Below are 57,671 nucleotides of genomic sequence, written 5' to 3' on the forward strand. Positions count from 1 at the left end.
TATCGAACAGCGTCACGCCGATGGCGACATGTACCCGCCGAGCCGCGATCAGTTTTCGACGTTCCTGGTGCGCGACCTGCCGTTTTCCCGTTTCTATGAGTTCCGCCTCGATGGCCGGCTGCTGGCCATTGCCGTGACCGATCTGCTGCCAAACGGAATGTCCGCGGTCTATACCTTCTACGAGCCCGCGGAAGAACGCCGCAGCCTCGGGCGCTATGCGATTCTCTGGCAAATCGCCGAGGCCCAGCGGCTGGGTCTGGAGGCGGTTTATTTGGGTTACTGGATCAAAAACTGCAAAAAAATGAACTACAAGACGCAATATCGACCCATTGAACTGCTGATTAACCAGCGTTGGGTGGTTCTAAATTAGGGCAAACCCTAAACCCCTTGGCTTAAACCCCCTTTTTCGGGCACAATGCACGCCGCTTTTGCCTGGCGCAGTTGCACCGGGCCATTCATTGGACACCGAGGGCTTTACTGCATGTCGAAAGAAGACAGCTTCGAAATGGAAGGCACTGTCGTCGACACCCTGCCCAACACCATGTTTCGTGTGGAGTTGGAAAATGGGCACGTCGTAACCGCGCATATTTCCGGCAAGATGCGCAAGAACTACATCCGCATTCTTACCGGCGACAAAGTGCGCGTCGAGCTGACGCCCTATGACTTGAGCAAAGGGCGCATCACTTACCGCGCTCGCTAATCAAGTCAATACAAAACGCCCGGCTTATGCCGGGCGTTTTTGTTTGCAGATTGTTTACACGACAATCCTGTAGGAGCGGCGGACAACAAAAAGGCGCCTTTCGGCGCCTTTTTGATTAGCTTCTAAACGTCAGGCCATCTCGGCTGTCGTCTCGAACTCGAACGTCAGTTCTCCGTCCTTGATGTCGATGTGCACCACACCGCCATGCTCGGCCAGTTCGCCAAAGAGAATCTCTTCCGCCAGCGGACGCTTGATCTTGTCCTGGATCAGGCGAGCCATAGGTCGAGCCCCCATTGCCGCGTCGTAACCACCCGCCGCCAGCCAGCCGCGAGCGGCATCGGTCACTTCCAGCAGCACACGCTTGTCTTCCAGTTGCGCCTGAAGCTCGGTAAGGAACTTGTCCACCACGCTTTTGATGACCTCATGGCTGAGGCGACCAAACTGGATAATGGTATCCAGACGGTTACGGAATTCCGGCGTGAAGCTCTTCTTGATCACCTCCATCGCATCGGAAGAGTGATCCTGATAGGTGAAACCGATCGAAGCACGAGCTGCGGTCTCGGCACCGGCGTTGGTCGTCATGATGACGATTACGTTACGGAAATCCGCCTTGCGCCCGTTGTTGTCGGTCAGCGTACCGTGGTCCATGACCTGCAGCAGCAGGTTGAAGACTTCCGGATGCGCCTTCTCGATTTCATCGAGCAGCAGCACGCAATGAGGCTGCTTGGTGATGGCTTCGGTCAGCAGACCGCCCTGATCGAATCCGACATAGCCTGGAGGCGCACCGATCAGACGCGATACGGTGTGGCGCTCCATGTACTCGGACATGTCGAAACGAACCAGCTCAACACCCAATGCCTTCGCCAGCTGACGCGCCGCTTCGGTTTTACCGACACCGGTAGGACCTGCGAACAGGAACGAACCGACAGGCTTGTCAGGTGACTTGAGACCGGCACGAGACAGCTTGATCGCGGTCGCCAGGGAATCGATTGCGGCATCCTGGCCAAACACGGTCAACTTCAGATCACGCTCAAGGTTACGCAGCAGTTCTTTGTCGGAGCTGGTGACGTGTTTTGGCGGAATTCGCGCGATTTTCGCAACGATGTCCTCAACTTGAGGCACTTCGATGCGCTTCACACGCTTCTCGACCGGTTGCAGGCGCTGATAGGCACCCGCCTCGTCGATGACGTCAATGGCCTTGTCCGGCATGTGACGGTCATTGATGTAACGCGAAGCCAGTTCGGCAGCCGCGCGCAGGGCTTCATCACTGTATTCGATATTGTGATGGCTCTCGAAACGACCCTTCAAGCCGCGCAGAATGCCAATGGTGTCTTCTACCGATGGCTCCGACACATCGACCTTCTGGAAGCGACGAGCCAAGGCACGGTCCTTCTCGAAGATCCCGCGGAATTCCTGGAAAGTGGTCGAACCGATGCAACGAATATCGCCAGACGACAGCAACGGCTTGAGCAGGTTCGAGGCATCCATGACGCCACCGGACGCGGCACCCGCACCGATGATGGTGTGGATCTCGTCGATGAACAGGATCGCCTGCGGGCGTTTTTTCAGCTCATTGAGCAACGCCTTGAAGCGCTTCTCGAAATCGCCGCGGTATTTGGTACCGGCCAGCAAGGCACCCAGGTCGAGGGAATACACCACGCTGTTGGCCAGCAAATCCGGCACTTGATTGTCGACAATGCGCTTGGCCAGGCCTTCGGCAATCGCGGTTTTACCCACGCCCGCCTCGCCCACCAGCAGCGGATTGTTTTTGCGACGACGCGCCAGGATCTGCGCGACGCGCTCGACTTCCAGCTCACGCCCCACCAGCGGATCGATACGACCCTGGCGCGCGAGTTCGTTCAAGTTGCTGGCATAAGCATCCAGAGGATTGCCTGAAGAAGAAGACTCACCGCCCTCGTCGTCCTGCATATCTTGCTCACCTTCAGAGTGATCGCCATGCCCCGGCACTTTGGAAATGCCATGGGCGATGTAATTGACGACATCAATGCGCGCAACGCTCTGCTGTTTCAGCAGGAACACCGCCTGACTCTCTTGCTCACTGAAGATCGCGACCAGCACATTGGCGCCAGTCACTTCACGCTTGCCCGAGCTCTGTACGTGAAACACAGCACGTTGCAGTACACGCTGGAAGCCCAGGGTTGGCTGGGTTTCACGATCCTCGTCATGGACAGGGATCAATGGCGTGGTGGAGTCGATGAACTCCTGCAGGTCATGCTTGAGTTTGTCGAGGTTTGCACCGCACGCACGCAAAACGGTGGCGGCAGCCTCATTATCCAATAGGGCCAGCAGGAGGTGTTCGACGGTCATGAACTCATGACGCTTCGAACGGGCCTCCTTGAAGGCAAGATTGAGGGTGACTTCGAGCTCGCGGTTTAACATAGCTTCACCTCATACCCAAGTGGTCGGCGATTAACCGTCCTTCTCGATTTCACAGAGTAGCGGATGCTGGCTTTCCCTGGCGTACTGGTTGACCTGCATGGCCTTGGTCTCGGCGATGTCGCGGGTAAACACTCCACATACTGCCCGTCCTTCTGTATGGACGGCTAGCATGACCTTGGTCGCCAGCTCGCGATTCAGGTTAAAAAACACCTCGAGCACTTCGACGACGAAATCCATCGGTGTGTAGTCATCATTAAACAAAACCACCTTGTACATCGGCGGCGCCTGGAGTGCAGGCTTGGCCTCCTGAACAGCAATGCCTGCGGAATCGTCGTCGTGTGAATCAGGGCGATCCTGATTGAATGTTAGTCGAATCTGGCTGATTGCATGCATGGAAAGAAAGGTTCGTCAGTTGTTCGATTACAGTGGTGGGGGCGGCTATCAGCGTTTTCAACTCCGAGTGCCAGGTCTGCTTGACTATCGGCAAAACGGTGTTACAACCAATAGAGCCCACAGTGGGTAAAAAAGGTCCGCGGAGTCAATCTTATTTACTGATTCGACTGCGGATGTACTGGATGATACTCCAGTGATGGAGTCTGTTGCAGAGGGAGTTGGGTATGTCAGGTGTCAAGGTCAGCGGTAAGGTCAAATGGTTCAACAACGCCAAGGGTTACGGTTTCATTAATGAGGACGACAAAACAGAAGACCTGTTTGCCCACTACTCGGCCATTCAAATGGATGGTTACAAGACACTGAAAGCCGGCCAGGCTGTCTCTTTCGAAATCATCCAGGGGCCAAAAGGTCTGCACGCCGTCAACATCGGCAACCCTGTAGAGGCTTCGACAATCGCGACGCATGCCGAGCAACAGACCGTGACGGCCTAAGACCACGCCGTCATCCAGTCATAAAAAACCGCCCGAATCAATCAACTGAGTCGGGCGGTTTTTGTGTGACTGTTGCTTTGTTACATGTGCGAGATCAGCGCATCACCGAAGCCGGAAGAGGACACCAGCGTGGCGCCTTCCATCAGACGTTCGAAGTCATAGGTCACAGTTCTGGCGGAAATTGCGCCATTGGTACCCTTGATGATCAGGTCAGCCGCTTCGGTCCAGCCCATGTGGCGCAGCATCATTTCCGCAGACAGGATCAGTGAACCAGGGTTGACCTGGTCCTTGCCGGCGTACTTCGGCGCGGTGCCGTGAGTGGCTTCGAACATGGCCACGGTGTCGGACAGGTTGGCACCTGGCGCAATACCGATACCACCCACTTCTGCCGCGAGGGCGTCGGAGAGATAGTCGCCGTTCAGGTTGAGGGTTGCGATGACGTCGTATTCAGCCGGGCGCAGCAGGATCTGCTGGAGCATGGCATCGGCGATGGCATCCTTGACGATGACGTTCTTGCCGGTTTTCGGGTTCTTGAACTGCATCCACGGACCACCGTCGAGCAGGGTCGCGCCGAACTCTTCAGCCGCCACTTCGTAGGCCCATTCCTTGAAGGCACCTTCGGTGAACTTCATGATGTTGCCTTTGTGCACGATGGTCAGCGAATCGCGATCGTTGTCGACCACATATTGCAGAGCCTTGCGCGCCAGACGCTTGGTGCCTTGCAGCGAGACCGGCTTGACGCCGATGCCGCAGTTTTCGTCGAAACGGATCTTGGTGACACCCATTTCCTCCTTGAGGAACTTGATGACCTTGGTCGCTTCCGGCGAACCGGCCTTCCACTCGATACCGGCGTAGATGTCCTCGGAGTTCTCACGGAAGATCGTCATGTCGACATCGCCTGGCTTCTTGACCGGGCTCGGCACGCCTTCAAACCAGCGCACCGGGCGCAGGCAGACGTACAGGTCGAGTTGCTGGCGCAGGGCCACGTTGAGGGAACGGATACCACCACCAACCGGCGTGGTCAGAGGGCCCTTGATGGAAACTACGTAATCCTTGACCGCATCCAGGGTTTCCTGAGGCAGCCAGGTGTCCTGATCATAAACCTGGGTCGCTTTTTCCCCGGCGTACACTTCCATCCAGGAAATCTTGCGCTCGCCGCCGTAAGCCTTTTTCACAGCAGCATCGACAACCTTGATCATGACCGGACTGATGTCGACACCAATGCCGTCGCCTTCGATGAAGGGAATGATCGGGTTATTAGGAACATTGAGAGAATGGTCTGCATTGACGGTGATTTTGTCGCCGACGGCTGGAACCTGAATCTTCTTGTAACCCATGCTGAACTCCATTGATTGGATTGAACATCTGGCCTGGTTCGAGCGTAACCCAGTTAAATCGGCGCGCAAACCCTATGTTCGGCCCATCTGCACCAAAGCCGCATAACTCGCGCGCTACAAGCCTGAAAGCAAAGGGAAAAGCGCCAAAACCAAGCACGACAAATCACCCTACGCCTGACTCGCCCCTGCGACCTTTAGACCAATGGACGACATTTGTCGCGTGTGAACCATCGGCAGATTGCCAGCAACCTATGTATAATGCCGCCGCTGACTAAAGGGTCACGCCGGACTGAACAGCTCTACGACGAGTGTTTCGGCCCGACGAGCCGGTCTGTTATCGCAGTCCGGCTACTTGACGCCCTACTGATGCACCCAACATCACAGCAACGAAACCTCGATATTCGGCTCATGGATGACTTTGAACGAACGCGCTTACCCGGCGCACCTCGAGTTTCTGCGCACGCTTTAGCAAAGAAGAGAGAGTTAATCCGAATATGCCCACCCGCTCGAAGATCATCTATACCTTCACCGACGAAGCTCCTGCCCTCGCCACCTATTCACTGTTGCCTATCGTAGAGGCGTTCACCGCCTCGGCTGATATCGCCGTTGAAACCCGCGATATCTCTCTTGCAGGGCGCATCCTGGCCAGCTTCCCCGAGCAACTGGGTGACAAAGCCGTAGCCGACCACCTCGCCGAACTCGGCGCCCTGGCCGTTACGCCTGAAGCCAACATCATCAAATTGCCGAACATCAGCGCCTCGGTTCCGCAACTGCAAGCCGCGATCAAAGAGCTGCAAGCCCAGGGCTTCGCACTGCCGGACTACCCTGAGACCGTCACCAGCGAGGCCGACAAAGAAGCCAAGGCCCGCTACGACAAAATCAAGGGCAGCGCCGTGAACCCGGTTCTGCGCGAAGGCAACTCCGACCGCCGCGCCCCGCTGTCGGTGAAGAATTACGCTCGCAAGCACCCGCACAAAATGGGCGCCTGGGCCAATGACTCCAAGTCCCACATCGCGCACATGAGCACCGGTGATTTCTACGGCAGCGAAAAAGCTGCCCTGATCGAAGCCGCTGACGCTGTGAAAATCGAGCTGATCGCTCAAGACGGCACCACCACCGTCCTGAAAGCAAAAACCACCGTACAAGCCGGTGAGATCCTCGATTGCGCGGTACTGAGCAAAAACGCCCTGCGCAGCTTCATCGCAGCCGAAATCGAAGACGCCAAGGCCCAAGGCGTGCTGCTGTCGGTTCACCTGAAAGCCACCATGATGAAGGTCTCCGACCCGATCATGTTCGGCCAGATCGTTGCCGAGTTCTATAAAGACGCACTGACCAAGCACGCTGACGTGCTGGCACAGATCGGCTTCAACCTGAACAACGGCATCGGCGACCTGTACGCTCGCATCAAGGCCCTTCCGGCCGAGCAGCAAGCGCAGATCGAAGCTGACATTCAAGCGGTCTACGCTGTTCGCCCATCGCTGGCGATGGTCAACTCCGACAAAGGCATCACCAACCTGCACGTGCCGAGCGACGTCATCGTCGACGCCTCGATGCCAGCCATGATCCGTGACTCCGGCAAGATGTGGGGTACCGACGGCCAGCTGCACGACACCAAGGCCGTGATCCCGGATCGCTGCTACGCCACCATCTACCAGGCCGTGATCGAAGATTGCAAAGCCAACGGTGCGTTCGATCCGACCACCATGGGCAGCGTGCCGAACGTCGGCCTGATGGCGAAGAAAGCCGAAGAGTACGGTTCCCACGACAAGACTTTCCAGATCAAGGCTGACGGCGTTGTTCGCGTCACCGACAGCAAGGGCGACCTGCTGATGGAACAGTCGGTTGAAGCCGGCGACATCTTCCGCATGTGCCAGACCAAAGACGCGCCGATCCAGGACTGGGTCAAACTGGCCGTCAACCGTGCTCGCGCAAGCGCTACTCCAGCGATTTTCTGGCTGGACCCGATGCGCGCCCACGACGGCGTAGTGATCGAGAAAGTTCAGGCTTACCTGAAGGATCACGACACTGCCGGTCTGGACATCCAGATCATGGCGCCGGTCGATGCAATGAAATTCACCCTGCAACGCACCCGCGACGGCAAGGACACCATCTCGGTGACCGGCAACGTTCTGCGCGACTACCTGACCGACCTGTTCCCGATCATGGAACTGGGCACCAGCGCCAAGATGCTGTCGATCGTGCCGCTGATGAACGGCGGTGGCCTGTTCGAAACCGGCGCTGGCGGTTCGGCACCGAAGCACGTGCAGCAGCTGCTGGAAGAAAACTTCCTGCGCTGGGATTCCCTGGGTGAGTTCCTGGCCCTGGCCGCTTCCCTTGAGCACCTGGGCGTGAACTACAACAACCCCAAGGCGCTGGTTCTGGCCAAGACCCTGGATCAGGCCACCGGCCAGTTCCTGGACAACAACAAGTCGCCATCGCGTAAAGTCGGCAACATCGACAACCGCGGCAGCCACTTCTACCTGGCGCTGTACTGGGCTCAAGCCCTGGCTGCCCAGACCGAAGATGCTGCACTGCAAGCGCAGTTCGCGACCCTGGCCAAAACCCTGACCGAGAACGAGGCGACCATCGTTGCCGAACTCAACGCCGTTCAGGGCAAGCCAGTCGACATCGGCGGTTACTACCACGCCGACGCCGAGCTGATCAGCAAGGCCATGCGCCCAAGCGCAACCTTCAACGCGGCGGTTGCTGCGCTGGTGTAAGGTTGTAAAGCTGTAAAGAAGCCCCGGCCCAGTGCCGGGGTTTCTGTTTGTGGGGATCTACGCTACCCCCCCTTGTAGGAGCCGGCTTGCTGGCGATAGCGGTTTATCATTCATATCTTCGTTGACTGATACGCCGCTATCGCCAGCAAGCCGGCTCCTACAGGTTTGTATTTCAACATCAGAATTGAGGACATCTCATGGACTGGAAACCCCACATCACCGTCGCCACGATCGTCGAAGACAACGGCCGTTTCCTGATGGTCGAGGAGCTCAAGCACGGGCGCGTGGTGCTCAATCAGCCCGCCGGTCACCTGGACCCGAACGAAACCCTCACCGAGGCCGCCGTGCGCGAAACCCTCGAAGAAACCGGCTGGGACGTCGAAGCGACCGGCGTTCTGGGCATCTACCTCTACACCGCCCCGAGCAACGGCGTGACCTACCAGCGGGTCTGCTTTATCGCCAAACCGCTCAAACACCACCCGGATTATCAACTGGACGACGGCATCGTCGGCGCCAAGTGGTTGACCCGCGAAGAATTAATCGAGCAGCGCGACAACTGGCGCAGCGAGCTGATCATCCACTGCATCGACGACTATCTGGCAGGCATTCACTTCGGCCTCGAATTGATCCGTCCTTCTCTTTAGCCATGCAGGCTCCAGCCTGATAGAATCGCGTCCTTTTTCAAGACACTCATTAAATTCCTATGCGTGATCCAGCCCCTTCTGACACACAAAAGAAGCGCGTCATTGTCGGCATGTCCGGCGGCGTGGACTCCTCCGTTTCTGCCCTCCTGCTGATCGAGCAGGGTTATGAGGTGGAAGGCCTGTTCATGAAGAACTGGGAAGAAGACGATGGAACGGAATACTGCACCGCCATGGATGACCTGGCGGATGCACAAGCCGTGTGCGACAAGATTGGCATCAAGCTGCACACCGCCAACTTCGCGGCAGAGTACTGGGACAACGTGTTCGAGCATTTCCTGGCCGAATACAAGGCCGGTCGCACGCCGAACCCGGACATCCTGTGCAACCGCGAGATCAAGTTCAAGGCGTTCCTCGACTACGCCATGGTACTCGGCGCCGACCTGATCGCCACCGGCCACTACGTGCGTCGCCGCGACATCGACGGCCGCACCGAACTGCTCAAAGGCCTGGACCCGAACAAGGATCAGAGCTACTTCCTGCACGCCGTCGGCGGTGAACAGATCGCCAAGACCCTGTTCCCGGTCGGTGAGCTGGAAAAACCGCAAGTACGCGCGATTGCCGAGAAATACGAACTGGCGACCGCCAAGAAAAAGGACTCCACCGGAATCTGCTTTATCGGCGAGCGCCGCTTCAGCGACTTCCTCAAGCAGTACCTCCCGGCGCAACCGGGCGAAATCAAGACCACCGAAGGCGAGATCATCGGCCGCCACCACGGCTTGATGTACCACACCATCGGCCAGCGTCAGGGCCTGGGCATTGGCGGCTTGAAAGACGCCAGTGACGAGCCGTGGTACGTGCTGATCAAAGACCTGGAACACAACGAGCTGATCGTCGGCCAGGGCAATGACCATCCATGGTTGTTCTCCCGCGCCCTGCTCGCTTCGGACATCTATTGGGTCAACCCGGTCGACCTGAGCCAGCCGCGCAAACTGACCGCCAAGGTTCGTTATCGCCAGAGCGACCAGCCGTGCATCCTGGAAAAGACCGCCACCGGTTATCGCGCGACCTTCGATGATCCGCAACGCGCGGTTACCCCAGGCCAGTCCGTGGTGTTCTACGACGGCGAAATCTGCCTCGGCGGCGGCGTGATCGAAGTCGCTGAGCCGTGGACGAGCAAGGGCCAGGCCCTATGAATCCGATTCAGGAGCAACTGACGGCGCTGGGCGGCGTATTCCTCGCCGCCGTGCTGGTCGACAAGATCGCCAAGACCGGCCAGACCAGTGAAGCCGGCCTGACCTGCATGCTCGGCAGCCTGTTGATCCGCGACCCCAAGGACACACTGGAAGTCTACGGCGGCGACGACCTCAATCTGCGCGAAGGCTATCGCGCATTGATCGGCGCCCTCGAACGCGACCCGAGCACCCTCCAGCGCGAGCCGCTGCGCTATGCGCTGGCCATGCTGGGTCTTGAGCGTCAGCTGGCCAAGCGCGGCGACATGCTGGACGTGATCGGCAAACGCCTGCCGCAGATCCAGTCACAGGTCGAACACTTCGGCCCGGCCCACGAAAACGTGATCGCCGCGTGCGGCGCGCTGTACCAGGACACCCTGAGCACCCTGCGCCAACGCATCCAGGTGCACGGCGACATGCGCAATCTGCAACAACCGAGCAACGCCTCGAAAATTCGCGCCCTGCTGCTCGCCGGCATTCGTTCGGCACGCCTGTGGCGGCAATTGGGCGGGCATCGGTGGCAGCTGGTGATCAGCCGCCGCAAACTGCTGAAAGAGCTTTACCCCTTGATGCGTAACGAATAACCCGCATCGACGGAACCGAACTTAGCAATACGCGTAATACGCCGGTCAGTTGGCGACGGACCGGCGGATTTTTTCATGTATGATACGCGCCCCATTTCGTTGCCCGACTGTCCGAGAACACCCCATGCAGCTCTCTTCGCTCACTGCGGTTTCCCCTGTTGACGGCCGCTACGCCGGCAAAACCCAGGCCCTGCGCCCAATTTTCAGCGAGTACGGCCTGATCCGTGCCCGCGTTCTGGTTGAAGTGCGCTGGCTCCAGCGCCTGGCCGCTCACCCTGCCATCAGCGAAGTGCCGGCGTTCTCCGCCGAAGCCAACGCTGTGCTGAACACCCTGGCGGAAAACTTCTCTCTGGAGCACGCCGAGCGTGTCAAGGAGATCGAGCGCACCACCAACCACGACGTCAAAGCCATCGAGTACCTGCTCAAAGAGCAAGCGGCCAAGCTGCCGGAACTGGCCAAGGTCAGCGAGTTCATCCACTTTGCCTGCACCAGCGAGGACATCAACAACCTGTCCCACGCTCTGATGCTGCGCGAAGGCCGTGATGACGTGATGCTGCCGCTGATGCGCCAGACCGCCAACGCCATCCGCGAACTGGCCATCCGCTTCGCCGACGTGCCAATGCTGTCGCGCACCCACGGTCAACCGGCCTCGCCGACCACCCTGGGCAAAGAACTGGCGAACGTGGTTTACCGTCTGGAGCGTCAAATCGCTCAAGTCGCTGCCGTTCCGCTGCTGGGCAAGATCAACGGCGCTGTCGGCAACTACAACGCCCACCTGTCGGCCTACCCTGAGATCGACTGGGAAGAAAACGCCCGCGCCTTCATCGAAGACGAGCTGGGCCTGGGCTTCAACCCGTACACCACGCAGATCGAACCGCACGACTACATTGCCGAGCTGTTCGACGCGATCGCACGCTTCAACACCATCCTGATCGACTTCGACCGCGACATCTGGGGCTACATCTCCCTGGGTTATTTCAAACAGCGCACCATCGCTGGCGAAATCGGCTCGTCGACCATGCCGCACAAGGTCAACCCGATCGACTTCGAAAACTCCGAAGGCAACCTGGGTATCGCCAACGCACTGTTCCAGCACCTGGCAAGCAAGCTGCCGATCTCCCGCTGGCAGCGCGACCTGACCGACTCCACCGTCCTGCGCAACCTCGGTGTCGGCTTCGCCCACAGCGTGATCGCGTACGAAGCCAGCCTCAAAGGCATCAGCAAGCTGGAGCTCAACGCGCAGAAGATTGCCGCTGACCTGGACGCTTGCTGGGAAGTATTGGCCGAGCCGATCCAGACCGTGATGCGTCGCTACAACATCGAAAACCCGTATGAAAAGCTGAAAGAACTGACCCGCGGCAAGGGCATCAGCCCTGAAGCGTTGCAAACTTTCATCGACGGCCTGGATATGCCGGCCGCCGCCAAGGCTGAGCTGAAATTGCTCACCCCGGCCAACTACATCGGTAACGCTGTAGAGCAAGCCAAACGCATCTGATCGACCGCTAGACCCCTTTAAGACGCCCGGCCGCGCCGGGCGTTTTTATTCCCGTATGGAAAGTGCTTTTTTTCAATAGGTTACACATGAATCCTGACATTCCTCTGCAACTTCTGGGCGGCATCACGGCACGCGAGTTCCTGCGCGACTACTGGCAGAAAAAACCGCTGCTGATCCGCCAGGCCATTCCTGATTTCGAAAGCCCGATCGACGCCGACGAATTGGCCGGCCTGGCGCTGGAAGAAGAAGTCGAATCGCGCCTGATCATCGAGAATGGCGAGCGCCCATGGGAACTGCGTCGCGGCCCGTTCGCCGAAGATGAATTCAGCAAGCTGCCGGAACGTGACTGGACCTTGCTGGTTCAAGCCGTTGACCAGTTCGTGCCGGAAGTCAGTGAACTGCTGGAAAATTTCCGCTTCCTGCCGAGCTGGCGCATCGACGACGTGATGATCAGCTTCGCCGCCCCGGGTGGCAGTGTCGGTCCACACTTCGACAACTACGACGTATTCCTGCTGCAAGGCCACGGCAAGCGCAACTGGAAGATCGGCCAGATGTGCGACTCCGAAAGCCCGCTGCTGCAACACGCGGACTTGCGCATCCTCGCCGAATTCGAAGCCACCGATGAGTGGGTACTGGAACCGGGCGACATGCTGTATCTGCCGCCACGCTTGGCTCACTGCGGCGTAGCCGTCGACGACTGCCTGACCTACTCCGTCGGCTTCCGTGCACCGAGCGCCGCTGAAGTACTGACCCACTTCACCGACTTCCTCAGCCAGTTCCTGCCGGACGAAGAGCGTTACACCGACGCCGACGCCCAGCCTGTGGCCGATCCGCACCAGATCCAGCATGACGCCCTCGATCGCCTGAAAAGCCTGCTGGCCGAACACATGAGCGACGAACGCCTGCTGCTGACCTGGTTCGGCCAGTTCATGACCGAGCCGCGCTATCCGGAGCTGGTGGCCGGTCCGGAAGACGTCGCAGAAGAAGACGTCCTCAGTGCACTGGAAGAAGGTGCGGTGCTGATCCGCAACCCGAGCGCACGCCTGGCCTGGTCGGAAGTTGATGACGACCTGCTGCTGTTCGCCAGCGGCCAGAGCCGTTATCTGCCGGGCAAACTGCGCGAGCTGCTGAAGATGATCTGCGCCGCCGACGCACTGCACACCGACAACCTTGGCGATTGGCTGAGCGACGAAGACGGCCGCGGCCTGTTGTGCGAACTGGTCAAGCAAGGAAGCCTGGGGTTTGCCGATGAATAAGATTCACGTACGTGTCGCAGACTGGCAAAAGGACAACGCCGAGATCCGGCGCATTCGTGAGACGGTGTTCGTCGCCGAGCAGTCCGTACCACCAGAACTGGAATGGGACGCTGACGACATTGATGCAGTGCATTTCCTCGCCTACGAAGGCGACTTTCCGATTGGCACCGCCCGCCTGCTGCCCGACGGTCACATCGGCCGGGTATCGGTGCTCAAGGACTGGCGCGGCTTGAAGGTTGGCGATGCACTGATGCACGCGGTAATCAGTGAAGCCGAAGAGCGCGGACTGAAGCAGCAGATGCTGAGCGCTCAGGTTCAAGCCACGGCGTTCTATGAGCGCCTGGGTTTTCACATGGTCAGTGAAGAGTTCCTGGAAGCAGGGATTCCGCACGTAGACATGGTTCGCCATTCTGCTTAAGACCTTGTGGCGAGGGAGCTTGCTCCCTCGCCACAAAAGCTGCATGCAAACACCACAAAACGCCCCGCCATCTCCGGATGCCGGGGCGTTTTGCTGTCTACCATTCAACTAAACCCACCCACGGCCGACAAACTGGCACTATCAACACCTGTAGGAGTGAGCTTGCTCGCGATGAACTTGAGGGCGCCGCATTCTTTCCAGACAACGCGCGATATCGTTCACGCCCATCGCGAGCAAGCTCGCTCCTACACACACCACAAAGTCGGAGATAACGGATATGTCCCTACGCACCCTGCTCACCACCCTGTTGGTGACCTGCAGTTTTTCGGTCATGGCAGCCACTGAAATCGTGCCCCTGAACAACCGCACCAGCGCCGACCTGCTGCCGGTGGCGCAGGATTTCATCGGCAAGGACGGGCAGGTCAGCGCCTACGGCAATCAACTCATTGTCAACGCTGATCAACGCAAGATCGACGAACTTAAAACCCTGATCTCGCAACTCGACACCGCACCCAAACGCCTGCTGATCACGGTCGACACCAGCGACAGCAACGCTCAGGGTGATCAGGGTTACTCGGTGAACGGCGCCAAGCCAAACCAGACCCGCATCATCAGTTACAGCACCGATAGTCGTGACGGCAGCACTCAGCAAGTGCAGGCCAGTGAAGGCACCCCCGCACTGATCCAGGTCGGCCAGAGCGTGCCGCTGACCAGCTCGCAGTCCGACTCCTACGGCGATCTGCGCAGCCAGACTGAATACCGCAACGTCACTCAAGGCTTCTACGTCACCGCCAACGTCACCGGCGACATCGTTCACCTGTCGATCAGCACCAACCGTGACCGCATGAGCCAGGAACGTCCCGATGTAGTGAACGTGCAAAGTACCGACACAACCGTCACCGGTCGCCTTGGCGAGTGGATCCTGCTGGCCGGGGTGAATGGCCAGACACAGGCCGACAAACAAGGCACAGCCCGCAGCTACTCGACCCAAAGCCGCGACGACATGACACTGCGGGTGAAAGTCGACACCCTGGACTAAAGCACCAAAAACTGACTGAGGAGTCGTATTAGACCAAAGATGTAGTGCCTGAAAAAAAGCACTACAAAACGTTTGACGAGCCAAAAAAGCAAAGGCATGATGGCCTCGCTCCCGCTAATCAGAGGCCCTGGCAAGGGCCTTCGAGGCGATGTTCGCATCTACCCCCCGCGAACCGCTTCGTGTCTGTACCGCCCACAAGGTGTGTTTGACGAGGTTGTCGACTGGAACGAAGTTGTCCCGAGGGACGGAAGCGTAATAGGTAACCCGGCACCACACTGATGTTCGTACCAAGGCCCACGACGCCCGAATGCGCCCGCAGTTCGCCTTTACCTGCTCACTTCCCCTCGAGCCCATCGTTCATCCCGTCGCCCTCCCCGCCGGACCCGACCTGACCCACTAAGCTTCTGGTCAGCGAGCGCAGGAATTTTCCACCGCAGTACAACTTTTCATAAAAGACGCGACGAGGTTTATCTCCATGGCACTGACACGCGAACAGCAAATTGCAGCCCTCGAAAAAGACTGGGCTGAAAACCCGCGCTGGAAAGGCGTGACACGCACTTACTCCGCTGCTGACGTCGTCCGTCTGCGTGGCTCGGTTCAACCTGAGCACACCTTTGCAAAAATGGGCGCCGAGAAGCTGTGGAACCTGGTCACCCAGGGTGCCAAGCCAGCCTTCCGTCCAGAGAAAGATTTCGTCAACTGCATGGGCGCCCTGACCGGCGGCCAGGCTGTACAACAAGTCAAAGCTGGTATTCAGGCGATCTACCTGTCGGGCTGGCAAGTTGCTGCGGACAACAACTCCGCCGAATCGATGTACCCGGACCAGTCGCTGTACCCGGTGGACTCGGTTCCAACCGTGGTCAAGCGCATCAACAACTCGTTCCGTCGTGCCGACCAGATCCAGTGGAAAGCCGGCAAGAACCCGGGCGATGACGGCTACATCGACTACTTCGCTCCAATCGTTGCTGACGCTGAAGCCGGTTTCGGCGGCGTACTGAACGCTTACGAGCTGATGAAGAGCATGATCGAAGCTGGCGCCGCCGGCGTTCACTTCGAAGACCAACTGGCTTCCGTGAAAAAATGCGGCCACATGGGCGGCAAGGTACTGGTTCCTACCCAGGAAGCTGTACAGAAGCTGACCGCTGCCCGTCTGGCTGCTGACGTTGCCGGTACTCCGACCATCATCCTGGCTCGTACCGACGCTAACGCCGCCGACCTGTTGACGTCGGACTGCGACCCGTACGACCAGCCATTCGTGACTGGCGAACGCACCCAGGAAGGCTTCTACAAAGTACGCGCCGGCCTGGACCAGGCAATCGCCCGTGGCCTGGCTTACGCTCCGTACGCCGACCTGATCTGGTGCGAAACTGCCAAGCCAGACCTGGACGAGGCTCGTCGCTTCGCTGAAGCGATCAAAAAGGAATACCCGGACCAACTGCTGTCGTACAACTGCTCGCCTTCCTTCAATTGGAAGAAAAACCTGGACGACGCGACCATCGCCAAGTTCCAGCGCGAACTGTCCGCCATGGGCTACAAGCACCAGTTCATCACCCTGGCCGGCATTCACAACATGTGGCACAGCATGTTCAACCTGGCGCACGACTACGCCCGCAACGACATGACTGCCTACGTGAAGCTGCAAGAGCAGGAATTCGCTGACGCTTCGAAGGGCTACACCTTCGTGGCTCACCAGCAGGAAGTGGGCACCGGCTACTTCGACGACATGACCACCGTGATCCAGGGTGGCTCGTCTTCGGTAACCGCACTGACCGGTTCGACTGAAGAAGAACAGTTCCACTGATCTGCTTCGCTTGAGTAAACGGCCGCTGCGGACCGATTAGAAACCGCAACGCTGAAAATCTGACGCCTCGACTGGTTCGGGGCGTTTTTTTGCCTGGGATTTCACCGTCCCTTGTAGGAGCTGGCTTGCCAGCGAAGAGGCCCGAAAGCCATGCACTGAATGAACGGACGCCTTCGCTGGCAAGCCAGCTCCTACGGGTTATGCGTCACAATCACGATCACTGCCTGGTCGAAATCTTTGATCCAGAGCGCTGCGACTGTCAGAAAAATCCACTAAGACGCTCACCGCCTCTACTTGCAGTAACGCGCATATAAGGCAACTTCCTGCGCACTTGCCGGATAAACACTTTAAAAACCACGCCAAACAATATTGATTATCATTTAGCGCAAACGATGTTCGTTACATTCCCAACAAAACATAATTCACGAAATGCCGGCTAATGCCCAAGGGGCAAGGCCTGTGGGGGGTTTCCAGTGCGCTATGTCCTTATTCCTATAATAAATTTCGCTATAGGAATTTTACTTGCCGGGTGTTTAGCCATAAAATCAGCGGGATTGATTGCTGCGACATATCGTCACTGCGTTGTTACTTTTTCAAGCTCAGAGACCTTTGCTCTCTGTTAAGGATTACCAGCATGCCCGAAGCGACAGGACTCATGGCCCACAACTGGGGCTTTGCCATTTTCCTTCTAGGCGTCGTCGGCCTTTGCGCCTTCATGCTGGGCGTCTCCAGCCTCCTTGGGTCAAAAGCCTGGGGCCGCAGCAAAAACGAACCGTTCGAGTCCGGCATGCTACCTACAGGTGGCGCCCGCTTGCGGCTCTCAGCCAAATTCTATCTGGTCGCGATGCTCTTCGTGATCTTCGATATCGAAGCCCTTTTTCTCTTTGCATGGTCTGTGTCCGTCCGCGAAAGCGGCTGGACCGGATTCGTCGAAGCTCTCGTTTTCATAGCAATTCTGTTGGCAGGCCTTGTCTACCTATTCCGAGTGGGCGCCCTTGACTGGGCTCCGGAAGCTCGGCGCAAGCGGCAAGCGAAGCTGAAACAATGAGGCTTTGGCAATGCAATACAATCTCACCAGGATCGACCCCGATGCTCCTAACGAGCAGTATCCGATCGGCGAACGGGAAACCGTTTCCGATCCGTTAGAAGATCAAGTCCACAAAAACATTTTCATGGGCAAGCTCGAAGACGTGCTTAACGGCACGATCAACTGGGGGCGCAAGAACTCCCTGTGGCCGTATAACTTCGGTCTTTCTTGCTGCTACGTGGAAATGACCACCGCCTTCACGGCGCCCCACGACATCGCGCGCTTTGGCGCCGAGGTTATCCGGGCATCGCCGCGCCAGGCGGATTTCATGGTTATCGCCGGTACCTGCTTCATCAAGATGGCGCCGATCATTCAGCGTCTCTACGAGCAAATGCTCGAGCCCAAGTGGGTTATCTCCATGGGTTCGTGCGCCAACTCCGGTGGCATGTACGACATCTACTCGGTCGTTCAAGGGGTGGACAAGTTCCTGCCCGTGGACGTCTACGTGCCTGGCTGCCCGCCTCGTCCTGAAGCTTTCCTGCAAGGCCTGATGCTGTTGCAAGAGTCGATTGGACAGGAGCGTCGTCCGCTTTCCTGGGTCGTTGGTGATCAAGGCGTATACCGCGCCGAGATGCCTTCCGAGAAGGAAAAGCGCCGCGAACAGCGAATCGCAGTCACCAACCTGCGCAGCCCCGACGAAGTCTGATCCAGATCTGCTTCTTTAATAGAACGAGAACCTGGCTTCATTCTTTACGTTGACCGAAAGCGATAAATAACCATGACTACAGGCAGTGCTCTGTACATCCCGCCTTACAAGGCAGACGACCAGGATGTGGTCGTCGAACTGAACAACCGTTTTGGCCCGGAGGCGTTCACCGCCCAGGCTACCCGCACCGGCATGCCGGTGCTTTGGGTTGCCCGCGCCAAACTCGTCGAAGTCCTGACTTTCCTGCGCAACCTGCCCAAGCCGTACGTCATGCTCTATGACCTGCACGGCGTGGACGAGCGTCTGCGCACCAAGCGTCAAGGGCTGCCAAGCGGCGCCGACTTCTCCGTGTTCTACCACTTGATGTCGATCGAGCGTAACAGCGACGTCATGATCAAGGTCGCGCTGTCCGAAAGCGATCTCAGCTTGCCAACCGTTACCAGCATCTGGCCGAACGCCAACTGGTACGAGCGCGAAGTCTGGGACATGTACGGCATCGACTTCAAAGGCCACCCGCACCTGACGCGCATCATGATGCCACCGACCTGGGAAGGTCACCCGCTGCGCAAGGACTTCCCGGCCCGTGCCACCGAGTTCGATCCGTTCAGCCTGACGCTGGCCAAGCAACAGCTTGAGGAAGAAGCCGCGCGCTTCAAGCCTGAAGACTGGGGCATGAAGCGCTCCGGCCCGAACGAGGACTACATGTTCCTCAACCTCGGCCCGAACCACCCTTCGGCGCACGGTGCATTCCGCATCATCCTGCAGCTGGACGGTGAAGAGATCGTCGACTGCGTGCCGGATGTCGGTTACCACCACCGTGGTGCCGAGAAAATGGCCGAGCGTCAGTCCTGGCACAGCTTCATCCCGTACACCGACCGTATCGACTACCTCGGCGGCGTGATGAACAACCTGCCGTACGTGCTCTCGGTCGAGAAGCTGGCCGGCATCAAGGTGCCCGAGAAGGTCGACGTCATCCGCATCATGATGGCCGAGTTCTTCCGGATCACCAGCCACCTGCTGTTCCTGGGTACCTACATCCAGGACGTCGGCGCCATGACTCCGGTGTTCTTCACCTTCACCGACCGCCAGAAGGCGTACACGGTGATCGAAGCCATTACCGGTTTCCGCCTGCACCCGGCCTGGTACCGCATCGGTGGTGTCGCCCACGACCTGCCGCGCGGCTGGGAAAAACTGGTTAAAGACTTCGTCGAATGGATGCCAAAGCGTCTGGACGAATACCAGAAAGCCGCACTGGACAACAGCATCCTGCGTGGCCGGACCATCGGCGTCGCCGCCTACAACACCAAAGAGGCCCTGGAATGGGGCGTCACCGGTGCAGGCCTGCGTTCGACCGGTTGCGATTTCGACCTGCGTAAAGCGCGTCCGTACTCGGGCTACGAGAACTTCGAATTCGAAGTGCCGCTGGCCGCCAATGGCGATGCCTACGACCGCTGCATCGTGCGCGTCGAGGAGATGCGCCAGAGCATCAAGATCATCGAGCAGTGCATGCGCAACATGCCGGAAGGCCCGTACAAGGCGGATCACCCGCTGACCACGCCGCCGCCGAAAGAGCGCACCCTGCAGCACATCGAAACCTTGATCACGCACTTCCTGCAAGTTTCGTGGGGCCCGGTAATGCCGGCCAACGAATCCTTCCAGATGATCGAAGCGACCAAGGGCATCAACAGTTATTACCTGACGAGCGATGGCGGCACCATGAGCTACCGCACCCGGATTCGTACCCCAAGCTTCCCGCACCTGCAGCAGATCCCTTCGGTGATCAAAGGCAGCATGGTCGCGGACTTGATTGCGTACCTGGGTAGTATCGATTTCGTTATGGCCGACGTGGACCGCTAAGCATGAACAGCACGCTTATCCAGACAGACCGTTTCACCTTGAGTGAAACCGAGCGCTCGGCCATCGAGCACGAGCTGCATCACTACGAAGACCCGCGCGCGGCGTCGATCGAAGCCTTGAAGATCGTCCAGAAGGAACGTGGCTGGGTACCGGACGGCGCTCTGTACGCCATCGGCGAGATCCTCGGCATCCCGGCGAGCGACGTTGAAGGCGTTGCGACTTTCTATAGCCAGATCTTCCGTCAGCCGGTCGGCCGTCACATCATTCGCGTCTGCGACAGCATGGTCTGCTACATCGGCGGCCACGAGTCCGTGGTCAGCGAAATCCAGAGCAAGCTCGGCATCGGCCTGGGTCAAACCACCGCCGACGGTCGTTTCACCCTGCTGCCGGTCTGCTGCCTCGGCAACTGCGACAAGGCGCCGGCGTTGATGATCGACGACGACACGTTCGGTGATGTGCAGCCAGCAGGCGTTGCCAAATTGCTCGAGGGCTACGTATGACCCTGACTTCTTTCGGTCCGGCCAACCGCATCAAGCGTTCGGCCGAGACTCATCCGCTGACCTGGCGTCTGCGTGACGACGGCGAAGCCGTATGGCTCGACGAGTACCAGGCCAAGAACGGTTACGCCGCTGCGCGCAAGGCTTTCGCCGACATGGCTCAGGACGACATCGTCCAGACCGTGAAAGACGCCGGCCTCAAGGGTCGCGGCGGTGCAGGCTTCCCCACGGGAGTGAAGTGGGGCCTGATGCCCAAGGACGAATCCATCAACATCCGCTACCTGCTGTGCAACGCGGATGAAATGGAGCCGAACACCTGGAAAGACCGCATGCTGATGGAGCAACTGCCCCATCTGCTGATCGAAGGCATGCTGATCAGTGCCCGCGCACTGAAAACCTACCGTGGCTACATCTTCCTGCGTGGCGAATACACCACCGCCGCCAAGCACCTGAACCGTGCCGTGGAAGAAGCCAAGGCAGCAGGCCTGCTGGGCAAGAACATCCTGGGCAGTGGCTTCGATTTCGAGCTGTTCGTCCACACCGGTGCCGGGCGTTACATCTGCGGTGAAGAAACCGCGCTGATCAACTCCCTCGAAGGCCGCCGTGCCAACCCGCGCTCCAAGCCGCCCTTCCCTGCCGCCGTTGGCGTGTGGGGCAAGCCGACTTGCGTGAACAACGTTGAAACCCTGTGCAACGTGCCGGCAATCATTGCCGACGGCGTGGACTGGTACAAATCGTTGGCCCGTGAAGGCAGCGAAGACATGGGCACCAAGCTCATGGGCTTCTCCGGCAAGGTCAAGAACCCGGGCCTGTGGGAACTGCCGTTCGGCGTCACCGGTCGCGAGCTGTTCGAAGACTACGCTGGCGGCATGCGCGACGGTTACAAGCTCAAGTGCTGGCAGCCTGGCGGCGCCGGTACCGGCTTCCTGTTGCCGGAACACCTGGACGCACAAATGTACGCCGGCGGCATCGCCAAAGTGGGCACCCGTATGGGTACCGGCCTGGCCATGGCGGTGGACGACAGCGTCAACATGGTGTCCCTGCTGCGCAACATGGAGCAGTTCTTCGCCCGCGAATCCTGTGGCTTCTGCACCCCGTGCCGCGATGGCTTGCCATGGAGCGTCAAGCTGCTGATGGCCATCGAGAATGGCGAAGGCCAGCCAGGCGACATCGAGACCCTGCTGGGTCTGGTCGGCTTCCTCGGCCCAGGCAAGACGTTCTGTGCTCACGCACCGGGCGCCGTGGAGCCGTTGGGCAGCGCAATCAAATACTTCCGTCCAGAGTTCGAAGCCGGTATCGCGCCTGTCAGCGCCGCCGTCCCGCCTCTGGCAAGGCCGATCGTAGTCGGCGCGTAAACGCTTAAAAAAGGCGAAGGGTCCGTGCCCTTCGCTTTTCGTGTGATGACGCCTTTAACGGCTGTGTTGATTCACGCGGATAACAAGATTCCATTAGCCACGCCCGCTGACACCGGGCCAACGAAGAACTTTGAACCATGGCCACTATCCACGTAGACGGCAAAGAGCTCGAAGTCGATGGGGCAGACAACCTGTTACAGGCATGTCTGTCGCTAGGCCTCGATATTCCTTATTTCTGCTGGCACCCTGCCCTAGGCAGCGTTGGCGCTTGCCGCCAGTGCGCAGTCAAGCAGTACACCGACGAGAACGACACCCGTGGTCGTATCGTGATGTCCTGCATGACGCCTGCCACCGACGGCACCTGGATCTCCATCGAAGATGAAGAGTCCAAGGCCTTCCGCGCCAGTGTTGTTGAATGGTTGATGACCAACCACCCTCACGACTGCCCGGTCTGTGAAGAAGGCGGTCACTGCCACCTGCAAGACATGACGGTAATGACCGGCCACAATGAGCGCCGTTACCGCTTCACCAAGCGTACCCACCAGAACCAGCAACTGGGCCCGTTCATTTCCCACGAGATGAACCGCTGCATCGCTTGCTACCGCTGCGTGCGCTTCTATAAAGACTACGCTGGCGGCACCGACCTCGGTGTGTACGGCGCCCACGACAACGTGTACTTCGGTCGCGTTGAAGACGGCACCCTGGAAAGCGAGTTCTCCGGCAACCTCACCGAGGTCTGCCCGACCGGTGTGTTCACCGACAAGACTCACTCCGAGCGTTACAACCGCAAGTGGGACATGCAGTTCTCGCCGAGCATCTGCCATGGCTGCTCAAGCGGTTGCAACATCTCCCCGGGCGAGCGTTACGGCGAACTGCGTCGCATCGAAAACCGTTTCAACGGTTCGGTGAACCAGTACTTCCTGTGCGACCGTGGCCGTTTCGGCTATGGCTACGTCAACCGCGAAGACCGCCCACGTCAGCCATTGCTGGCCAACGGCGCCAAGCTGAGCCTCGACGAAGCGCTGGATAAAGCCGCCGACCTGCTGCGCGGTCGCAACATCGTCGGTATCGGTTCGCCTCGCGCCAGCCTCGAAAGCAACCACGCGTTGCGCGAGCTGGTCGGTGCCGAGCACTTCTACTCCGGTATCGAAGCGTCCGAACTGGAGCGCATCCGACTGGTCCTGCAAGTGCTCAAAGACAGCCCGCTGCCAGTGCCGAACATGCGCGACATCGAAGACCACGACGCCGTGTTCGTCCTCGGTGAAGACCTGACCCAGACTGCTGCGCGCATGGCCCTGTCCCTGCGTCAATCGGTCAAAGGCAAAGCTGAAGACATGGCCGACGCTATGCGCGTTCAGCCTTGGCTCGACGCCGCGGTGAAGAACATCGGTCAGCACGCGATGAACCCGCTGTTCATCGCCAGCCTGGCTGAAACCAAGCTCGACGACATCGCCGAAGAGTGCGTTCACGCCGCTCCAGACGACCTGGCCCGCATCGGTTTCGCCGTGGCTCACGCCCTCGACGCCAGCGCACCGGCCGTTGAAGGCCTGGACGCCGAAGCCCTCGAACTGGCCAAGCGCATCGCCGACGCCCTGCTCGCGGCCAAGCGCCCGCTGATCATCGCCGGTACTTCCCTGGGCTCCAAAGCCCTGATCGAAGCCGCCGCGAACATCGCCAAAGCCTTGAAGCTGCGCGAGAAGAACGGTTCCATCAGCCTGATCGTGCCGGAGGCCAACAGCCTCGGCCTGGCCATGCTCGGTGGTGAATCGGTCGATGCCGCGCTGCAAGCCGTGATCTCTGGCCGTGCCGACGCCATTGTCGTGCTGGAAAACGATCTGTACACCCGCACCGATAAAGCCAAGGTCGATGCTGCCCTGGCCGCTGCCAAAGTGCTGATCGTCGCCGACCATCAGAAGACTGCCACCAGCGATCGCGCGCATCTGGTTCTGCCAGCCGCCAGCTTCGCCGAGGGCGACGGTACTCTGGTCAGCCAGGAGGGTCGCGCCCAGCGCTTCTTCCAGGTTTTCGATCCGAAGTACATGGATGCCAGCATCCTTGTTCACGAAGGCTGGCGCTGGCTGCATGCCCTGCGCGCCACCCTGCTGAACCAGCCGATTGACTGGACCCAGCTGGACCACGCCACCGCCGCCGTTGCTTCGAGCACTTCGATCCTCAATCGCATTGTCGATGCCGCACCGTCCGCCGCGTTCCGCATCAAGGGCATGAAACTGGCCCGCGAACCGCTGCGTTACTCCGGTCGTACCGCCATGCGCGCCGACATCAGCGTGCACGAACCGCGTACCCCGCAGGACAAGGACACCGCGTTTGCCTTCTCGATGGAAGGTTACTCGGGCTCGGCCGAACCGCGTCAGCAAGTGCCATTCGCCTGGTCTCCGGGCTGGAACTCGCCGCAAGCCTGGAACAAGTTCCAGGACGAAGTCGGCGGTCACATCCGCGCTGGCGACCCGGGCACTCGCCTGATCGAAAGCGCTGGTGATTCGCTGAACTGGTTCTCCAGTGTTCCGCGCGCGTTCAACCCTGCTCCAGGTACCTGGCAGGTTGTACCGTTCTTCCACCTGTTCGGCAGCGAAGAGAACTCTTCGAAAGCCGCTCCGGTTCAGGAACGCATTCCGGCGGCTTATGTTGCACTGGCCAAGTCCGAAGCCGACCGTCTGGGCGTCAACGACGGTGCCATGCTGAGCCTGAACGTGGCTGGCCAGACCCTGCGTCTGCCGCTGCGCATCAACGAAGAGCTGGGCGCCGGTCTGGTCGCACTGCCTGCGGGCATCGCCGGCATTCCGCCAGCGATTTTCGGTAAATCCGTTGACGGTCTGCAGGAGGCAGCTCAATGACCTGGTTCACTCCTGAAGTGATCGACGTGATCATCGCGGTCCTCAAGGCCGTGGTGATTCTGCTCGCCGTGGTGGTCTGCGGCGCCCTGCTCAGCTGGGTCGAGCGTCGCTTGCTCGCCCTCTGGCAGGACCGTTACGGTCCGAACCGCGTGGGTCCGTTCGGCGCGTTCCAGATCGCCGCCGACATGATCAAGATGTTCTTCAAGGAAGACTGGACGCCTCCATTCGCCGACAAGATGATCTTCACCCTGGCACCGGTAGTCGCCATGAGCGCCCTGCTGATTGCCTTCGCGATCATCCCGATCACCCCGACCTGGGGCGTGGCGGACATCAACATCGGCATCCTGTTCTTCTTCGCCATGGCTGGCCTGTCGGTCTACGCGGTGCTGTTCGCCGGTTGGTCGAGCAACAACAAGTTCGCCCTGCTGGGCAGCTTGCGGGCCTCGGCACAAACCGTGTCGTACGAAGTGTTCATGGGCTTGTCGCTGATGGGCATCGTGATCCAGGTCGGCTCGTTCAACATGCGCGACATCGTTGAATACCAAGCGCAGAACCTGTGGTTCATCATTCCGCAGATCTTCGGTTTCCTGACCTTCTTCATCGCTGGCGTCGCCGTGACTCACCGTCACCCGTTCGACCAGCCGGAAGCGGAACAGGAACTGGCCGACGGTTACCACATTGAATACGCCGGCATGAAATGGGGCATGTTCTTCGTCGGCGAGTACATCGGTATCGTGCTGATCTCGGCGCTGCTGGTGACCTTGTTCTTCGGTGGCTGGCACGGTCCGTTCGGCATCCTGCCGCAGATCCCGTTCATCTGGTTCGCTCTGAAAACCGCGTTCTTCATCATGATCTTCATTCTGTTGCGCGCCTCGATTCCGCGCCCACGGTATGACCAAGTGATGGATTTCAGCTGGAAGTTCTGCTTGCCGCTGACCCTCGTCAACATGCTGGTGACCGCTGCGATCGTGTTGCTCAACACGCCCGCCGTCGCGGCTCAGTGAGGATAGAGAATCATGAAGTACATATTTGACATCGTGCATGGCTTCTACACCCAGCTTCGCAGCCTGGTGATGATTTTCGGCCACGCCTTCCGCAAGCGCGACACGCTGCAGTACCCGGAAGAAGCGGTCTACCTGCCGCCGCGCTACCGTGGGCGTATCGTCCTGACCCGCGACCCCGACGGTGAAGAGCGCTGTGTAGCGTGCAACCTGTGCGCCGTGGCGTGCCCGGTCGGTTGCATCTCGCTGCAGAAAGCTGAAACCGAAGACGGTCGCTGGTACCCGGACTTCTTCCGCATCAACTTCTCGCGCTGCATCTTTTGCGGCCTCTGCGAGGAAGCCTGCCCGACCACCGCGATCCAGCTCACGCCGGATTTCGAAATGGCCGAGTTCAAACGTCAGGACCTGGTTTACGAGAAAGAAGATCTGCTGATCTCCGGCCCCGGCAAAAACCCTGATTACAACTTCTATCGTGTTGCAGGTATGGCGATTGCCGGGAAGCCGAAAGGCTCCGCGCAAAATGAAGCCGAACCGATCAACGTGAAGAGCTTGCTGCCTTAAGGAAGAAAGATGGAATTCGCTTTCTATTTCGCATCGGGTATCGCTGTGGTGTCCACGCTTCGCGTGATCACCAACACCAACCCTGTGCACGCCCTGCTCTACCTGATCATTTCGCTGATCGCCGTGGCCATGACGTTCTTCGCCCTCGGCGCACCGTTTGCCGGTGTCCTGGAAGTGATCGCCTACGCTGGCGCCATCATGGTGCTGTTCGTGTTCGTGGTGATGATGCTGAACCTTGGCCCGGCCTCGGTTCAGCAAGAGCGCGTCTGGCTCAAGCCCGGTATCTGGGGTGGCCCGGTCCTGCTCGCTGCGCTGCTGCTGGTAGAACTGCTGTATGTGCTGTTCTCCCACCAGACCGGTGAAGCCATCGGCCACACCACCGTAGACGCCAAGGCCGTGGGCATCAGCCTGTTCGGTCCTTACCTGCTGGTGGTCGAACTCGCCTCGATGCTGCTGCTCGCTGCAGCCGTCACGGCGTTCCACTTGGGCCGCAACGAAGCCAAGGAGCAATGACGATGCCTGCTATCCCTATGGAGCATGGTCTGGCGGTCGCCGGCATCCTGTTCTGCCTCGGTCTGGTCGGCCTGATGGTCCGCCGCAACATCCTCTTCGTGCTGATGAGTCTTGAAGTGATGATGAACGCCTCTGCACTCGCGTTCATCGTGGCCGGTAGCCGCTGGGCGCAGCCGGATGGACAGATCATGTTCATCCTGGTGATCAGCCTGGCAGCCGCCGAGGCCAGTATTGGCCTGGCGATCCTGCTGCAACTGTATCGCCGCTTCCACACGCTCGATATCGACGCTGCCAGTGAGATGCGCGGATGAACCTACTCTTTCTGACTTTCGTATTCCCTCTCATTGGTTTCCTGCTGCTGTCGTTCTCTCGGGGACGCATCTCGGAAAACCTGGCCGCACTGATCGGCGTGGGTTCCATCGGTCTGTCGGCGATCGTCACCGCCTACGTGATCTGGCAATTCAACGTCGCCCCGCCGGAAGGCGGTCACTACACCCAGGTGTTGTGGCAGTGGATGGCGGTGGAAGGCTTCACGCCGAACTTCGCGCTGTATCTGGACGGCCTTTCCGTGACCATGCTCGGCGTGGTTGTCGGCGTCGGCTTCCTGATCCACCTGTTCGCGTCCTGGTACATGCGCGGTGAAGACGGTTACTCGCGTTTCTTCGCGTACACCAACCTGTTTATCGCCAGCATGCTGTTCCTGGTCCTGGGCGATAACCTGTTGTTCCTGTACTTCGGTTGGGAAGGCGTGGGCCTGTGCTCGTACCTGTTGATCGGTTTCTACTACAGCAACCGCAACAACGGTAACGCGGCACTCAAAGCCTTCATCGTGACCCGTATCGGTGACGTGTTCATGGCCATCGGCCTGTTCATTCTGTTTGCCCAGCTGGGCACGCTGAACGTTCAGGAACTGCTGGTGCTGGCACCGCAGAAATTCCAGGCCGGCGACTTCTGGATGGTCATGGCCACCCTGATGCTGCTCGGTGGTGCTGTCGGTAAATCCGCACAACTGCCGCTGCAAACCTGGCTGGCGGATGCGATGGCTGGTCCTACCCCGGTTTCGGCACTGATCCACGCCGCAACCATGGTGACCGCCGGTGTCTACCTGATCGCCCGTACCCACGGCCTGTTCACCCTGGCGCCGGAAATCCTGCACCTGGTGGGCATCGTTGGCGGCGTGACCCTGGTTCTGGCGGGCTTCGCTGCCCTGGTTCAGACCGACATCAAGCGCATCCTCGCCTATTCGACCATGAGCCAGATCGGCTACATGTTCCTGGCCCTGGGCGTTGGTGCCTGGGACGGCGCGATCTTCCACCTGATGACCCACGCCTTCTTCAAGGCGCTGCTGTTCCTTGCTTCCGGTGCGGTGATCGTTGCCTGCCACCACGAGCAGAACATCTTCAAGATGGGCGGTCTGTGGAAGAAGCTGCCACTGGCCTACGCCAGCTTCATCGTCGGCGGCGCGGCCCTGGCGGCCCTGCCACTGGTCACCGCAGGCTTCTACTCCAAGGACGAAATCCTCTGGGAAGCGTTCGCCAGCGGCAACAACGGTCTGCTCTACGCAGGTCTGGTCGGCGCGTTCATGACCTCGCTGTACACCTTCCGCCTGATCTTCATCGCGTTCCATGGTGAAGCGAAGACCGAAGCCCACGCCGGTCACGGCATCGCCCACTGGCTGCCGCTGTCGGTGCTGATCGTATTGTCGACCTTCATCGGCGCGATGATCGTTCCACCGCTGCACGGCGTGCTGCCGCAAAGCGTCGGCCATGCCGGCGGCGAAGCCAAGCACAGTCTGGAAATCGCCTCGGGCGCCATCGCCCTGGCCGGTATCCTGCTGGCCGCGCTGCTGTTCCTCGGCAAGCGTCGCTTCGTCACCGCCATCGCCAACAGCGGCATCGGCCGTTTCCTCTCGGCCTGGTGGTTCGCTGCCTGGGGCTTCGACTGGATCTACGACAAACTGTTCGTCAAACCTTACCTGGCGATCAGCCACATCCTGCGCAATGACCCGCTCGATCAGACCATCGGTTTGATCCCGCGCATGGCCAAAGGCGGTCACACCGCCCTGAGCCGTACCGAGACCGGTCAACTGCGTTGGTATGCCGCCTCGATGGCTGCGGGTGCCGTGCTGGTCATTGGCGCCGTCGTGCTGGTAGCGGTCTGATATGAACCTTGCGAATTTGCGAAAGGAAACGAGCCCGTCATGATTCTGCCTTGGCTAATCCTGATTCCCTTCATCGGCGGCCTGCTGTGCTGGATGGGTGAGCGCTTCGGCTCTACCCTCCCGCGCTGGATTGCGCTGTTGACCATGTCCCTGGAACTCGCACTCGGCCTCTGGCTGTGGGCCCAGGGCGACTATTCATTTGCTCCGGCGCCTGGCGCCGATCCGACCTGGGTGCTTGAGTTCAAGCATGTCTGGATCCAGCGTTTCGGCATCAGCGTGCACCTGGCCCTCGACGGCCTGTCGCTGCTGATGATCCTGCTGACCGGTCTGCTGGGTGTCCTGTCGGTACTCTGCTCGTGGAAAGAAATTCAGCGTCACGTTGGCTTCTTCCACCTGAACCTGATGTGGATCCTGGGCGGTGTCGTCGGCGTGTTCCTCGCCCTCGACCTGTTCATGTTCTTCTTCTTCTGGGAAATGATGCTGGTGCCGATGTATTTCCTCATCGCGCTCTGGGGTCACAGTTCTTCGGACGGCAAGAAAACCCGGATCTACGCGGCAACCAAGTTCTTCATCTTCACTCAGGCTTCCGGCCTGATCATGCTGGTGGCGATCCTGGGCCTGGTACTGGTCAACTTCAACAACACCGGCGTGATTACCTTCAACTACGCCGACCTGTTGAAAACCAAGATGTCGATGACCACCGAGTACATCCTGATGCTCGGCTTCTTCATCGCCTTCGCGGTCAAGCTGCCAGTCGTACCGTTCCACTCCTGGTTGCCTGACGCTCACGCCCAGGCGCCGACCGCAGGTTCCGTCGACCTCGCCGGTATCTTGCTGAAGACCGCGGCCTACGGCCTGCTGCGTTTCGCCCTGCCACTGTTCCCGAACGCTTCGGCCGAGTTCGCGCCGATTGCCATGACCCTGGGTCTGATCGGGATCTTCTACGGTGCGTTCCTGGCGTTCGCGCAAACCGACATCAAGCGTCTGATTGCCTTCTCGTCCGTTTCCCACATGGGCTTCGTACTGATCGGCATCTATTCCGGCAGCCAACTGGCACTGCAAGGTGCAGTGATGCAGATGCTGGCGCACGGTCTGTCGGCAGCCGCACTCTTTATCCTGAGTGGCCAGCTGTACGAACGCACCCACACCCGCGACATGCGTGAAATGGGTGGCCTGTGGTCGAAGATCGCTTACCTGCCGGCCCTGAGCCTGTTCTTCGCAGCCGCGTCGCTGGGCTTGCCGGGCACCGGTAACTTCGTCGGTGAGTTCCTGATCCTGATCGGCACCTTCCCTGCTGCGCCGTTGGTCACCATCATCGCGACGTCCGGCCTGGTGTTCGGTTCGGTCTACTCGCTGATCATGATTCACCGTGCCTACTTCGGCCCGTCCAAATCGGACGCGGTGCTGCATGGCATGGACGGTCGCGAACTGATCATGGTGGTCGGTCTGGCTGCACTGCTGATCTACATCGGCGTGTACCCACAACCGTTCCTCGATACCTCTGCCGCGACGATGCATGGCGTGCAGCAGTGGCTCGGCACCGCCTTCACTCAACTCGCTTCGGCCCGGTAAGAGCGCTATGGAATTCACGACTCAACACTTTATCGCGCTTGCGCCGTTGTTGATCACCAGCGCCACGATCATCGTGGTGATGCTGGCGATCGCCTGGCGCCGCAACCACTCCCAGACCTTCCTGCTGTCGGTGGCGGGTCTGAACCTGGCTTTGCTGTCGATCCTGCCGGCCCTGAAAGTCGCGCCCCTGGCCGTGACGCCATTGCTGCAGATCGACACTTTCGCTTGCCTGTACATGGCGCTGATCCTGGTCGCCACCCTCGCCTGTGTGACCCTCGCCCACGCCTACCTCGGCGATGGAGGCTCGGGTTACCCGGGCAACCGTGAAGAACTGTACCTGCTGATCCTGATGGCCGCCGCCGGTGGCCTGGTTCTGGTCAGCGCGCAGCACCTGGCCGGGTTGTTCATCGGTCTGGAACTGTTGTCGGTGCCGGTCTACGGTCTGGTGGCTTACGCCTTCTTCAACAAGCGTTCGCTGGAAGCCGGTATCAAGTACATGGTGCTGTCGGCGGCAGGTTCCGCGTTCCTGTTGTTCGGTATGGCGCTGCTGTACGCAGACTCCGGCTCCCTGAGCTTCGTCGGCATCGGTCAGGCGCTGGCGGCTACCGGTCTGCCAAGCTCGCTGGCTCAATTGGGCCTGGGCATGATGCTGATCGGTCTGGCGTTCAAGCTGTCGCTGGTGCCGTTCCACCTCTGGACGCCGGACGTTTACGAGGGTGCTCCGGCGCCGGTCGCAGCGTTCCTGGCAACCGCATCCAAAGTGGCCGTGTTCGCCGTGATGGTGCGTCTGTTCCAGATCTCGCCAGCGGCGAGCAGCGGCGTACTCAGCGACGTGCTGACCATCATCGCCATCGCGTCGATCCTGTTCGGTAACCTGCTGGCGCTGACCCAGAGCAACCTCAAGCGTCTGCTGGGTTACTCGTCCATCGCCCACTTCGGTTACCTGCTGATCGCCCTGGTGGCGAGCAAGGGTCTGGCCGTGGAAGCCATCGGCGTGTACCTGGTCACCTACGTGATCACCAGCCTCGGCGCCTTCGGCGTGATCACCCTGATGTCCTCGCCGTACAACGGCCGTGACGCGGATGCCCTGTACGAATACCGCGGCCTGTTCTGGCGCCGTCCGTACCTGACCGCCGTGCTGACCGTGATGATGCTGTCCCTGGCCGGTATCCCGCTGACCGCGGGCTTCATCGGCAAGTTCTACATCATCGCCACCGGTGTCGAATCGCATCAATGGTGGCTGGTCGGTTCGCTGGTACTGGGCAGCGCCATCGGCGTGTTCTACTACCTGCGTGTGATGGTCACCCTGTTCCTGATCGAACCGAACCTGCGTCGCCACGATGCGCAACTGCACTGGGAACAGAAAGCAGGCGGCGTGATGCTGCTGGCTATCGCCCTGGTCGCGTTCTTCCTCGGCGTCTACCCACAACCGCTGCTGACCCTGGTTCAGCAATCGGGCCTGGCGGGTTGATCGCTTAAGCGACTTCGGTAACAAACAGAAACGGCACCTTCGGGTGCCGTTTTTGCGTTTGGGATCAAAGATCAAAAGATCGCGGCCTGCGGCAGCTCCTACGCCGGGGTGGTGGTTATCCTGTAGGAGTTGCCGCAGGCTGTGATTTTTTTAGCTTTTTTCCCTACCCATTTTAAGAAAATGCTTGAGAGACAGTATGGAATAGCTGACTGCCGATCATCGCTACCGTTCGCTATGGTGCGTGAAAAGCCATTCGGAGCATTACATGAAACGGGAAGTCTTTACGTTGCGTGACAGCAGGATTGATTACTCACCCAACTCGACACATGACGATTTGACTTATCAGCAGCTTGCCTTTGTCGGCGCCATGAATTTTGGCTATATTTGTCCAGAATTCAGGAGAGAAGCCATGATCATCGTTCCGTTGGCCGAAGCTAAAAACAATCTGTCCAAACTCGTCGATGACGCTGCCGCCGGCCAAATCATCACGATCGCCAAACACGGCCGGCCACTTGCCCGACTGGTTCCCGTGGAGCGACCACGCGGACAACGAATTGGTGCGATGAAAGGCAAGCTCGTCCTTTCCGACGACTTCGATACCGCCCTGCCGGACGATTTGCTGGAGGCCTTCGAAGGGCAGCAACCATGAGGATTTTGCTCGATACCCATGTTCTACTCTGGGCACTCGCCGACGATCAGAGATTATCTGGCAAAGCCCGACAACTCATTAATAACGCCGCTGAAGTTTATGTCAGCACCGCTTCTTTCTGGGAAATGGCGATCAAGACAGGTCTGGGCAAGCTGAGCGTTGATCTGGAGGAAATCCGGCAATACTGCGTTGAAAGCGGATTCATTGAATTGCCTGTTTCAGCGGAACACGCCATTGCGGTGAAAGATCTGGAGTCACATCATCGCGACCCGTTCGACCGGCTCATTGTGGCAACCGCCATGACGGAACCGATGAAGTTGCTCACCGCAGATCCGATATTGACCCAATACACCTCCTTGGCCATTTTGGTTTAGCCCCTCGCTCCGATGGATTTGAGACTTGCCGATTCCGGAACTGCGTAAACATCCAAAACGGCACCTTCGGGTGCCGTTTTTGCGTTTGGGGGATTTGTTACCGCCCTGCCCTCTGAGTTCGCCCACTCACATGACGAAATTGTAATCCCCTCATCACCTTGGCGTTATCCACCGATTGCAACGATGTCACCCGGCGACCCGGTGGGCGGTGCCAAGCCTCCCGCCGAACAATAAAGCTCACGCCCGGGCACGCATGCTCTCTGCCGAACCCAAGGAGTGTTTGATGGTTAACAGAACAAAATTGTCGATAGCCGCATTAGCGGTGCTTATCGGCTCCGGGCCGTCCATGGTCTTTGCGCAAGATGAAGCCGAGGGTTTTATCGAGGGCAGCAGCTTGACGGTGCTCAACCGCAACTTCTACTTCAATCGTGATTACCGCAAAGGCCAGTCCGCCTCAACCGGTAATGGATATTCCGAAACCTGGGCGCACGCGATTATCACAAAGTTCGAATCCGGTTATACCCAAGGCACTTTCGGGGTGGGTGTCGATGCATTTGCGATGATCGGCATGAAGCTCGATACCGGCGACGGTCGCAACGGTGGCAACGTTATGCCCGTCAATAATGAGGGGCAGGCGCAGGACGAATACACCAAGGTGGGTGGCGCCGCCAAAGTGCGCGCCTTTGATACGGAAATAAAGATCGGTGATGTGTTCCCCACCGCCCCGGTCGTCGCGTCGGGTGATTCCAGGCTGTTGCCGCAAAGCTTTCAGGGTGTCCTGGCGAGCAACAACAGTATCGATGGATTGTCGATACAGAGCGGTCGCCTGCACGCGATGAGCCAACCGGATTCCAGTGATATGAACGAGAATTTCGAGACCTATTATGGCGGCCCGGTCGATTCACCCTGGATCGCCTACTTCGGTGGCGACTACGAGCTGAACAAAAACCTCAGCTTCAGCCTGTACTCCAGTCGCCTCAAGGATGCCTGGAATCAGTATTACGCAGGCACTACTTGGACTTACCCGCTTGCCAATGATCTAGCGTTGTTCGGCGGCTTGACCTATTACAAGGCTGTCGATGAAGGCAAGCAACTGCTCGGCGAATTCGACAACAACATCTGGAGCGGCCGGGTCGGGGTAAAACTGGGCGCCCACTCCGTCGCGCTGTCGCACCAGCAAAACAATGGCAATGATGACTTCGACTATCTGCGCCTGTCCGATTCGATCTTCCTCGACAACTCCATCCAGTACAGCGACTTCAACTCGCCCAAAGAGCGTTCCTGGATGGCGCGCTACGACCTCGACATGACCACCTATGGCACTCCGGGACTGTCGTTCATGACCCGTTACGCCCGTGGCAGCGATGCCGACTATTCCAACGCCAACTCGGTGTACATGCGCCGCGATGCCGATGGCAACCCATTGACCGATCAGAAGCGCTGGGAGCGCGACGTCGAAGTCAAATACGTCGTGCAGAGCGGCTCATTGAAAGATCTGTCGCTGCGCCTGCGTCAGGCCACTACCCGCGCCACGGCGTTCGAATCGGACCTGAATGAAGTCCGGGTGATTGTCGAGTATCCGTTGGCCGTTCTCTGACTTCGCTGTTCATACCCATTCACCTTTAGAAGCTCCTGGCTCCTTTGGTAAGAGGTGAATCTTTTGGCGTCCTTCGGGGCGCCTTTTTTTCGCGCATTCCATTCTGAATAACACTCCTGCAAAAATTCGGTGTCAGCCGCCGCGCTTGCGACAGTCTCCCGCCACGCTGTACTTGATCGTATTAAGTTGCCCCCGGGAGTCCTCATAAGTCATCGCCGCCGGCACCACAGCACACGCCACCGCAGGCCGTACAACGCTCACCACTTTCACCACATCCAGTTCCATCCCGTATTCATAGTCGCGCACCACCGGTACCGGCTTGCCCCGGCTGGCGGCGTACTGCTGCATGGCCTTGGTGTTGGCATCGAGCATTTTCTCGAACGTCCTGTCACCTCCACCTTCAGCCAGCGCATTCAGGGATATCGACATCACCCCTGCGAACGCAATCAATTTGATCAACTTCATACCCTGTACCTGCAAAATCCGGCTCATAAAAAAGCCCACCATCGAGACTCAATGACGGGCTTGTTCAAGTGCGACACGCTTACAAGTCTTTGCTCTTGTCGTCCTGCTTTTCATTGGAAACCACGGAATCTCGCGCCTGTTCCCTTGCGACAAATTGCTCCATCGAACGCTCATTGGCTGCCATCATTTTTTCGAACGTCCTGTCGCCGCCGCCTTCGGCCATGACCAGGGAAGACATCGCCAACGCCACAACAAAAGCACCCATCTGTACAATTTTCATGTTTGATTCCTCGTTTAATTAACTAACGGGATCAAGGTAACAATCTGAACCTTTCGTGACGGTGGCGCCGAAATTACATATCCGTTATGTGCGAGCTGTTCTTCGGATGGATACAAAAACTGCAGGAACGAGACTGCTCGCGATAGCAATCTGTCAGTCGGCAATGAAGCTGGCTGATCCATCGCTATCGCGAGCAGGCTCGCTCCTACAGGGGGCACTTATTTGGCGAGGGTTTCCTCTTCGTCGCGACGATGGGCGAGCTGATACAGCGCAGGCAATATCAGCAGCGTCAGGATGGTCGAAGACAAAATCCCGCCAATCACCACCGTCGCCAGCGGACGCTGCACTTCCGCCCCGGTTCCGGTGGCCAGGGCCATGGGAATGAACCCCAGGGACGCCACCAGCGCCGTCATCAACACCGGTCGCAGTCGCGTCAGTGCGCCTTCGTTGATCGCGTCAAAGAGTGAACGCCCCTCCTCCCGCAGGTTGCGGATGAACGCGATCATCACCAGACCGTTGAGCACCGCCACCCCCGACAACGCGATGAACCCGACGCCCGCCGAGATCGACAGCGGAATGTCTCGAAGCCACAGCGCCATGACGCCCCCCGTCAACGCGAACGGGATTCCGGTGAACACCAGAAGACCATCCTTGAGGTTGTTGAACATCATGAACAACAGACCAAACACCAGCAGCAATGCCACCGGCACCACGATCTGCAAGCGCTTGGCCGCCGACTGCAATTGCTCGAATTGCCCGCCCCAACTGGTCCAGTAACCCGCCGGAATCTGCACATCGCGTTCAATCTTTTCACCCGCCTCTTCGACGAACGTACCGATATCCCGTCCGCGCACGTTGGCGCTGACGATCACCAGCCGTTTGCCGTTTTCGCGGCTGACTTGATTCGGCCCCAGCACCAGGTCGAGGCTGGCGACGTCTTTGAGCGCGATGAAACCGATCTGGTTGGCAGCCGCGTTGAGCGGCGCCGGCACTGGAATCAACAGCGCCGACAGGCCGTCGATGTCCTTGCGCATGGCATCGGACAAGCGCACCACCATGTCGAAACGCCGGTCTCCCTCATACAACGTCCCCGCCTGCCGCCCACCGACCGCCACCGCGATAGTGTCTTGCACATCGCCGACGTTGAGCCCGTAACGCGCGGCCTTGTCGCGGTCGATGTTGATGGTCAGCACCGGCAACCCGGTCGTTTGCTCGACCTTCACCTCGGATGCTCCCGTCACCGCTTGCATGGCCGAGGCAATCTTCGTCGCCGTAGCATTGAGCACCGCCATGTCATCCCCGAATACCTTGACCGCCACATCGCTGCGCACGCCGGAGATCAGTTCGTTGAAGCGCAACTGGATCGGCTGCGACAGCTCATAGTTACTGCCCGGCAGCGTCGCGGCAGCTTGTTGCAGTTCGGCCATCAGGGTTTCGCGGGATTTGCCCGGGTCCGGCCACTGGTCTTTTGGCTTGAGCATCACATAGCTGTCGGAGATGTTTGGCGGCATCGGATCAGAGGCAATTTCGGCGGTGCCGGTGCGGGCGAACACCCGCTCGACCTCCGGCACTTTTTCGAGGATCAGGGTTTCCAGACGCTGCTGCATGTCCACCGATTGTGTGAGGCTCGTGCCAGGCACGCGCAAGGCTTGCAGGGCAAAATCGCCTTCGCTGAGGCTCGGTACAAACTCGCTGCCCATGCGGCTGGTCAGCACGCCGCTCAATACAATCACGCCCAGTGCCGCGCCCATCGCCACGGCGCGATGGGACATCACCCAGGTCAGCGCGGGCGCATAAACCTGACGTGCGCCGCGCATGACCGCCCCCTCTTCTTCCTTGACCTTGCCGGTGACAAACAGCGCGATCGCGGCCGGGACAAAGGTCACCGACAGCAGCATGGCACCGAGCAACGCGATGACCACGGTGAACGCCATCGGATGGAACATTTTCCCTTCGACGCCGCTCAAGGCGAAGATCGGCAGGTACACGACCATGATGATCAACTGACCGAAAATCAGCGGCCGCCGCGCCTCCTTGGCCGCCGCGAACACTTCATGGAAACGCTCGGATCGCGTCAGCAATCGGCCGTGATGTTGCTGTGCATGGGCCAATCGGCGCAGGGTGTTTTCGACGATCACCACCGCGCCGTCGACGATGATGCCGAAATCGAGGGCGCCGAGGCTCATCAGGTTGGCGCTTACCTTGTTGCTGAACATCCCGGTGAAGGTGAACAGCATCGACAGCGGAATCACCATCGCGGTGATCAGCGCCGCACGGATGTTACCCAGGAACAGGAACAGAATCGCGATCACCAGAATGGCGCCTTCGACCAGGTTCTTCTTCACCGTGGCGATGGCTTTGTCGACCAGGTGCGTGCGGTCGTAGACCGGGACAGCGATCACGCCTTTGGGCAAGGAGCGGTTGATCTGCTCCAGCTTGCTGGCGACGGCTTGCGACACTGTGCGGCTGTTTTCGCCGATCAACATGAACACCGTGCCGAGCACCACTTCACGACCGTTTTCGGTGGCAGCACCGGTGCGCAGTTCACGGCCAATGTCCACGGTTGCGACATTGCGGACCCGGATCGGTGTGCCATCGACATTGGCCATGACGATGTTGGCAATGTCCTCGGTACTCGCCACTTGCCCCGGCGCACGAATCAGCAACTGCTCGCCGCTGCGCTCGATGTAACCGGCGCCGACGTTGGCGTTGTTGCGCTCCAGCGCCGTGACCAGATCCGTCAGGGTCAGCTTGTACGCCGCCAGCCGTTTCGGGTCGGGCGCGATCTGGTATTCCTTGGCGAAGCCGCCGATGGTGTTGATCTCGGCCACACCGGGGACGTTGCGCAACTGCGGCTTGATGATCCAGTCCTGAATCACGCGCAGATCAGTTGGTGTGTAAGGCGTGCCATCGTCCTTGAGCGCGCCCTCCTGTGCTTCCACCGTCCACAGGAAAATCTCGCCGAGGCCGGTGGAAATCGGCCCCATCACCGCCTCCGCACCTTCGGGCAATTGCTCCCTGGCGATCTGCAAACGCTCGTTGACCAATTGGCGGGCGAAGAACAGGTCTGTGCCGTCCTTGAAAATCACCGTGACCTGCGACAGCCCCGAACGCGACAGCGAACGGGTCTGCTCCAGCGCCGGCAAACCGGCCATGGCGGTTTCAATCGGGAAGGTGATGCGTTGCTCGGTTTCCAGGGGCGAGAACCCGGCGGCGCCGGTATTGATCTGGACCTGGACGTTGGTGATGTCGGGCACAGCGTCGATCGGCAATTTTTGATAACTGGCGATGCCGAGGCCGGCCATGAGCAGAACGGCGAGCAGCACGATGATGCGCTGCTCAATGGCAAACTGGATCAGGCGTTCGAACATGAGAACTGTCTCGTCGAGGGGCGGATCGGTGGGCGTTTACGGGAAGGCGCTAGTGAGCGTGTTCGGCCGAGGCTTTGCCCATTTCCGACTTGAGAACGAAGCTGCCGGCAGCCGCGACTTGCACGCCGGCCCCCAACCCTTGGGTGACCTCCACCAAACCTGCCGCACGGTTTCCCAGCGCCACCGTTTGCGCCTTGAAGCCGTCGTCGGTGCGCACGAACACCGTGGGTTTGTCCTCGATGGTCTGGATGGCGGTTTCCGGTACTGCGACGTTCGCCTGTCGGCTGTCGGTGGCGACCAGCGCAGTGACAAACAGGCCTGGACGCCAGGAGCCTTGCGGGTTTTCCAGGGTGACGCGAACAGTGGCGGTGCGGGTCTGTTCGCCTAAAAGACTGCCGACGTAGCTGACGGTGCCGGCAACCTCGGCGTTCAATTCCGGAGCGCTGACGGTAACGGGTTTGCCCACTTGCACCTTGCTCAGTTCCTTGGGCGAAACGCCGAAAGTCACCCAGACTCGCGACAGATCCGAGAGCGTAAAGGCTGCGGTGGTTTCATCGACCACCTCCCCCGGTGTCAGGTGTTTTTCCACCACGACACCATCGAATGGCGCACGCAATTCGTAGCGATTACCGCCGGTGGCAACCACGCTTCCGCTCAGTACGCTGATTTTTTGCCGGGCGTTGGTCACGGCGATTTCGGCTTCTTCCAGCGCTTGGCGCGCCTGAAGCAGGTCCTGCTCGGCTGAAATCTTGTCCTGCCACAGTTTCTTCTCGCGCTCGTAGGTGGTGCGAGCCAACACCAGGCGCCGTTGTGCCGCAGCCTGTTCGCTGCGCTGATCGGAGATCTGCTGACTGCTGATGACTGCCAACAACTGGCCTTTCTTCACGGATTGCCCGAGATTGACCGAAACCGACTCGACAACACCAGGAACGCGTGGCACCAGGTGAGCCGTGCGATCCTCATCGAAACGCACTTCGCCGGGGAACGGCAGGCCGAGGCTGATGTTCTGCGCCCGCGATTGCACCAGTTGAATGCCGGCGGCAGCGATCTGTTCGGCACTCAACGCCAGGAGCCCTTCTTCGCCTTCGGCATGTCCACCGTCAGTGGCTGCGCCGTCTTCAGCGTGATCCGCCTGTTCCGCCGCTTCATCGGCATGGGCGTCGACGGCGGAATTGCCCGGCCACATCGAACCGATACCAATGCCGAACGCCATTGTCGCCAGTGCGACAACGATCAGTTTTTTATCCATGCAAACTCCTCTGCGCCTATCGCCGCGCAGTAATCAAAAAGATGAAATTCAAGGGCTGACGGCGAGGTCGCCGAAGATGCGTTCGATGCGTACCCGGGCGTCTGTCGCTTCACTGACTGCCTGGATGTACTGGCTGCGGGCACTGATCAGGGTGCGCTGGGCGTCGAGCACGTCGAGAAAGCCGAACTTGCCCATTTCGAATCCGCGGGTGGCACTGTCGACCGCACTTTGTGCGGCGGGCAGAATTGTCTGGTTGAACGCTTTGACTTCGTCATTGGCGGTCTGCCATTGCTCAAGGGTGGTCTGAATTTCCGTGCGCAGGCGCAGCTCGGTGGCGTTGCGCAAATCCCGGGCCTGATCGCTGCGCCGCGCGGCCGCCAGAATGTTGCCTTGGTTGCGGTTGAACAAAGGGATCGGCATCGAAAGCCCGACCACGTTGACTCGCTCGCGGTCGGTTTCGCTGTACTGGCTACCGACGCTCACCGTCAGATCGGGGATGCGTTGCGACCTCTCCAGCCCCAGCGATGCTTCACGCTGATCGATCTGCAATTTGGCCAGACGCAGTTCGGCGGTTTCATTCAGACGCGCAAGCAAACGGGCCGGCGGTGGCACGTTGGGCATGCTATTTGTGACGGCTTGCACGGCGGTCGATGTCGGCAACGGTGCGCCCATCACCTGCGCCAATTGCTGATAGGCATTGGCCTGATCACGTTCTGCGCGGCTCAGCTCCAGGCGCACTTCCGAGAGCTGCACTTGCGCCCGAGTGCCTTCGACCGGCGATGATTTTCCGGCATCGATCTGCCCCTTGACCACGCGCAAACCGTTCTCGGCGAGTAGCAGCGATTGGCGGGACAGCTGCAAGCGTTGCTGCGCCGTTTGAGCGCTGTTGAACGCCAGGATCACATCGGCGCGCAGGGCATTGCGCTTGTTCTCCAATTCGATTCCGGCCGCGTCCTGTGCGCGACTCGCAACATCGATTCGGGCGCCGCGTTTACCGCCCAGTTCGATCGGCTGGCTGAGCATCATCGTGGTCGTGCGCGAATCGCGGCGGGTGTCTTCGGCCTCCCACGACACTTCGGGGTTAGGGATCAACCCGGCCTGCTTGCGGTCACCTTCGGCGATGCCGATTTCCCACTGGGCTGCCGCGAGGTCGGGGTTACCGGCAAACGCTGTTTTCAGGGCTTGTTCCAGGGTCAGTGTCGATGCTTGCGCAAGTCCCGAACCCGCCAGCAGTAACGCGCAGCCGGCGGTCACCGCCCTTACTGTTTTTTTCAGGCGTGATCGCGCCGTCAGTTCTCTTAAACCGGGCAATGGAATACTTCCTTTTTAAATCAAGACTGTCGCCACGGTAGAGTTTTGAACTTATCGACAAGGTGACTGGAAGATTACAAATCCGTTATCCAGGGATTATGGAAGTTGTTTTGCACTAGGATGCGAAGTGCCCACCTTGATATAGCAATACATCGAAACAAATACACAAGCATTATCCGCCAAACAGCACTTGCCTCAGTTCACCTCTAATGAATCGAGTGAGTGTTTTGGCCTGGCGCGCTGCGTCAGGGTGTCGCAGAAGGCCGATTTCAGGGCTCTAGACTCAGTCAATCATTGACTCTTTAGCCACTACAGCCTTTACCTTGCGCACCCTCACTCAAAGAAATCCTCAATAGGAAATCTGAAACTCACAACACAGTGTCGTCAATAAACCCGTTCGGAAACCCTTCAAAAACAACAAACTTTCCTGACTGACCTAGTGACTTACCCATTAAATATAAGTGGTGATTAATCATGCGAATCCTTGTCGTCGAGGACGAGCTTAAAGCTGCCGAATACTTGCATCAGGGACTGACGGAAAGTGGTTATGTCGTTGACCACGCGGCCACCGGCGCCGATGGATTGCACCTGGCGCAACAGCAGGCGTATGACCTGGTGATCCTGGACGTGAATCTGCCGGAGATGGATGGCTGGGGCGTGCTGGAACAACTGCGTCACACGCACTCCACCCGGGTGATGATGCTCACTGCCCGCGGTCGTCTGGCCGACAAGATTCGTGGTCTCGACCTGGGCGCCGATGATTATCTGGTCAAGCCATTCCAGTTTCCCGAACTGCTCGCACGGGTACGCACGCTGATGCGCCGCAGTGAAAACATCCCGGTGCCGCAGGTTCTGAAAGTCGCCGATCTGGAGCTCGATCCGGGTCGTCACCGTGCCTTTCGCGGCGAGCAACGTATCGACCTGACCACCAAGGAATTCGCCCTGCTGCATCTGCTGATGCGTCAGTCCGGCGAAGTGCTGACCCGCACGCAGATTATTTCACTGGTGTGGGACATGAACTTCGATTGCGACACCAACGTGGTTGAAGTGTCGATACGGCGTTTGCGGGCGAAAATCGACGATCCGTTCGACCGCAAGCTGATCCACACCTTGCGCGGCGTCGGTTACGTTCTGGAGGCGCGGGAATGAAACCAGCGAGCCTGTCGCTACGGCTGGGACTGACCATGAGTATTCTTGGGGCACTGTTGGTGATGTTCCTCGCAGTATTGGCTTACTTCGCCCTGACCCATGAGCTCAATACGCTCTCCCGGGACAGTCTGGCCAGCAAGATGGAGCAGATTGAACACGGCCTGTCGCTGTACACCGACCCCGCTGAGATCAGTTCGAAGCCGCATATCCTGCTCGATCAGGTCATGGGCCACGACAATCTCACGCTGACCATTTACGACCGAAGCAACCAGCGTTCCCCGCTGCTGAAGTCCGGCACCGGCATGGTCGATCCACGCCCTGAACTCAAAGCCGTGCGAGCGACCAGCGATCAGTTGACCTACAGCGACAGCACCGGTGCTGAAGGCGCGAAATATCTCACTCTGTCAAAGCTGATTCGCCTCAAGGATGGCACCAGTGTTCCGGTGTTGCTGTCGATGGACAATGCCCACGACCAGGCATTGCTCAGGGCCTATCTGCGCTCGACGCTGATAGCGTTGCCCTGGCTGCTGATCTTCATTGGCTTGAGTGCCTGGGTGACGGTGCAACGAGGCCTGGCTCCGATGCGCGAGTTTCGCAAAGTGGCGGCGATGGTATCGACCCAGGATCTTGACCATCGACTGTCGGTGGTAAACATGCCGCAGGAGTTGAGCGAACTGGCGCAAGGCATCAACTTCATGCTGCACCGCCTCGACAACGGTGTGCAGCAGCTCTCGCAGTTCTCCGATGACCTGGCCCATGAGCTGCGCACGCCGATCAACAACCTGATGGGCAAGGCGCAGGTAACCCTGTCCCGAGAACGCACGACCGAAGAGTACAAAGATGTATTGGTGTCGTGCATTGAAGAGTTGGAGCGTGTCGCTCGGATCGTCTGCGACATGCTGTTTCTGGCGCAGGTCAGTCATCCGGAGTCGCTCGCGCCTTTTGAGTTGATCGAGCTGGAGGATGAAGCGCTGAAAGTCGCCGATCTGTTTGCGCTGTCGGCCCAGGAGAAGCGGATCGATCTGAGTGTGGTTGGCAGCGCGCGGGTGCTGGGCGACCGGTTGATGATTCAACGGGCGATCTCCAATCTGTTGTCCAATGCGCTGCGCCACTGTCCGCCCGGAGAAACCGTTTCACTACTGATCGAGTGCGGCGCAACAGAGGCTTCGCTGCTCGTCAGCAACCCCGGCACCGGCATCGAAGCGCAGCATCTGCCGCATCTGTTCGAGCGCTTTTACCGGGTCGACAGCAGCCGATCTCGTGCCCAAGGCAGCACCGGACTGGGTCTGGCGATTGTGCGCTCGATCATGAGCCTGCATCAGGGCGTAGCACAGGTGCAGAGTTTGCCGGGAACGATGACGGTGTTTCGGTTGGGGTTTCCAAAAGCCGACGCATAACTGCCCATGTGAGAGCGAGCCTGCTCGCTCCTACAGTGGGCCGGCAGTGGGTGCAAATTATGTGGGCGGCAGAAATCCCTTGTAGGAGCTCGCTTGCGAGCGATGACGGTGGATCAGACAACAAAAAACGGCACCTTCCGGTGCCGTTCGCTTTCACAACACAACCTCCTTACTTACGCGCTGCCTCCCAGGATTTCAGCAGTTCGGCATAGCTCACGGTTTCGCCTTTCGGCTTCTCGTTTTCCAGTTTCGGCTTAGGCGCACCCGGTTGGTCGAACCAGTATTGCGCGTCGCGTTCCGGGTTCATTTTCGGCGCGCAAGTGGCTTGGGCTTTCGAGCGCTCAAGGCGGGACATGATGGCGTCCTGATCCTTGGCCAGACCATCAAGCGCCTGTTGCGGGGTTTTCTCACCGCTGGCGGCTTCAGCAATGTGGCTCCACCACAGTTGTGCCAGGCGAGGATAGTCCGGCACGTTGGTCCCGGTCGGGGTCCATTGCACGCGGGCCGGGCTGCGGTAGAACTCGACCAGGCCACCGAGTTTCGGCGCCAGGTCGGTCATGGCTTGCGAGTTGATGTCCGACTCGCGGATCGGGGTCAGGCCGACGATGGTTTTCTTCAGCGAGACGGTTTTCGACGTCACGAATTGCGCATAGAGCCAGGCCGCCAGTTTTTGCTTCTCAGGCGTGGACTTCATGAAGGTCCAGGAACCCACGTCCTGATAACCCAGTTTCATCCCCTCTTCCCAATACGGTCCACGCGGTGACGGCGCCATGCGCCATTTCGGCGTGCCGTCGGCATTCATCACCGGCAAGCCCGGTTTGGTCATGTCGGCGGTGAATGCGGTGTACCAGAAGATCTGCTGAGCGATGCTGCCTTGCGAGGGCACCGGCCCGGATTCGGAGAAGGTCATGCCCGCCGCTTCCGGTGGTGCGTACTTCTTCATCCAGTCCACGTATTTGGTGGTGGCGAACACCGCCGCCGGACCATTGGTGTCGCCACCGCGTGTCACGCTGGAGCCCACCGGATGGCAGTCCTCGACGCGAATGCCCCACTCGTCCACCGGCAAGCCGTTGGGGATGCCTTTGTCGCCACCACCGGCCATGGAAAACCAGGCATCGGTGAAACGCCAACCCAGTGACGGGTCTTTCTTGCCGTAGTCCATGTGCCCGTAAACGCGTTTACCGTCGATTTCCTTGACGTCTTCACTGAAGAATTTCGCGATGTCTTCATAGGCCGACCAGTTCACCGGTACGCCTAGCTCGTAGCCGTACTTTTCCTTGAACTTGGCCTTCAGGTCTGCGCGTTCGAACCAGTCGGCGCGGAACCAGTACAGGTTGGCGAACTGCTGGTCAGGCAATTGATAGATCTTGCCGTCCGGTGCCGTGGTGAAGGAGATGCCGATGAAGTCCTTGATGTCGAGGGTCGGCGAGGTGAAGTTCTTGCCCTCGTTGGCCATCAGGTCGGTGATCGATTCGGTCTTGCCGTAGCGAAAGTGCGTACCGATCAGGTCCGAGTCGTTGACCCAGCCGTCATAGATGTTTTTGTCCGATTGCATTTGGGTTTGCAGCTTTTCCACCACGTCGCCTTCCTGCAGCAAGTCGTGGGTCAGCTTGATGCCGGTGATCTCGCTGAAGGCCTTGGCCAGCACCTTGGATTCATACTCGTGGGTGGCGATGGTTTCCGAGACCACTTTGATGCTCATGCCGCGAAACGGCTCCGCGGCCTTGATGAACCACTTCAGCTCTTCCAGTTGTTGATCGGCCGTCAGGGTCGACGGTTTGAACTCAGCGCCGATCCATTTCTTCGCCGCGTCTTCATAGGCGTCGGCCCAGGCCGATGCGCTCAAACCGCTGAGTGCCAGCATGGCTGCCAATGAAATGCTATGTCGCAGCTTATTGTTTTTGTCGAACATAGAGACCTCCTGTTTAAGTTTCGGAGCAACATTGCCGAGCGATTCGACTAGCCCCAACGCATCACAGCCAACAGCCACACCAGGGACATCGCGAAGGCGACCCAGATGCTCCAGTCGGTGACGCCGATTACCAGCAAATGCAGGTAGGCGCTGCCGAGAAGACCGATAAACAGCCGATCGCCACGGGTGGTGGCAATCGGCAAAAAACCTCGTCGCAGAATGCTCGGCGAACGCAATTCCCAGGTGGTCATGCCCACCAGGATCAAACCGATGACACTAAAAAATGCCGCCGTGGGGACCGTCCAACTCATCCATTCCATCATCAGCTCCTCATACCCGGCCCAGGGCAAAGCCCTTGGCCACGTGGTTGCGAACGAACCAGATCACCAGCATGCCCGGCAGGATGGTCAACACCCCCGCCGCCGCCAGCACGCCCCAGTCGATGCCGGACGCCGAGACCGTGCGCGTCATCACCGCCGCGATCGGTTTGGCGTTCACTGAGGTGAGGGTTCGCGCCAGCAGCAGTTCGACCCAGGAAAACATGAAGCAGAAAAACGCCGTCACGCCGATGCCGGAGCCGATCAGCGGGATGAAAATCTTCACGAAGAACTTGGGGAAACTGTAGCCGTCGATGTAAGCGGTTTCGTCGATTTCCTTCGGCACGCCGGACATGAAGCCTTCGAGAATCCACACCGCCAGTGGCACGTTGAACAGGCAATGGGCCAGGGCCACGGCGATGTGCGTGTCGAACAACCCGATCGACGAGTACAGCTGAAAAAATGGCAGCAGGAACACCGCTGGCGGCGCCATGCGGTTGGTCAGCAACCAGAAGAACAGGTGCTTGTCGCCAAGGAAGCGATAACGCGAAAACGCATACGCCGCCGGCAGCGCCACGCTCAAGGAGATCACCGTGTTCAGGCTCACGTAGTACAGCGAGTTGAGGTAACCGGTGTACCAGGCCGGGTCAGTGAAAATCACCTTGTAATTGTGGAGGGTGAAATCCTGGGGGAACAGCGTCAGGCCGCCGAGGATTTCGCCGTTGCTCTTGAACGACATGTTCAGCAGCCAATAGATCGGCACCAGCAGGAACAGGATGTAGAGCAGCAGTGGAACAAGCTTTCTCTTGCTCATGATGGCCTCAGCGGTTGGCGTCGGAGTGAGTCATGGCGGTGTAGAACAGCCAGGACACCAACAGGATGATCAGGAAGTACACCAGCGAAAACGCGGCGGCCGGCCCCAGGTCGAACTGCCCGATCGCCATCTGCGTCAGGGTTTGGCTGAGGAAGGTCGTCGCGTTGCCAGGCCCGCCACCGGTGAGCACGAACGGCTCGGTGTAGATCATGAAACTGTCCATGAAGCGCAGCATCACGGCGATCAGCAACACACTCTTGAGCTTGGGCAACTGGATGTGCCGGAACACCGCCCAGGCCGAGGCCCGGTCAATCCGCGCCGCCTGGTAGTACACGTCCGGAATCGCCCGCAGGCCGGAGAAGCACAGCAGCGCCACCAGCGACGTCCAGTGCCAGACGTCCATCACCAGCACGGTGACCCAGGCATCCATGGTGTTCGCCGCATAGTTGTAGTTGATGCCCATGGCCTTGAGGCTCGCCCCCAGCAGACCGATGTCGGCCCGGCCAAAAATCTGCCAGATGGTGCCGACCACGTTCCACGGGATCAGCAACGGAATCGCCAGGATGATCAGCACCACCGACGACCAGCGGCCCTTGGTCGGCATGGTCAGGGCGATCGCGATGCCCAGGGGGATTTCGATCAGCAGCACGCAGGCCGAATAGATGAACTGGCGCAGCAGCGAGTCGTGCAGGCGCGGGTCGAGCAGCACTTGTTTGTACCAGTCGGCGCCAACGAAGTAGCGGCTGGACTGGTCGAAGATGTCCTGCACCGAGTAGTTGACCACCGTCATCATCGGGATCACGGCACTGAACGCCACCAGCAGGAACACCGGCAGCACCAGCCACCAGGCTTTATTGTTCTGCACCTTGTTCATCGCTGCACCTCGTGGGCTTGCGCCTCCAGCAGGAACTCGTCGGCATAGACCATCAACCACTGCGCCGGAAAGCTGATGTACGCCGTGCCTTGTGGCACCGGTTTGTCTTCCGCCAGACGCACTTTCAGCGGAGCCCCATCAAGGTTCAGGGTCATGATCTTGTAGGTGCCGAGGTCTTCCACGTGTACGACGTTTGCCCGCAACGCGTCATCAAAGGCTTCGTCCCACACATGGATGAACTCCGGACGAATGCCGACCTTCAGGGTTTTCCACTCCGATTCAGCAATGCGCTGCTGCATGGCCTCGGACAACGGCAGATGGGTCGACGCGAAACCGACGCCACCCGGTTGCGGCTGCACGTCGATCAGGTTCATGCCCGGACTGCCAATGAAGTAGCCGACGAAGGTGTGGCTGGGGCGCTCGAACAGTTCCCTTGGCGTACCGAACTGCACGATCTGCCCGCCGTACATCACCGCAATCTTGTCGGCGAAGGTCGAGGCCTCCAGCTGATCGTGGGTGACGTAGACCATGGTGATGTTGAACTGCTCGTGAATCTGCTTGAGCTTGCGCCGCAGCTTCCACTTCAGGTGCGGGTCGATCACCGTCAGCGGCTCGTCGAAGAGAATCGCCGACACATCGTCACGCACCAGCCCACGGCCCATGGAGACTTTCTGTTTCTCGTCGGCGGTGAGGTTGCGGGCTTTTTTGCTCAGCAGATTCTGCAGGTCGAGGACTTCGGCGATTTCCTGCACCTTGCTGTGAACCCTCGCCTCGGCCATGCCCTGATTGCGCAGCGGGAAGGCCAGGTTGTCGAACACCGTCATGGTGTCGTAGACCACTGGGAACTGGAAAACCTGAGCGATGTTGCGCTTCTCCGGGGTCAGGTTGTTGACCGCTTTGCCGTCGAACAGCACATGCCCCTGGGACGGACTGAGCAGCCCGGAAATGATATTGAGCAAGGTCGACTTGCCGCAGCCCGAGGGGCCAAGCAAGGCGTAGGCTCCGCCCTGCTCCCAGATGTGGTCCATCTCGCGAATCGCATAATCCTCCGGTCCGGTCGGGGTTTTGCTGTAGCTGTGGGCGAGGTTCTGCAAACGGATTTCGGCCATCAGGCAACCCTCGCGACACGCCGGCCCGGCGCCTGGACCAGCCGCCCCTGCGCATCGAACACAAACAGTTTATGGGTCGGGATGTAGATGCGAATCGGCGCATCGACGTCGTATTCGTGAACGCCGGGCAAGTGCAGCACCAACAGGAAATGCTCGTTGCGCACGTGCAGGAAGGTTTCCGAGCCACTGATTTCCGCGACTTCGACAGTCACCGCCAGCTCGAGGTCGTCGTCGTTACTCGGCACCAGCGAGATATGGCTGGGCCGCACGCCGAAGCGAAACTCGCCCTCGCCCACCGGACGCAGATCGACGTTCAGCGGGAAGTGCACGAAGTTGGCGAAGCTCACTTCATTGCCGGCAATGCGCCCCGGCATCAGGTTGATCGGCGGTTCGGAAAACAGCTCGGCCGCCAGCACTGACTGCGGCTGGTGATAGACCGAGGACGACTGCCCGCTCTGAATCACCCGGCCTTCATGAAGAATCGTCGTGGTGCCGCCCAGGGCCAACGCTTCGTTGGGCTCGGTGGTGGCGTAAATGGCGATGGTGTGGCGCGCCTTGAACAGCTCGCGCATTTCCTGGCGCAGCTCTTCGCGCAACTTGTAGTCGAGGTTGACCAACGGTTCGTCGAACAGGATCAGCTCCGCGTCCTTGACCAACGCCCGGGCCATGGCCGTGCGTTGTTGCTGACCACCGGAGAGTTCGAGGGGATGCCGCTGGAGGAACTTCTCGATGCGCAGCATCTTCGCGGTTTCCAGCACTTTGCTCTGGATCTGTTCGTTGGAGATCCCGGCCTGTCGCAACGGCGAGGCGATGTTCTCGAACACCGTCATGGTCGGGTAGTTGATGAACTGCTGGTACACCATCGACACGTTGCGCAACCGCACAGGTCGCTGGGTGACATCGACGCCATTCATCAGGATGCGACCGCTGTCAGGCTTATCCAGACCGGCCATCAGCCGCATGAGACTGGTTTTGCCGGACAAGGTACGCCCAAGCAAAACGTTGAACGATCCGGGTTCGAAACTCAGGTTGGCATCGTCGATCCATGTCTGGCCCTCGACGGTGCGGCTGACGTGCTCCAGGGTGAGTGACATGGCTCGGCCTTTTTATTTTTTTGAGTCAAGCGACCGGAGCACTACAGCGACATTCGTGCCAGAAAATTCAAGTTATTGATTCAGTTTGGAAATCCTGAAAAAGGAAGAAAAATGGCGTTCGTTGCTGAACACAAATGAACAATTGGAAATGAACAACTGAACAGTCGAGCGATTGACAATGAACAATAGTGAACAACACTCTATGGACTGTTCACGGCCACCTGTAGGAGCCGGCTTGCTGGCGATGGCGTCATCGAAATCGCCATCGCCATCGCCATCGCCAGCAAGCCGGCTCCTACAAAGGCGTGGCGCGCCAGAACCGTCACGTGTGAGATTCAACGTGATGTGCAAAACCCATAAAAACAATAAAAGCTTTCCCAGAGATCGACTGCCATGGCCGCACCCGCCTCGCCGCTCTCCCACGACGCCATCATCCAGGACTCCTGGTCACGTTGCCGCGCGTTCGGCCTCAGTCACCAGAGCACGCCGGCATTCGACCAATTGCCGGCCGTGGACATTGCGCAACTGCTGGAGAGCCAGCATTCCCTGGTGCAGACCACCCATCAGGAAGTGCTGCCGTACTACGAGAACATCCTCAGCAACTCCAATTGCCTGATCATGCTCGCCGACAATCAGGGCCAGGTGCTGACGTCATGGGGGACCCAGCGTTTCATTGAACCGAGCCTGACCCGCGGGTTCAGCGCCGGCGCCAGCTGGATGGAACGTTGCAGCGGGACCAACGCTATTGGCACTGCGCTGGCCTGCGAGCAGGCGGTGCACATTGAGCATGACGAACACTTCCTCAAGGCCAACCGTTTCATGACCGGTTCCGCCGCGCCGATTTTCGATGCTGAACGCAAAGTCATTGCGGTGCTCGACGTCTCCAGCGACAGCTACCTGCCGCCGTCCCACACCTTGGGCATGGTCAAGATGATGAGCCAGACCGTGGAAAACCGGCTGATCCTCAACCTGTTCCACGGTCAGCATTTTCAACTGACGTTCAACACTGGGCTGAACAACCTCGACAGCCAGTGGGCCGGGTTGCTGATTTTCGATGAGAGCGGCCAGGTGCTTTCGGCCAATCGCCGCGCCGATAATTTGCTCGGCGTTCGGTTGTCACGGATCAGCGTTGAAAGCCTGTTCAAGGTTTCGCTGCTGGAACTGCTCAATCAACCCGAAGGCCTGCCCTTCTCTCTGCAAGCTTCCGGGCGCAACCGCTTTCAGTGCCTGTTGAAAAGGCCGCAACAAGTGCCGGTGCAGCCGCGAGTGTTTGCTGAACCCGTGGCGGCGCCTGCTGCGATCAGCCTGAACACCCTGCATTTTGGCGACAGCCGCGTGGAAAAAGCCGTGCGCCAGGCCGAGCGCTTGCTGGAAAAAGACATTCCGTTGCTGATCCATGGGGAAACCGGGGTCGGCAAGGAAGTTTTCGTCAAAGCGCTGCATCAAGCCAGCTCTCGCAGCAAACAGGCGTTTATTGCGGTGAACTGTGCCGCGATCCCCGCCGAACTGGTCGAATCTGAACTGTTCGGCTACGAGAGAGGCGCATTCACTGGGGCCAATCAGAAAGGCAGCATCGGGCTGATTCGCAAGGCTGACAAAGGCACGTTGTTCCTTGATGAAATCGGCGACATGCCGCTGCCGACCCAGGCGCGTTTGCTGCGGGTATTGCAGGAGCGTTGCGTGCAACCGGTGGGCAGCAGTGAGTTGTTCCCGGTGGACCTGCGCATCATTTCCGCGACCAACCGTTCGTTGCGCGAACAGGTGCAGTTGGGGCGGTTTCGTGAGGATTTGTACTACCGCATCGGCGGCCTGACCCTGGAATTGCCGCCCTTGAGAGAACGCAGTGATAAAGAGGCGCTGTTCAAACGCCTGTGGGAACAACACCGCGAGCCGAGCCAATGGGCCGGGTTGAGTCACGAAGTGCTGGAACTGTTCAGCCGTCACCCGTGGCCAGGCAATTTACGTCAGGTCAGCAGCGTGATTCAGGTAGCCCTGGCCATGGCCGAGGAACAACCGGTGCGGCCGGAGCATTTGCCGGATGATTTCTTTGTTGATCTGGAGATGGAGCCGGTCGAGACGGCGGAACCGATTGCCGTGGATTTGAATGATGTGGAGGATTTGAATCGGCAGTTGCAGGCGGCTGGGGGGAATATTTCGTATCTGGCCAGGCGGCTTGGGGTGAGCCGTAACACCCTTTACAAGCGATTGCGCCAGACGGAATGATGGGTTGCCCGGACGGGCCCTATCGCTGGCAATCCAGCTCCTACAGTGCCCGAGGTGTACGTAAATTTGGCGAACGGCGCGACCTTGTAGGAGCTGGATTGCCAGCGATGGGGCCCGCCCTGTCAGAGCAGAATGGCTGCGGGGGGAATATTTCGTATCTGGCCAGGCGGTTGGGGGTTAGTCGCAATACCCTCTACAAACGGCTGCGCCAGACGGAATGATGGGTTGCCCGGACAGGCCCCATCGCTGGCAAGCCAGCTCCTACAGTGCCCGAGGTGTACGTGAATTTGGCGAACGGCGCGACCTTGTAGGAGCTGGCTTGCCAGCGATGACGCCCGCCCTGTCAGAGCAGAATTAGCGAGCAGCCCCTAAAAACAAAAACCCGCACAAGGCGGGTTTTGTTTGTAGCGACTACAGCAATCAGTCAGCCAGACGCCAGGTCGTGCCGCCCTTGCCGTCTTCCAGCACCACGCCCATGGCGGTGAGCTGGTCGCGGATGCGGTCGGATTCGGCCCAGTCCTTGTCGGCGCGTGCTGCCAGACGCGCGGCAATCAGCGCCTCGACTTCGGCTGCGTCCACGCGCCCTTCGGCACCGGCTTGCAGGAAGTCATCGGCTTCGAGTTGCAACACACCCAACACGCTGGCCAGTTCTTTCAAACGGGCTGCCAGACCGGCCGCTGCGTTCATATCGCTCTCGCGCAGGCGGTTGATCTCGCGGACCATCTCGAACAGCACCGCACAGGCTTCCGGCGTGCCGAAGTCGTCGTTCATCACCGTGGTGAAGCGCTCGACGAACGCTTCGCCGCCAGCAGGCGCGACAGTCGGCAGGCCTTTCAACGCGTGGTAGAAACGCTCGAGTGCGCCCTTGGCGTCCTTGAGGTTGTCTTCCGAATAGTTGATGGCGCTGCGGTAGTGACTCGACACCAGCAGGTAACGCACGACTTCCGGGTGGTACTTGTCGAGCACGTCGCGAATGGTGAAGAAGTTGTTCAAGGACTTGGACATCTTCTCGCCATTGATGCGAATCATGCCGCAATGCATCCACGCGTTGGCGTAGGTCTTGCCGGTGGCCGCTTCGCTCTGGGCGATTTCGTTTTCGTGGTGCGGGAACTCAAGGTCGCTGCCGCCGCCATGAATGTCGAAAGTCTCACCGAGGCAGCAGGTCGACATCACCGAGCATTCGATGTGCCAGCCCGGACGCCCGGCGCCCCACGGCGATTCCCAGCTCGGCTCGCCCGGTTTGGCGGCTTTCCACAGCACGAAGTCCAGCGGGTCCTGCTTGGACTCGTCGACTTCGATGCGCGCACCGATGCGCAGGTCTTCGATCTTCTTGCGCGACAGTTTGCCGTAGCCCATGAACTTGCCGACGCGGTAGTACACGTCGCCATTGCCCGGGGCGTAGGCGTAACCCTTGTCGATCAAGGTCTGGATCATCGCGTGCATGCCAGGGATGTGATCCGTGGCACGCGGTTCCATGTCCGGCTTCTTGATGTTCAGGCGCGCTTCGTCTTCGTGCATCGCCGCGATCATGCGCTCGGTCAACGCTTCGAACGATTCGCCGTTCTCGTTGGCCCGGTTGATGATCTTGTCGTCAATGTCGGTGATGTTGCGCACATAAGTCAGGTCGTAACCGCTGAAGCGCAACCAGCGTGTCACCAGGTCAAACGCAACCATGCTGCGGCCGTGGCCCAGGTGGCAGTAGTCGTACACGGTCATCCCGCAGACGTACATGCGCACGTTGTTGCCATCCAAAGGCTTGAAGACTTCTTTGCTCTTGGTGAGCGTGTTGTAAATGGTTAGCACGTTAACTTCCTTGAATCACTGGCCCCACGAATCACGCAAGGTCACGGTACGGTTGAATACCGGCTGACCTGGTTTCGAGTCCTTGATATCCGCGACGAAGTAACCTTCGCGCTCGAACTGGAAACGGTCTTCCGGCTGTGCGTTGCCCAGCGAAGGCTCCGCACGACAACCGGTGAGTACCTGCAGCGAATCAGGGTTGATGTTGTCCAGGAAACTGGCGCTGTCTTCGGCCTTCTCAGGGTTGGCCGAACGGAACAGACGATCGTACAGACGCACTTCGCACTCGACACTGGCCGCGGCCGGCACCCAGTGCACCACGCCTTTGACCTTGCGGCCTTCAGGGTTCTTGCCCAGGGTTTCCGGGTCGTACGAGCAACGCAGTTCGACGATGTTGCCATCGGCGTCCTTGATCGCTTCGTCGGCACGGATCACGTAGCTGCCACGCAGACGCACTTCACCGGCCGGTTCCAGGCGCTTGTAGCCCTTCGGCGGCTCTTCCATGAAGTCTTCACGGTCGATGTAGATTTCGCGAGCGAACGGCAGGACGCGCACGCCCATGTCTTCTTTCGGGTGGCATGGCAGTTCGAGGTTCTCGACCTGGCCTTCCGGGTAGTTGGTGATCACGACTTTCAGCGGTCGCAACACGCACATGGCACGCGGCGCGCTCTGGTCGAGGTCGTCGCGGATGCTGAATTCGAGCATGCCGAAGTCGACCACGCCGTCGGAACGGTTGGTGCCGATCATTTCGCAGAAGTTGCGGATCGATTTCGGCGTGTAGCCACGGCGACGGAAGCCCGACAGCGTGGACATGCGCGGGTCGTCCCAACCATGCACGTGCTTCTCATCGACCAGTTGCTTGAGCTTGCGCTTGCTGGTGATGGTGTAGTTCAGGTTCAGACGGCTGAATTCGTACTGGCGCGGGTTGGCCGGCACAGGCAAGTGCTCGAGGAACCACTCGTACAGCGGACGGTGGCTTTCGAACTCCAGGGTGCAGATCGAGTGGGTGATGCCTTCGATGGCGTCCGACTGACCATGGGTGAAGTCGTAGTTCGGGTAGATGCACCACTTGTCGCCGGTCTGGTGGTGATGCGCATGGCGAATGCGATACATGATCGGGTCGCGCAGGTTCATGTTCGGCGAGGCCATGTCGATCTTGGCGCGCAGTACGCGGGCGCCGTCCTTGAACTCGCCGGCCTTCATGCGGGCGAACCAGTCCAGGTTTTCTTCCACGGAGCGATCACGGAACGGGCTGTTCTTGCCTGGCTCGGTCAGGCTGCCACGGTATTCCTTGGCTTGCTCCGGGGTCAGGTCATCGACGTAGGCATTGCCGGATTTGATCAGCTCAACCGCCCAGTCGTGCAACTGGTCGAAATACTGCGAGGCGTAGCGCACTTCGCCGGACCATTCGAAGCCCAGCCATTTGACGTCGCTTTCGATCGCGTCGATGTATTCCTGGTCTTCCTTGGCCGGGTTGGTGTCGTCGAAACGCAGGTGCGTGACGCCGCCGAACTCCTGGGCCAGGCCGAAGTTCACGCAGATCGACTTGGCGTGGCCGATGTGCAGGTAGCCGTTGGGTTCAGGCGGGAAACGGGTAACGATCTGCGTGTGCTTGCCCGAGTCCAGGTCTGCCTGGATGATCGGCCGCAGGAAGTTGACCGGCACGGCAGGGCCGGTCTTGGCATTCGAGGTAGGGTCGACAGTGGGCTTGCTCATAGGATCCTTGAACGTACAAGTGCGTGGCCGTAATGAAGGCCGGACAAAACAAAGCCGCTATCATAGCCGATGCCGTCAAGTGCCTGACAGAGCGCACCCTGTAAACCGTCGTATTTAATAGGCTCTAAATGAAAAAACAGCCTCGAAATTCGCGCCCGGCACGCTAAACTGCGCACCTTGGCCGAGACAGGCTGAACCGGTGGCGGAACGTGAGGTTCCAACACCACGAATTCCTTTAATACGCTTCACCTCAAAAGAGTCCCGATCATGACCCAAGTCAAACTGACGACCAACCATGGCGACATCGTCCTCGAACTGAACGCCGATAAAGCCCCGATCACCGTGGCCAACTTCATCGAGTACGTTAAGGCCGATCACTACGAAAACACCGTTTTCCACCGTGTCATCGGTAACTTCATGATCCAGGGCGGCGGTTTCGAGCCAGGCATGAAAGAAAAGAAAGACAAGCGTCCAAGCATCCAGAACGAAGCTGACAACGGCCTCTCCAACGACAAGTACACCGTCGCCATGGCCCGCACCATGGAGCCGCATTCGGCTTCCGCGCAGTTCTTCATCAACGTGGCAGACAACAGCTTCCTCAACCACAGCGGCAAGAACACTCAGGGTTGGGGCTACGCGGTATTCGGTAAAGTGACCGCCGGCACCGACGTTGTCGACAAGATCAAAGGCGTGGCCACCACTTCCAAGTCCGGCCACCAGGACGTACCAGCAGACGACGTGATCATCGAGAAAGCCGAGATCATTGAGTGATATTGCTGATTTCAGATTTGCATCTGGAAGAGGAGCGCCCGGACATAACCCGGGCGTTTCTGGATTTGCTCGCCGGACGCGCCCGCTCGGCGAGTGCGTTGTACATTCTGGGCGACTTTTTCGAAGCGTGGATTGGCGACGACGCCATGACCCCTTTCCAGCGTTCCATCTGCCAGGCCCTGCGCGAGTTGAGCGACAGCGGCACGGCCATTTTTCTGATGCACGGCAATCGTGACTTCATGCTCGGCAAGGCTTTTTGCAAACAGGCCGGCTGTACCTTGTTGAAGGACCCGTGTGTCGTGCAATTCAACGGCGAGCCGGTGCTATTGATGCACGGCGACAGCCTTTGCACCCGCGACGTCGGCTATATGAAGTTGCGGCGTTACCTGCGCAACCCGATCACGCTGTTCATCCTGCGCCATTTGCCCTTGAGTACCCGCCATAAACTGGGCCGTAAGCTGCGCAGTGAAAGCCGTGCGCAAACACGGATGAAGGCCAATGACATCGTCGATGTCACGCCCGAGGAGATTCCGCGGATCATGCAGGAATACGGCGTGAAAACCCTGATCCACGGCCACACCCACCGCCCCGCCATCCACAAGTTGCAACTGGGCGAACAAGCGGCACGGCGCATTGTGCTGGGGGATTGGGACCGTCAAGGCTGGGCATTGCAGGTGGATGACAGCGGGTTTGCGCTGGCACCGTTCGATTTCACCCCGCCGCCGCAATTGCAGGCTCCCTCGATCTGACTGCCACACACAAAAACCTGTGGGAGCAGGCTCGCTCCCACATTTTATTGACCGTGTTCTGATCCGCTTCGCGGCCCAGCGGGAGCAAGCGCCCTCGCCACAGCACGGATACGGCTTAGAAATCCCGCTTGTAAAAGATGTCCAGCGAACTGGCCACACCGCTGGCGACTTCGAGGTAGACCTTTTTGCTCAGCTTGTAGCGCAGGCCGATGGTGTTGGCCGGTTCGAACACGCCGACGCCATAACGCAGGCTGAGCTTCTCCGAGATGTTGCCGCTAGCCACCACGCTGGTGGCGTTGCCGCTGCCCTCGGTGTCGAGCTGGAAGTCCTCGATCCCCAGGTTCTTGGCCAGCCCACCGGTCACCCCGGA

Annotated in this window: 50 protein-coding genes and 1 pseudogene (2 of these 51 running past the window's edge); 34 read left to right on the forward strand and 17 right to left on the reverse strand. The window is 59.2% G+C overall.

The window, feature by feature from the left end; all coding sequences use genetic code 11:
* Both CKW15_RS03510 and infA read left to right on the forward strand, forming a co-directional pair.
* Positions 1 to 370, forward strand: partial view of an arginyltransferase gene (locus CKW15_RS03510; RefSeq protein ID WP_095151610.1) — the 3' portion only. Its footprint begins 338 nt before the window's first position; only the last 370 of its 708 coding nucleotides appear in the window; its start codon lies off the left edge, out of view; its stop codon occupies positions 368 to 370.
* A 111-nt stretch (positions 371 to 481) separates the two neighbouring features.
* A complete protein-coding gene (gene infA, locus CKW15_RS03515) occupies positions 482 to 700 on the forward strand; it encodes a translation initiation factor IF-1 (RefSeq protein ID WP_002553999.1) in 219 nt (72 codons plus the stop codon).
* A 129-nt stretch (positions 701 to 829) separates the two neighbouring features.
* On the opposite strand, the gene clpA is transcribed toward infA, so the two are convergent.
* Positions 830 to 3,100, reverse strand: a complete 2,271-nt coding sequence (gene clpA, locus CKW15_RS03520) for an ATP-dependent Clp protease ATP-binding subunit ClpA (protein WP_095151611.1) — start codon at positions 3,098 to 3,100, stop codon at positions 830 to 832.
* A gap of 30 nt (positions 3,101 to 3,130) precedes the next feature.
* The gene (gene clpS, locus CKW15_RS03525) at positions 3,131 to 3,493 is read right to left on the reverse strand and encodes an ATP-dependent Clp protease adapter ClpS (RefSeq protein WP_046032480.1); all 363 of its coding nucleotides are present in this window, start codon (positions 3,491 to 3,493) and stop codon (positions 3,131 to 3,133) included.
* Positions 3,494 to 3,717: 224 nt separating this feature from the next.
* Here clpS and cspD point away from each other — a divergent pair, with 224 nt between their 5' ends.
* Positions 3,718 to 3,984 (forward strand): cold shock domain-containing protein CspD, encoded by a 267-nt coding sequence (gene cspD, locus CKW15_RS03530; RefSeq protein ID WP_095059533.1) that lies wholly within the window; start codon positions 3,718 to 3,720, stop codon positions 3,982 to 3,984.
* Between the two features lie 80 nt (positions 3,985 to 4,064).
* Here cspD and icd read toward each other — a convergent pair whose 3' ends face one another.
* Complete coding sequence (icd, locus tag CKW15_RS03535; protein WP_095059534.1) at positions 4,065 to 5,321, reverse strand: NADP-dependent isocitrate dehydrogenase; 1,257 nt, start codon at positions 5,319 to 5,321, stop codon at positions 4,065 to 4,067.
* Positions 5,322 to 5,815: 494 nt separating this feature from the next.
* Here icd and CKW15_RS03540 point away from each other — a divergent pair, with 494 nt between their 5' ends.
* The 25 genes from CKW15_RS03540 to CKW15_RS03660 all read left to right on the forward strand — a co-directional run bounded on the left by CKW15_RS03540 (position 5,816) and on the right by CKW15_RS03660 (position 34,700).
* Complete coding sequence (locus CKW15_RS03540; protein WP_095059535.1) at positions 5,816 to 8,041, forward strand: NADP-dependent isocitrate dehydrogenase; 2,226 nt, start codon at positions 5,816 to 5,818, stop codon at positions 8,039 to 8,041.
* Between the two features lie 197 nt (positions 8,042 to 8,238).
* The gene (locus CKW15_RS03545; RefSeq protein ID WP_095059536.1) at positions 8,239 to 8,685 is read left to right on the forward strand and encodes an NUDIX hydrolase; all 447 of its coding nucleotides are present in this window, start codon (positions 8,239 to 8,241) and stop codon (positions 8,683 to 8,685) included.
* A 59-nt stretch (positions 8,686 to 8,744) separates the two neighbouring features.
* Complete coding sequence (mnmA, locus tag CKW15_RS03550) at positions 8,745 to 9,878, forward strand: tRNA 2-thiouridine(34) synthase MnmA (RefSeq protein ID WP_095059537.1); 1,134 nt, start codon at positions 8,745 to 8,747, stop codon at positions 9,876 to 9,878.
* Positions 9,875 to 10,498: a high frequency lysogenization protein HflD gene (gene hflD, locus CKW15_RS03555; RefSeq protein ID WP_095059538.1), complete on the forward strand. Its 624-nt coding sequence runs from the start codon at positions 9,875 to 9,877 to the stop codon at positions 10,496 to 10,498. The genes mnmA and hflD overlap by 4 nt, the downstream gene beginning before the upstream one ends.
* A gap of 124 nt (positions 10,499 to 10,622) precedes the next feature.
* Positions 10,623 to 11,993 (forward strand): adenylosuccinate lyase, encoded by a 1,371-nt coding sequence (gene purB / locus CKW15_RS03560; protein WP_095059539.1) that lies wholly within the window; start codon positions 10,623 to 10,625, stop codon positions 11,991 to 11,993.
* A gap of 86 nt (positions 11,994 to 12,079) precedes the next feature.
* On the forward strand, positions 12,080 to 13,249 hold the full coding sequence (locus CKW15_RS03565) for a cupin domain-containing protein (RefSeq protein WP_095059540.1): 1,170 nt from the start codon (positions 12,080 to 12,082) through the stop codon (positions 13,247 to 13,249).
* Entirely contained in the window at positions 13,242 to 13,667 is a 426-nt protein-coding gene (locus CKW15_RS03570; protein ID WP_095059541.1) for a GNAT family N-acetyltransferase, read from the forward strand. Before CKW15_RS03565 ends, CKW15_RS03570 begins: the two co-directional genes overlap by 8 nt.
* Before the next feature lie 277 nt (positions 13,668 to 13,944).
* Complete coding sequence (locus CKW15_RS03575; RefSeq protein ID WP_095151612.1) at positions 13,945 to 14,706, forward strand: secretin N-terminal domain-containing protein; 762 nt, start codon at positions 13,945 to 13,947, stop codon at positions 14,704 to 14,706.
* Between the two features lie 475 nt (positions 14,707 to 15,181).
* Positions 15,182 to 16,507, forward strand: coding sequence for an isocitrate lyase (gene aceA / locus CKW15_RS03580; RefSeq protein ID WP_034146910.1), 1,326 nt, complete (start codon positions 15,182 to 15,184; stop codon positions 16,505 to 16,507).
* 634 nt (positions 16,508 to 17,141) lie between these two features.
* The gene (locus CKW15_RS03585; RefSeq protein WP_003223812.1) at positions 17,142 to 17,555 is read left to right on the forward strand and encodes an NADH-quinone oxidoreductase subunit A; all 414 of its coding nucleotides are present in this window, start codon (positions 17,142 to 17,144) and stop codon (positions 17,553 to 17,555) included.
* A gap of 10 nt (positions 17,556 to 17,565) precedes the next feature.
* Positions 17,566 to 18,240 carry an NADH-quinone oxidoreductase subunit B family protein gene (locus CKW15_RS03590; protein ID WP_007946424.1) on the forward strand — a complete coding sequence of 225 codons (675 nt, stop codon included), beginning with the start codon at positions 17,566 to 17,568 and terminating at the stop codon, positions 18,238 to 18,240.
* A 72-nt stretch (positions 18,241 to 18,312) separates the two neighbouring features.
* Positions 18,313 to 20,097 carry an NADH-quinone oxidoreductase subunit C/D gene (gene nuoC / locus CKW15_RS03595; protein WP_095059543.1) on the forward strand — a complete coding sequence of 595 codons (1,785 nt, stop codon included), beginning with the start codon at positions 18,313 to 18,315 and terminating at the stop codon, positions 20,095 to 20,097.
* Between the two features lie 2 nt (positions 20,098 to 20,099).
* Complete coding sequence (nuoE, locus tag CKW15_RS03600; RefSeq protein ID WP_008020715.1) at positions 20,100 to 20,597, forward strand: NADH-quinone oxidoreductase subunit NuoE; 498 nt, start codon at positions 20,100 to 20,102, stop codon at positions 20,595 to 20,597.
* Entirely contained in the window at positions 20,594 to 21,949 is a 1,356-nt protein-coding gene (gene nuoF / locus CKW15_RS03605; protein WP_095059544.1) for an NADH-quinone oxidoreductase subunit NuoF, read from the forward strand. The genes nuoE and nuoF overlap by 4 nt, the downstream gene beginning before the upstream one ends.
* 137 nt (positions 21,950 to 22,086) lie before the next feature.
* Positions 22,087 to 24,801 carry an NADH-quinone oxidoreductase subunit NuoG gene (gene nuoG, locus CKW15_RS03610; protein WP_095151613.1) on the forward strand — a complete coding sequence of 905 codons (2,715 nt, stop codon included), beginning with the start codon at positions 22,087 to 22,089 and terminating at the stop codon, positions 24,799 to 24,801.
* Positions 24,798 to 25,805 (forward strand): NADH-quinone oxidoreductase subunit NuoH, encoded by a 1,008-nt coding sequence (gene nuoH / locus CKW15_RS03615; RefSeq protein ID WP_053161451.1) that lies wholly within the window; start codon positions 24,798 to 24,800, stop codon positions 25,803 to 25,805. Before nuoG ends, nuoH begins: the two co-directional genes overlap by 4 nt.
* A 12-nt stretch (positions 25,806 to 25,817) precedes the next feature.
* The gene (gene nuoI, locus CKW15_RS03620) at positions 25,818 to 26,363 is read left to right on the forward strand and encodes an NADH-quinone oxidoreductase subunit NuoI (protein WP_177330210.1); all 546 of its coding nucleotides are present in this window, start codon (positions 25,818 to 25,820) and stop codon (positions 26,361 to 26,363) included.
* Positions 26,364 to 26,372: 9 nt separating this feature from the next.
* The gene (nuoJ, locus tag CKW15_RS03625) at positions 26,373 to 26,876 is read left to right on the forward strand and encodes an NADH-quinone oxidoreductase subunit J (protein WP_053161453.1); all 504 of its coding nucleotides are present in this window, start codon (positions 26,373 to 26,375) and stop codon (positions 26,874 to 26,876) included.
* A gap of 2 nt (positions 26,877 to 26,878) precedes the next feature.
* Positions 26,879 to 27,187 (forward strand): NADH-quinone oxidoreductase subunit NuoK, encoded by a 309-nt coding sequence (gene nuoK / locus CKW15_RS03630; RefSeq protein ID WP_007946416.1) that lies wholly within the window; start codon positions 26,879 to 26,881, stop codon positions 27,185 to 27,187.
* Complete coding sequence (gene nuoL / locus CKW15_RS03635) at positions 27,184 to 29,037, forward strand: NADH-quinone oxidoreductase subunit L (RefSeq protein WP_095059546.1); 1,854 nt, start codon at positions 27,184 to 27,186, stop codon at positions 29,035 to 29,037. Before nuoK ends, nuoL begins: the two co-directional genes overlap by 4 nt.
* A gap of 39 nt (positions 29,038 to 29,076) precedes the next feature.
* Positions 29,077 to 30,609 (forward strand): NADH-quinone oxidoreductase subunit M, encoded by a 1,533-nt coding sequence (gene nuoM, locus CKW15_RS03640; protein WP_095059547.1) that lies wholly within the window; start codon positions 29,077 to 29,079, stop codon positions 30,607 to 30,609.
* Positions 30,610 to 30,616: 7 nt separating this feature from the next.
* On the forward strand, positions 30,617 to 32,080 hold the full coding sequence (gene nuoN, locus CKW15_RS03645; RefSeq protein ID WP_095059548.1) for an NADH-quinone oxidoreductase subunit NuoN: 1,464 nt from the start codon (positions 30,617 to 30,619) through the stop codon (positions 32,078 to 32,080).
* Between the two features lie 367 nt (positions 32,081 to 32,447).
* Entirely contained in the window at positions 32,448 to 32,729 is a 282-nt protein-coding gene (locus tag CKW15_RS03650; RefSeq protein WP_256583076.1) for a type II toxin-antitoxin system Phd/YefM family antitoxin, read from the forward strand.
* Positions 32,726 to 33,103, forward strand: coding sequence for a type II toxin-antitoxin system VapC family toxin (locus tag CKW15_RS03655; protein WP_095059550.1), 378 nt, complete (start codon positions 32,726 to 32,728; stop codon positions 33,101 to 33,103). The genes CKW15_RS03650 and CKW15_RS03655 overlap by 4 nt, the downstream gene beginning before the upstream one ends.
* A 283-nt stretch (positions 33,104 to 33,386) precedes the next feature.
* Positions 33,387 to 34,700: an OprD family porin gene (locus CKW15_RS03660; RefSeq protein WP_095151614.1), complete on the forward strand. Its 1,314-nt coding sequence runs from the start codon at positions 33,387 to 33,389 to the stop codon at positions 34,698 to 34,700.
* 132 nt (positions 34,701 to 34,832) lie between these two features.
* Here the strand turns inward: CKW15_RS03660 and CKW15_RS03665 are convergent, their stop codons facing one another.
* The 5 genes from CKW15_RS03665 to CKW15_RS03685 all read right to left on the reverse strand — a co-directional run bounded on the left by CKW15_RS03665 (position 34,833) and on the right by CKW15_RS03685 (position 41,376).
* A complete protein-coding gene (locus tag CKW15_RS03665) occupies positions 34,833 to 35,165 on the reverse strand; it encodes a DUF2790 domain-containing protein (protein WP_095151661.1) in 333 nt (110 codons plus the stop codon).
* Between the two features lie 79 nt (positions 35,166 to 35,244).
* Positions 35,245 to 35,445 carry a co-regulatory protein PtrA N-terminal domain-containing protein gene (locus CKW15_RS03670; protein ID WP_095059551.1) on the reverse strand — a complete coding sequence of 67 codons (201 nt, stop codon included), beginning with the start codon at positions 35,443 to 35,445 and terminating at the stop codon, positions 35,245 to 35,247.
* Positions 35,446 to 35,663: 218 nt separating this feature from the next.
* Entirely contained in the window at positions 35,664 to 38,816 is a 3,153-nt protein-coding gene (locus CKW15_RS03675) for a CusA/CzcA family heavy metal efflux RND transporter (protein ID WP_095151615.1), read from the reverse strand.
* A gap of 49 nt (positions 38,817 to 38,865) precedes the next feature.
* The gene (locus tag CKW15_RS03680) at positions 38,866 to 40,065 is read right to left on the reverse strand and encodes an efflux RND transporter periplasmic adaptor subunit (RefSeq protein WP_095151616.1); all 1,200 of its coding nucleotides are present in this window, start codon (positions 40,063 to 40,065) and stop codon (positions 38,866 to 38,868) included.
* A 48-nt stretch (positions 40,066 to 40,113) separates the two neighbouring features.
* Positions 40,114 to 41,376, reverse strand: a complete 1,263-nt coding sequence (locus CKW15_RS03685) for a TolC family protein (protein ID WP_095059554.1) — start codon at positions 41,374 to 41,376, stop codon at positions 40,114 to 40,116.
* Between the two features lie 474 nt (positions 41,377 to 41,850).
* Between CKW15_RS03685 and CKW15_RS03690 the strand changes: the two genes are divergently transcribed.
* Positions 41,851 to 42,525, forward strand: a complete 675-nt coding sequence (locus CKW15_RS03690) for a heavy metal response regulator transcription factor (protein WP_095059555.1) — start codon at positions 41,851 to 41,853, stop codon at positions 42,523 to 42,525.
* A complete protein-coding gene (locus CKW15_RS03695; protein ID WP_095151617.1) occupies positions 42,522 to 43,922 on the forward strand; it encodes a heavy metal sensor histidine kinase in 1,401 nt (466 codons plus the stop codon). The genes CKW15_RS03690 and CKW15_RS03695 overlap by 4 nt, the downstream gene beginning before the upstream one ends.
* Before the next feature lie 169 nt (positions 43,923 to 44,091).
* Here the strand turns inward: CKW15_RS03695 and CKW15_RS03700 are convergent, their stop codons facing one another.
* Genes CKW15_RS03700 through CKW15_RS03725 form a run of 6 tightly spaced genes read right to left on the reverse strand, consistent with a single transcriptional unit; the run spans position 44,092 to position 50,042 of the window.
* The gene (locus tag CKW15_RS03700; protein WP_095059557.1) at positions 44,092 to 45,834 is read right to left on the reverse strand and encodes an ABC transporter substrate-binding protein; all 1,743 of its coding nucleotides are present in this window, start codon (positions 45,832 to 45,834) and stop codon (positions 44,092 to 44,094) included.
* 47 nt (positions 45,835 to 45,881) lie between these two features.
* Positions 45,882 to 46,154 (reverse strand): DUF2160 domain-containing protein, encoded by a 273-nt coding sequence (locus CKW15_RS03705; RefSeq protein WP_095151618.1) that lies wholly within the window; start codon positions 46,152 to 46,154, stop codon positions 45,882 to 45,884.
* Positions 46,155 to 46,164: 10 nt separating this feature from the next.
* Entirely contained in the window at positions 46,165 to 46,965 is an 801-nt protein-coding gene (locus CKW15_RS03710) for a carbohydrate ABC transporter permease (RefSeq protein ID WP_095151619.1), read from the reverse strand.
* 7 nt (positions 46,966 to 46,972) lie between these two features.
* Positions 46,973 to 47,839, reverse strand: coding sequence for a carbohydrate ABC transporter permease (locus tag CKW15_RS03715; RefSeq protein ID WP_020801179.1), 867 nt, complete (start codon positions 47,837 to 47,839; stop codon positions 46,973 to 46,975).
* On the reverse strand, positions 47,836 to 48,948 hold the full coding sequence (locus CKW15_RS03720; RefSeq protein ID WP_095151620.1) for an ABC transporter ATP-binding protein: 1,113 nt from the start codon (positions 48,946 to 48,948) through the stop codon (positions 47,836 to 47,838). The genes CKW15_RS03715 and CKW15_RS03720 overlap by 4 nt, the downstream gene beginning before the upstream one ends.
* Positions 48,948 to 50,042 (reverse strand): ABC transporter ATP-binding protein, encoded by a 1,095-nt coding sequence (locus CKW15_RS03725; RefSeq protein ID WP_095151621.1) that lies wholly within the window; start codon positions 50,040 to 50,042, stop codon positions 48,948 to 48,950. The genes CKW15_RS03720 and CKW15_RS03725 overlap by 1 nt, the downstream gene beginning before the upstream one ends.
* Positions 50,043 to 50,435: 393 nt before the next feature.
* Between CKW15_RS03725 and CKW15_RS03730 the strand changes: the two genes are divergently transcribed.
* Together CKW15_RS03730 and CKW15_RS29000 are read left to right on the forward strand one after the other, a co-directional pair.
* Positions 50,436 to 52,265 (forward strand): sigma-54-dependent Fis family transcriptional regulator, encoded by a 1,830-nt coding sequence (locus CKW15_RS03730; RefSeq protein WP_095151622.1) that lies wholly within the window; start codon positions 50,436 to 50,438, stop codon positions 52,263 to 52,265.
* 140 nt (positions 52,266 to 52,405) lie between these two features.
* Positions 52,406 to 52,486, forward strand: a pseudogene (locus CKW15_RS29000) (helix-turn-helix domain-containing protein); the annotation flags it as partial.
* 199 nt (positions 52,487 to 52,685) lie between these two features.
* On the opposite strand, the gene cysS reads toward CKW15_RS29000, so the two are convergent.
* Positions 52,686 to 54,068 (reverse strand): cysteine--tRNA ligase, encoded by a 1,383-nt coding sequence (gene cysS / locus CKW15_RS03740; RefSeq protein WP_095151624.1) that lies wholly within the window; start codon positions 54,066 to 54,068, stop codon positions 52,686 to 52,688.
* 15 nt (positions 54,069 to 54,083) lie between these two features.
* Positions 54,084 to 55,781 (reverse strand): glutamine--tRNA ligase/YqeY domain fusion protein, encoded by a 1,698-nt coding sequence (locus CKW15_RS03745; protein ID WP_095059566.1) that lies wholly within the window; start codon positions 55,779 to 55,781, stop codon positions 54,084 to 54,086.
* Positions 55,782 to 56,048: 267 nt separating this feature from the next.
* On the opposite strand from CKW15_RS03745, the gene CKW15_RS03750 reads away from it, so the two are divergent.
* Together CKW15_RS03750 and lpxH are read left to right on the forward strand one after the other, a co-directional pair.
* Positions 56,049 to 56,552 carry a peptidylprolyl isomerase gene (locus CKW15_RS03750; protein ID WP_095151625.1) on the forward strand — a complete coding sequence of 168 codons (504 nt, stop codon included), beginning with the start codon at positions 56,049 to 56,051 and terminating at the stop codon, positions 56,550 to 56,552.
* Positions 56,549 to 57,301 carry a UDP-2,3-diacylglucosamine diphosphatase gene (gene lpxH, locus CKW15_RS03755; RefSeq protein WP_095151626.1) on the forward strand — a complete coding sequence of 251 codons (753 nt, stop codon included), beginning with the start codon at positions 56,549 to 56,551 and terminating at the stop codon, positions 57,299 to 57,301. Before CKW15_RS03750 ends, lpxH begins: the two co-directional genes overlap by 4 nt.
* Positions 57,302 to 57,416: 115 nt before the next feature.
* Here the strand turns inward: lpxH and CKW15_RS03760 are convergent, their stop codons facing one another.
* Positions 57,417 to 57,671: the 3' portion of a translocation/assembly module TamB domain-containing protein gene (locus tag CKW15_RS03760; protein ID WP_095151627.1), read on the reverse strand. 3,420 nt of this gene lie beyond the right edge of the window; 255 of the gene's 3,675 nt are visible here — the last part of the coding sequence; the start codon falls outside the window, past its right edge; its stop codon occupies positions 57,417 to 57,419.

Source organism: Pseudomonas sp. Irchel s3b5, assembly GCF_900187435.1.
Classification (GTDB): domain Bacteria; phylum Pseudomonadota; class Gammaproteobacteria; order Pseudomonadales; family Pseudomonadaceae; genus Aquipseudomonas.

Bases quoted from the DNA above. Each gene is read 5' to 3' on its own strand.
- CKW15_RS03700 (WP_095059557.1), bottom strand. From the start codon at position 45,834: ATGTTCGACAAAAACAATAAGCTGCGACATAGCATTTCATTGGCAGCC.
- cspD (WP_095059533.1), top strand. From the start codon at position 3,718: ATGTCAGGTGTCAAGGTCAGCGGTAAGGTCAAATGGTTCAACAACGCC.
- nuoJ (WP_053161453.1), top strand. From the start codon at position 26,373: ATGGAATTCGCTTTCTATTTCGCATCGGGTATCGCTGTGGTGTCCACG.
- CKW15_RS03585 (WP_003223812.1), top strand. From the start codon at position 17,142: ATGCCCGAAGCGACAGGACTCATGGCCCACAACTGGGGCTTTGCCATT.
- clpA (WP_095151611.1), bottom strand. From the start codon at position 3,100: ATGTTAAACCGCGAGCTCGAAGTCACCCTCAATCTTGCCTTCAAGGAG.
- CKW15_RS03720 (WP_095151620.1), bottom strand. From the start codon at position 48,948: ATGGCCGAAATCCGTTTGCAGAACCTCGCCCACAGCTACAGCAAAACC.
- CKW15_RS03540 (WP_095059535.1), top strand. From the start codon at position 5,816: ATGCCCACCCGCTCGAAGATCATCTATACCTTCACCGACGAAGCTCCT.
- CKW15_RS03750 (WP_095151625.1), top strand. From the start codon at position 56,049: ATGACCCAAGTCAAACTGACGACCAACCATGGCGACATCGTCCTCGAA.
- CKW15_RS03705 (WP_095151618.1), bottom strand. From the start codon at position 46,154: ATGGAATGGATGAGTTGGACGGTCCCCACGGCGGCATTTTTTAGTGTC.
- nuoM (WP_095059547.1), top strand. From the start codon at position 29,077: ATGATTCTGCCTTGGCTAATCCTGATTCCCTTCATCGGCGGCCTGCTG.
- CKW15_RS03565 (WP_095059540.1), top strand. From the start codon at position 12,080: ATGAATCCTGACATTCCTCTGCAACTTCTGGGCGGCATCACGGCACGC.
- infA (WP_002553999.1), top strand. From the start codon at position 482: ATGTCGAAAGAAGACAGCTTCGAAATGGAAGGCACTGTCGTCGACACC.
- CKW15_RS03650 (WP_256583076.1), top strand. From the start codon at position 32,448: ATGAATTTTGGCTATATTTGTCCAGAATTCAGGAGAGAAGCCATGATC.
- nuoC (WP_095059543.1), top strand. From the start codon at position 18,313: ATGACTACAGGCAGTGCTCTGTACATCCCGCCTTACAAGGCAGACGAC.
- CKW15_RS03725 (WP_095151621.1), bottom strand. From the start codon at position 50,042: ATGTCACTCACCCTGGAGCACGTCAGCCGCACCGTCGAGGGCCAGACA.
- nuoF (WP_095059544.1), top strand. From the start codon at position 20,594: ATGACCCTGACTTCTTTCGGTCCGGCCAACCGCATCAAGCGTTCGGCC.
- CKW15_RS03695 (WP_095151617.1), top strand. From the start codon at position 42,522: ATGAAACCAGCGAGCCTGTCGCTACGGCTGGGACTGACCATGAGTATT.
- nuoN (WP_095059548.1), top strand. From the start codon at position 30,617: ATGGAATTCACGACTCAACACTTTATCGCGCTTGCGCCGTTGTTGATC.
- aceA (WP_034146910.1), top strand. From the start codon at position 15,182: ATGGCACTGACACGCGAACAGCAAATTGCAGCCCTCGAAAAAGACTGG.
- CKW15_RS03545 (WP_095059536.1), top strand. From the start codon at position 8,239: ATGGACTGGAAACCCCACATCACCGTCGCCACGATCGTCGAAGACAAC.
- nuoG (WP_095151613.1), top strand. From the start codon at position 22,087: ATGGCCACTATCCACGTAGACGGCAAAGAGCTCGAAGTCGATGGGGCA.
- nuoE (WP_008020715.1), top strand. From the start codon at position 20,100: ATGAACAGCACGCTTATCCAGACAGACCGTTTCACCTTGAGTGAAACC.
- mnmA (WP_095059537.1), top strand. From the start codon at position 8,745: ATGCGTGATCCAGCCCCTTCTGACACACAAAAGAAGCGCGTCATTGTC.
- CKW15_RS03655 (WP_095059550.1), top strand. From the start codon at position 32,726: ATGAGGATTTTGCTCGATACCCATGTTCTACTCTGGGCACTCGCCGAC.
- CKW15_RS03575 (WP_095151612.1), top strand. From the start codon at position 13,945: ATGTCCCTACGCACCCTGCTCACCACCCTGTTGGTGACCTGCAGTTTT.
- CKW15_RS03715 (WP_020801179.1), bottom strand. From the start codon at position 47,839: ATGAACAAGGTGCAGAACAATAAAGCCTGGTGGCTGGTGCTGCCGGTG.
- nuoH (WP_053161451.1), top strand. From the start codon at position 24,798: ATGACCTGGTTCACTCCTGAAGTGATCGACGTGATCATCGCGGTCCTC.
- CKW15_RS03730 (WP_095151622.1), top strand. From the start codon at position 50,436: ATGGCCGCACCCGCCTCGCCGCTCTCCCACGACGCCATCATCCAGGAC.
- CKW15_RS03590 (WP_007946424.1), top strand. From the start codon at position 17,566: ATGCAATACAATCTCACCAGGATCGACCCCGATGCTCCTAACGAGCAG.
- purB (WP_095059539.1), top strand. From the start codon at position 10,623: ATGCAGCTCTCTTCGCTCACTGCGGTTTCCCCTGTTGACGGCCGCTAC.
- CKW15_RS03670 (WP_095059551.1), bottom strand. From the start codon at position 35,445: ATGAAAATTGTACAGATGGGTGCTTTTGTTGTGGCGTTGGCGATGTCT.
- CKW15_RS03675 (WP_095151615.1), bottom strand. From the start codon at position 38,816: ATGTTCGAACGCCTGATCCAGTTTGCCATTGAGCAGCGCATCATCGTG.
- nuoK (WP_007946416.1), top strand. From the start codon at position 26,879: ATGCCTGCTATCCCTATGGAGCATGGTCTGGCGGTCGCCGGCATCCTG.
- hflD (WP_095059538.1), top strand. From the start codon at position 9,875: ATGAATCCGATTCAGGAGCAACTGACGGCGCTGGGCGGCGTATTCCTC.
- icd (WP_095059534.1), bottom strand. From the start codon at position 5,321: ATGGGTTACAAGAAGATTCAGGTTCCAGCCGTCGGCGACAAAATCACC.
- nuoI (WP_177330210.1), top strand. From the start codon at position 25,818: ATGAAGTACATATTTGACATCGTGCATGGCTTCTACACCCAGCTTCGC.
- CKW15_RS03710 (WP_095151619.1), bottom strand. From the start codon at position 46,965: ATGAGCAAGAGAAAGCTTGTTCCACTGCTGCTCTACATCCTGTTCCTG.
- CKW15_RS03570 (WP_095059541.1), top strand. From the start codon at position 13,242: ATGAATAAGATTCACGTACGTGTCGCAGACTGGCAAAAGGACAACGCC.
- CKW15_RS03690 (WP_095059555.1), top strand. From the start codon at position 41,851: ATGCGAATCCTTGTCGTCGAGGACGAGCTTAAAGCTGCCGAATACTTG.
- CKW15_RS03660 (WP_095151614.1), top strand. From the start codon at position 33,387: ATGGTTAACAGAACAAAATTGTCGATAGCCGCATTAGCGGTGCTTATC.
- clpS (WP_046032480.1), bottom strand. From the start codon at position 3,493: ATGCATGCAATCAGCCAGATTCGACTAACATTCAATCAGGATCGCCCT.
- CKW15_RS03680 (WP_095151616.1), bottom strand. From the start codon at position 40,065: ATGGATAAAAAACTGATCGTTGTCGCACTGGCGACAATGGCGTTCGGC.
- CKW15_RS03745 (WP_095059566.1), bottom strand. From the start codon at position 55,781: ATGAGCAAGCCCACTGTCGACCCTACCTCGAATGCCAAGACCGGCCCT.
- nuoL (WP_095059546.1), top strand. From the start codon at position 27,184: ATGAACCTACTCTTTCTGACTTTCGTATTCCCTCTCATTGGTTTCCTG.
- CKW15_RS03665 (WP_095151661.1), bottom strand. From the start codon at position 35,165: ATGAAGTTGATCAAATTGATTGCGTTCGCAGGGGTGATGTCGATATCC.